General features: G+C 32.8%; 66 protein-coding genes and 2 pseudogenes (1 of these 68 running past the window's edge). 21 read left to right on the top strand and 47 right to left on the bottom strand.

Going from position 1 to position 57,671, the window contains the following annotated elements; genetic code table 11:
* The 16 genes from C9J29_RS22345 to C9J29_RS22275 all read right to left on the bottom strand — a co-directional run.
* Positions 1-752 carry part of the coding region annotated (locus C9J29_RS22345) for a pLS20_p028 family conjugation system transmembrane protein (RefSeq protein WP_107922826.1) on the bottom strand (this coding region is incomplete at its 3' end). 1,271 nt of the annotated region lie to the left of the window's left edge, so 752 of the 2,023 annotated nt are shown.
* Positions 753-763: 11 nt separating this feature from the next.
* Positions 764-961 carry a hypothetical protein gene (locus C9J29_RS22340; protein WP_107922825.1) on the bottom strand — a complete coding sequence of 66 codons (198 nt, stop codon included), beginning with the start codon at positions 959-961 and terminating at the stop codon, positions 764-766.
* A complete protein-coding gene (locus C9J29_RS22335; RefSeq protein WP_107922824.1) occupies positions 961-1,464 on the bottom strand; it encodes a hypothetical protein in 504 nt (167 codons plus the stop codon). The genes C9J29_RS22340 and C9J29_RS22335 overlap by 1 nt, the downstream gene beginning before the upstream one ends.
* On the bottom strand, positions 1,464-3,950 hold the full coding sequence (locus tag C9J29_RS22330) for a VirD4-like conjugal transfer protein, CD1115 family (protein WP_107922823.1): 2,487 nt from the start codon (positions 3,948-3,950) through the stop codon (positions 1,464-1,466). Before C9J29_RS22330 ends, C9J29_RS22335 begins: the two co-directional genes overlap by 1 nt.
* A gap of 20 nt (positions 3,951-3,970) precedes the next feature.
* A complete protein-coding gene (locus tag C9J29_RS22325) occupies positions 3,971-5,086 on the bottom strand; it encodes a hypothetical protein (protein ID WP_107922822.1) in 1,116 nt (371 codons plus the stop codon).
* Positions 5,087-5,143: 57 nt separating this feature from the next.
* The gene (locus C9J29_RS22320) at positions 5,144-5,371 is read right to left on the bottom strand and encodes a hypothetical protein (RefSeq protein WP_107922821.1); all 228 of its coding nucleotides are present in this window, start codon (positions 5,369-5,371) and stop codon (positions 5,144-5,146) included.
* Between the two features lie 18 nt (positions 5,372-5,389).
* Positions 5,390-5,608, bottom strand: a complete 219-nt coding sequence (locus C9J29_RS22315; protein WP_107922820.1) for a hypothetical protein — start codon at positions 5,606-5,608, stop codon at positions 5,390-5,392.
* Between the two features lie 104 nt (positions 5,609-5,712).
* Positions 5,713-6,192, bottom strand: coding sequence for a helix-turn-helix domain-containing protein (locus C9J29_RS22310; RefSeq protein WP_107922819.1), 480 nt, complete (start codon positions 6,190-6,192; stop codon positions 5,713-5,715).
* 254 nt (positions 6,193-6,446) lie between these two features.
* A complete protein-coding gene (locus tag C9J29_RS22305) occupies positions 6,447-6,800 on the bottom strand; it encodes a hypothetical protein (protein WP_107922818.1) in 354 nt (117 codons plus the stop codon).
* An 11-nt stretch (positions 6,801-6,811) separates the two neighbouring features.
* Complete coding sequence (locus tag C9J29_RS22300) at positions 6,812-7,561, bottom strand: hypothetical protein (protein ID WP_107922817.1); 750 nt, start codon at positions 7,559-7,561, stop codon at positions 6,812-6,814.
* A gap of 14 nt (positions 7,562-7,575) precedes the next feature.
* Positions 7,576-8,403, bottom strand: coding sequence for a hypothetical protein (locus C9J29_RS22295; protein ID WP_107922816.1), 828 nt, complete (start codon positions 8,401-8,403; stop codon positions 7,576-7,578).
* Between the two features lie 31 nt (positions 8,404-8,434).
* Positions 8,435-9,685 carry an ATPase, T2SS/T4P/T4SS family gene (locus tag C9J29_RS22290; RefSeq protein ID WP_170110042.1) on the bottom strand — a complete coding sequence of 417 codons (1,251 nt, stop codon included), beginning with the start codon at positions 9,683-9,685 and terminating at the stop codon, positions 8,435-8,437.
* A gap of 22 nt (positions 9,686-9,707) precedes the next feature.
* Positions 9,708-10,070 (bottom strand): hypothetical protein, encoded by a 363-nt coding sequence (locus tag C9J29_RS22285; protein WP_107922814.1) that lies wholly within the window; start codon positions 10,068-10,070, stop codon positions 9,708-9,710.
* A gap of 82 nt (positions 10,071-10,152) precedes the next feature.
* On the bottom strand, positions 10,153-10,293 hold the full coding sequence (locus tag C9J29_RS24455) for a hypothetical protein (protein ID WP_170110041.1): 141 nt from the start codon (positions 10,291-10,293) through the stop codon (positions 10,153-10,155).
* A gap of 109 nt (positions 10,294-10,402) precedes the next feature.
* Entirely contained in the window at positions 10,403-16,690 is a 6,288-nt protein-coding gene (locus C9J29_RS22280; protein WP_107922813.1) for an Ig-like domain-containing protein, read from the bottom strand.
* Positions 16,691-16,709: 19 nt separating this feature from the next.
* A complete protein-coding gene (locus tag C9J29_RS22275; protein ID WP_107922812.1) occupies positions 16,710-17,951 on the bottom strand; it encodes an S-layer homology domain-containing protein in 1,242 nt (413 codons plus the stop codon).
* A 252-nt stretch (positions 17,952-18,203) separates the two neighbouring features.
* Here C9J29_RS22275 and C9J29_RS22270 point away from each other — a divergent pair, with 252 nt between their 5' ends.
* Positions 18,204-18,440, top strand: coding sequence for a helix-turn-helix domain-containing protein (locus tag C9J29_RS22270; RefSeq protein WP_107922811.1), 237 nt, complete (start codon positions 18,204-18,206; stop codon positions 18,438-18,440).
* Between the two features lie 176 nt (positions 18,441-18,616).
* Here the strand turns inward: C9J29_RS22270 and C9J29_RS24840 are convergent, their stop codons facing one another.
* On the bottom strand, positions 18,617-19,936 hold the full coding sequence (locus C9J29_RS24840; RefSeq protein WP_237068907.1) for an RNA-guided endonuclease InsQ/TnpB family protein: 1,320 nt from the start codon (positions 19,934-19,936) through the stop codon (positions 18,617-18,619).
* 505 nt (positions 19,937-20,441) lie between these two features.
* Complete coding sequence (locus C9J29_RS22260; RefSeq protein WP_107922810.1) at positions 20,442-20,648, bottom strand: hypothetical protein; 207 nt, start codon at positions 20,646-20,648, stop codon at positions 20,442-20,444.
* Positions 20,649-20,850: 202 nt separating this feature from the next.
* Between C9J29_RS22260 and C9J29_RS22255 the strand changes: the two genes are divergently transcribed.
* Complete coding sequence (locus C9J29_RS22255; protein WP_107922809.1) at positions 20,851-21,741, top strand: LexA family transcriptional regulator; 891 nt, start codon at positions 20,851-20,853, stop codon at positions 21,739-21,741.
* Between the two features lie 26 nt (positions 21,742-21,767).
* Here C9J29_RS22255 and C9J29_RS22250 read toward each other — a convergent pair whose 3' ends face one another.
* The 3 genes from C9J29_RS22250 to C9J29_RS22240 form a co-directional block, all read right to left on the bottom strand.
* Positions 21,768-22,163 carry a hypothetical protein gene (locus C9J29_RS22250; RefSeq protein WP_107922808.1) on the bottom strand — a complete coding sequence of 132 codons (396 nt, stop codon included), beginning with the start codon at positions 22,161-22,163 and terminating at the stop codon, positions 21,768-21,770.
* Positions 22,138-22,962 (bottom strand): ParA family protein, encoded by an 825-nt coding sequence (locus tag C9J29_RS22245; RefSeq protein WP_107922807.1) that lies wholly within the window; start codon positions 22,960-22,962, stop codon positions 22,138-22,140. The genes C9J29_RS22250 and C9J29_RS22245 overlap by 26 nt, the downstream gene beginning before the upstream one ends.
* A gap of 357 nt (positions 22,963-23,319) precedes the next feature.
* A complete protein-coding gene (locus C9J29_RS22240; RefSeq protein ID WP_170110040.1) occupies positions 23,320-24,834 on the bottom strand; it encodes a primase C-terminal domain-containing protein in 1,515 nt (504 codons plus the stop codon).
* A 799-nt stretch (positions 24,835-25,633) separates the two neighbouring features.
* Between C9J29_RS22240 and C9J29_RS22235 the strand changes: the two genes are divergently transcribed.
* The 11 genes from C9J29_RS22235 (at position 25,634) to C9J29_RS22195 (ending at position 31,307) form a co-directional block, all read left to right on the top strand.
* A complete protein-coding gene (locus C9J29_RS22235; protein WP_107922805.1) occupies positions 25,634-26,164 on the top strand; it encodes a hypothetical protein in 531 nt (176 codons plus the stop codon).
* Between the two features lie 273 nt (positions 26,165-26,437).
* Positions 26,438-26,749, top strand: a complete 312-nt coding sequence (locus C9J29_RS22230; RefSeq protein WP_107922804.1) for a hypothetical protein — start codon at positions 26,438-26,440, stop codon at positions 26,747-26,749.
* A 5-nt stretch (positions 26,750-26,754) separates the two neighbouring features.
* Entirely contained in the window at positions 26,755-28,053 is a 1,299-nt protein-coding gene (locus C9J29_RS22225) for a plasmid replication protein (protein ID WP_170110039.1), read from the top strand.
* Positions 28,054-28,116: 63 nt separating this feature from the next.
* Positions 28,117-28,593, top strand: coding sequence for a hypothetical protein (locus C9J29_RS22220; protein ID WP_107922802.1), 477 nt, complete (start codon positions 28,117-28,119; stop codon positions 28,591-28,593).
* A 124-nt stretch (positions 28,594-28,717) separates the two neighbouring features.
* Positions 28,718-28,927: a DUF2187 family protein gene (locus C9J29_RS22215; protein ID WP_107922801.1), complete on the top strand. Its 210-nt coding sequence runs from the start codon at positions 28,718-28,720 to the stop codon at positions 28,925-28,927.
* Between the two features lie 11 nt (positions 28,928-28,938).
* On the top strand, positions 28,939-29,106 hold the full coding sequence (locus C9J29_RS24450) for a hypothetical protein (RefSeq protein ID WP_170110038.1): 168 nt from the start codon (positions 28,939-28,941) through the stop codon (positions 29,104-29,106).
* 57 nt (positions 29,107-29,163) lie between these two features.
* Entirely contained in the window at positions 29,164-29,523 is a 360-nt protein-coding gene (locus C9J29_RS22210; RefSeq protein WP_107922800.1) for a hypothetical protein, read from the top strand.
* 40 nt (positions 29,524-29,563) lie between these two features.
* Positions 29,564-30,208 carry a hypothetical protein gene (locus C9J29_RS22205; RefSeq protein WP_107922799.1) on the top strand — a complete coding sequence of 215 codons (645 nt, stop codon included), beginning with the start codon at positions 29,564-29,566 and terminating at the stop codon, positions 30,206-30,208.
* A gap of 22 nt (positions 30,209-30,230) precedes the next feature.
* A complete protein-coding gene (locus C9J29_RS24445; RefSeq protein WP_170110037.1) occupies positions 30,231-30,383 on the top strand; it encodes a hypothetical protein in 153 nt (50 codons plus the stop codon).
* Between the two features lie 58 nt (positions 30,384-30,441).
* Positions 30,442-30,924: a hypothetical protein gene (locus C9J29_RS22200; protein ID WP_107922798.1), complete on the top strand. Its 483-nt coding sequence runs from the start codon at positions 30,442-30,444 to the stop codon at positions 30,922-30,924.
* A 23-nt stretch (positions 30,925-30,947) separates the two neighbouring features.
* Entirely contained in the window at positions 30,948-31,307 is a 360-nt protein-coding gene (locus C9J29_RS22195; protein WP_141390463.1) for a hypothetical protein, read from the top strand.
* A gap of 85 nt (positions 31,308-31,392) precedes the next feature.
* Here C9J29_RS22195 and C9J29_RS22190 read toward each other — a convergent pair whose 3' ends face one another.
* A complete protein-coding gene (locus C9J29_RS22190; RefSeq protein ID WP_107922796.1) occupies positions 31,393-32,304 on the bottom strand; it encodes a DNA primase in 912 nt (303 codons plus the stop codon).
* Between the two features lie 504 nt (positions 32,305-32,808).
* Between C9J29_RS22190 and C9J29_RS22185 the strand changes: the two genes are divergently transcribed.
* The 3 genes and pseudogenes from C9J29_RS22185 to C9J29_RS22175 all read left to right on the top strand — a co-directional run bounded on the left by C9J29_RS22185 (position 32,809) and on the right by C9J29_RS22175 (position 34,177).
* Positions 32,809-33,246, top strand: a complete 438-nt coding sequence (locus tag C9J29_RS22185; protein WP_107922795.1) for a hypothetical protein — start codon at positions 32,809-32,811, stop codon at positions 33,244-33,246.
* Between the two features lie 20 nt (positions 33,247-33,266).
* A pseudogene (locus C9J29_RS22180) lies at positions 33,267-33,437 on the top strand (DNA-binding protein); the annotation flags it as partial.
* A gap of 293 nt (positions 33,438-33,730) precedes the next feature.
* Positions 33,731-34,177 (top strand): hypothetical protein, encoded by a 447-nt coding sequence (locus C9J29_RS22175; protein WP_107922794.1) that lies wholly within the window; start codon positions 33,731-33,733, stop codon positions 34,175-34,177.
* 213 nt (positions 34,178-34,390) lie between these two features.
* Here the strand turns inward: C9J29_RS22175 and C9J29_RS22170 are convergent, their stop codons facing one another.
* The gene (locus C9J29_RS22170; RefSeq protein ID WP_107922793.1) at positions 34,391-34,945 is read right to left on the bottom strand and encodes a recombinase family protein; all 555 of its coding nucleotides are present in this window, start codon (positions 34,943-34,945) and stop codon (positions 34,391-34,393) included.
* A 329-nt stretch (positions 34,946-35,274) separates the two neighbouring features.
* Here C9J29_RS22170 and C9J29_RS22165 point away from each other — a divergent pair, with 329 nt between their 5' ends.
* The 3 genes from C9J29_RS22165 to C9J29_RS22155 all read left to right on the top strand — a co-directional run bounded on the left by C9J29_RS22165 (position 35,275) and on the right by C9J29_RS22155 (position 37,582).
* The gene (locus C9J29_RS22165; protein ID WP_107922792.1) at positions 35,275-35,922 is read left to right on the top strand and encodes a hypothetical protein; all 648 of its coding nucleotides are present in this window, start codon (positions 35,275-35,277) and stop codon (positions 35,920-35,922) included.
* 195 nt (positions 35,923-36,117) lie between these two features.
* Positions 36,118-36,495 carry a sugar-binding transcriptional regulator gene (locus C9J29_RS22160; RefSeq protein ID WP_107922791.1) on the top strand — a complete coding sequence of 126 codons (378 nt, stop codon included), beginning with the start codon at positions 36,118-36,120 and terminating at the stop codon, positions 36,493-36,495.
* Positions 36,496-36,592: 97 nt separating this feature from the next.
* On the top strand, positions 36,593-37,582 hold the full coding sequence (locus C9J29_RS22155; RefSeq protein ID WP_107922790.1) for an Abi family protein: 990 nt from the start codon (positions 36,593-36,595) through the stop codon (positions 37,580-37,582).
* 284 nt (positions 37,583-37,866) lie between these two features.
* Here C9J29_RS22155 and C9J29_RS22150 read toward each other — a convergent pair whose 3' ends face one another.
* Positions 37,867-38,550 (bottom strand): hypothetical protein, encoded by a 684-nt coding sequence (locus C9J29_RS22150; RefSeq protein ID WP_237068906.1) that lies wholly within the window; start codon positions 38,548-38,550, stop codon positions 37,867-37,869.
* Positions 38,551-39,586: 1,036 nt separating this feature from the next.
* Between C9J29_RS22150 and C9J29_RS22145 the strand changes: the two genes are divergently transcribed.
* Positions 39,587-39,781, top strand: a complete 195-nt coding sequence (locus C9J29_RS22145) for a hypothetical protein (protein WP_107922789.1) — start codon at positions 39,587-39,589, stop codon at positions 39,779-39,781.
* 93 nt (positions 39,782-39,874) lie between these two features.
* Here C9J29_RS22145 and C9J29_RS22140 read toward each other — a convergent pair whose 3' ends face one another.
* From C9J29_RS22140 to C9J29_RS22130, 3 genes are all read right to left on the bottom strand, one after another.
* Complete coding sequence (locus C9J29_RS22140) at positions 39,875-40,756, bottom strand: ATP-dependent DNA ligase (protein ID WP_237068905.1); 882 nt, start codon at positions 40,754-40,756, stop codon at positions 39,875-39,877.
* 77 nt (positions 40,757-40,833) lie between these two features.
* A complete protein-coding gene (locus tag C9J29_RS22135) occupies positions 40,834-41,187 on the bottom strand; it encodes a YhjD family protein (protein ID WP_107922788.1) in 354 nt (117 codons plus the stop codon).
* Entirely contained in the window at positions 41,180-41,518 is a 339-nt protein-coding gene (locus C9J29_RS22130; protein WP_107922787.1) for a YolD-like family protein, read from the bottom strand. The genes C9J29_RS22135 and C9J29_RS22130 overlap by 8 nt, the downstream gene beginning before the upstream one ends.
* Before the next feature lie 783 nt (positions 41,519-42,301).
* On the opposite strand from C9J29_RS22130, the gene C9J29_RS22125 reads away from it, so the two are divergent.
* The gene (locus C9J29_RS22125) at positions 42,302-42,877 is read left to right on the top strand and encodes a hypothetical protein (RefSeq protein ID WP_201798431.1); all 576 of its coding nucleotides are present in this window, start codon (positions 42,302-42,304) and stop codon (positions 42,875-42,877) included.
* Between the two features lie 209 nt (positions 42,878-43,086).
* On the opposite strand, the gene topB is transcribed toward C9J29_RS22125, so the two are convergent.
* From topB to C9J29_RS24440, 20 genes and pseudogenes are all read right to left on the bottom strand, one after another.
* A complete protein-coding gene (topB, locus tag C9J29_RS22120; RefSeq protein ID WP_107922786.1) occupies positions 43,087-45,246 on the bottom strand; it encodes a DNA topoisomerase III in 2,160 nt (719 codons plus the stop codon).
* A 21-nt stretch (positions 45,247-45,267) separates the two neighbouring features.
* Positions 45,268-45,573: a hypothetical protein gene (locus tag C9J29_RS22115; RefSeq protein WP_107922785.1), complete on the bottom strand. Its 306-nt coding sequence runs from the start codon at positions 45,571-45,573 to the stop codon at positions 45,268-45,270.
* On the bottom strand, positions 45,551-45,778 hold the full coding sequence (locus C9J29_RS22110; protein WP_107922784.1) for a hypothetical protein: 228 nt from the start codon (positions 45,776-45,778) through the stop codon (positions 45,551-45,553). The genes C9J29_RS22115 and C9J29_RS22110 overlap by 23 nt, the downstream gene beginning before the upstream one ends.
* 5 nt (positions 45,779-45,783) lie before the next feature.
* The gene (locus C9J29_RS22105) at positions 45,784-46,563 is read right to left on the bottom strand and encodes a hypothetical protein (RefSeq protein ID WP_107922783.1); all 780 of its coding nucleotides are present in this window, start codon (positions 46,561-46,563) and stop codon (positions 45,784-45,786) included.
* 2 nt (positions 46,564-46,565) lie between these two features.
* Positions 46,566-47,000 (bottom strand): hypothetical protein, encoded by a 435-nt coding sequence (locus tag C9J29_RS22100; protein ID WP_107922782.1) that lies wholly within the window; start codon positions 46,998-47,000, stop codon positions 46,566-46,568.
* 68 nt (positions 47,001-47,068) lie between these two features.
* On the bottom strand, positions 47,069-47,305 hold the full coding sequence (locus C9J29_RS22095) for a hypothetical protein (protein WP_107922781.1): 237 nt from the start codon (positions 47,303-47,305) through the stop codon (positions 47,069-47,071).
* 65 nt (positions 47,306-47,370) lie between these two features.
* Positions 47,371-48,327: a DUF3991 and TOPRIM domain-containing protein gene (locus C9J29_RS22090; protein ID WP_107922780.1), complete on the bottom strand. Its 957-nt coding sequence runs from the start codon at positions 48,325-48,327 to the stop codon at positions 47,371-47,373.
* Positions 48,328-48,500: 173 nt separating this feature from the next.
* Positions 48,501-48,848, bottom strand: a complete 348-nt coding sequence (locus tag C9J29_RS22085) for a hypothetical protein (protein WP_107922779.1) — start codon at positions 48,846-48,848, stop codon at positions 48,501-48,503.
* Between the two features lie 15 nt (positions 48,849-48,863).
* Positions 48,864-49,265: a hypothetical protein gene (locus tag C9J29_RS22080; protein WP_107922778.1), complete on the bottom strand. Its 402-nt coding sequence runs from the start codon at positions 49,263-49,265 to the stop codon at positions 48,864-48,866.
* 108 nt (positions 49,266-49,373) lie between these two features.
* Positions 49,374-49,607: a hypothetical protein gene (locus tag C9J29_RS22075; protein ID WP_107922777.1), complete on the bottom strand. Its 234-nt coding sequence runs from the start codon at positions 49,605-49,607 to the stop codon at positions 49,374-49,376.
* A 25-nt stretch (positions 49,608-49,632) separates the two neighbouring features.
* Positions 49,633-50,085 carry a hypothetical protein gene (locus C9J29_RS22070; RefSeq protein ID WP_107922776.1) on the bottom strand — a complete coding sequence of 151 codons (453 nt, stop codon included), beginning with the start codon at positions 50,083-50,085 and terminating at the stop codon, positions 49,633-49,635.
* Positions 50,082-51,239 (bottom strand): MobP2 family relaxase, encoded by a 1,158-nt coding sequence (mobP2, locus tag C9J29_RS22065; protein WP_107922775.1) that lies wholly within the window; start codon positions 51,237-51,239, stop codon positions 50,082-50,084. Before mobP2 ends, C9J29_RS22070 begins: the two co-directional genes overlap by 4 nt.
* Positions 51,214-51,483: a hypothetical protein gene (locus C9J29_RS22060; protein WP_107922774.1), complete on the bottom strand. Its 270-nt coding sequence runs from the start codon at positions 51,481-51,483 to the stop codon at positions 51,214-51,216. Before C9J29_RS22060 ends, mobP2 begins: the two co-directional genes overlap by 26 nt.
* 283 nt (positions 51,484-51,766) lie before the next feature.
* Complete coding sequence (locus C9J29_RS22055; protein WP_107922773.1) at positions 51,767-52,654, bottom strand: hypothetical protein; 888 nt, start codon at positions 52,652-52,654, stop codon at positions 51,767-51,769.
* Between the two features lie 2 nt (positions 52,655-52,656).
* Complete coding sequence (locus C9J29_RS22050) at positions 52,657-53,250, bottom strand: hypothetical protein (protein ID WP_107922772.1); 594 nt, start codon at positions 53,248-53,250, stop codon at positions 52,657-52,659.
* A gap of 6 nt (positions 53,251-53,256) precedes the next feature.
* Complete coding sequence (locus C9J29_RS22045) at positions 53,257-54,414, bottom strand: lysozyme family protein (RefSeq protein ID WP_107922771.1); 1,158 nt, start codon at positions 54,412-54,414, stop codon at positions 53,257-53,259.
* Positions 54,414-56,384 carry a VirB4 family type IV secretion system protein gene (locus tag C9J29_RS22040; RefSeq protein WP_107922770.1) on the bottom strand — a complete coding sequence of 657 codons (1,971 nt, stop codon included), beginning with the start codon at positions 56,382-56,384 and terminating at the stop codon, positions 54,414-54,416. The genes C9J29_RS22045 and C9J29_RS22040 overlap by 1 nt, the downstream gene beginning before the upstream one ends.
* A 19-nt stretch (positions 56,385-56,403) precedes the next feature.
* On the bottom strand, positions 56,404-57,027 hold the full coding sequence (locus tag C9J29_RS22035) for a hypothetical protein (RefSeq protein WP_107922769.1): 624 nt from the start codon (positions 57,025-57,027) through the stop codon (positions 56,404-56,406).
* Positions 57,028-57,033: 6 nt separating this feature from the next.
* Complete coding sequence (locus tag C9J29_RS22030) at positions 57,034-57,333, bottom strand: DUF5592 family protein (protein WP_107922768.1); 300 nt, start codon at positions 57,331-57,333, stop codon at positions 57,034-57,036.
* A 55-nt stretch (positions 57,334-57,388) separates the two neighbouring features.
* Positions 57,389-57,671, bottom strand: a pseudogene (locus tag C9J29_RS24440) (hypothetical protein); the annotation flags it as partial.

The raw sequence follows: 57,671 nt of genomic DNA, 5'->3' as shown, positions 1-57,671 counted from the left end.
AAACCCATTACTAACAGCGAGACAATAATCGTAAACCAATTGAAATTGTAACGATAGTAATACTCGTTATTCCAATCTGCAAAGCCCCCCTGATCAAACTCAACTAAAATTCTTCCTTGACCATCCCAACCTAAAAAATTCTCAGCTACTTTACTGTTTTCTAGCTTTAATTCTCCTGGATCAAAACGTTCTGTAGCTTTTAGTTTCAAGACTAGACTTGGAGGAACGTTATTAACGACTTCTTTTGTAGACCATCCATCACGATCAAGGGCTAACAAATCTGTAGTGTTTCTAATCACAATGTTCTCCGAGATAGTTCCAGTTTCATTGTTATACAGATTAGCTACATTTAAAGCATTTATAGCTTCATCCGTTGTTTCATTAATTTTATGAATACCTGGCGTTAGAATGGAGAAGATAGCCAAAGTAATCGTTAAATTAATTGCAATAGCTTCACCTTGCACTGCTTTTCGTTTGAAAATTAATAAATAACCCGTAAACAATATCGAAAAGGCAAGTAGTATTATAGTAACTGGCCTAAAAGTTTGTAAGAAATTGAGTATTGCAGGTGTTTCAAAGAAATTTTTTACTAATAGCACTTGATTTGTTAAATTTTCCATTCCATCAATAATAAACGCTAAACCTTGTACAAATATCCACATCAGCCATCTAAAAGGATCAATAAAAATGTTCGCTGTCGATAAATATTTACTAAATTCTTCTAATATACGAATTACTTCACTATCTGACATTTAGGAACACCTCAATTCTTTTGGTAATCATGAATACTACCTAAAATATGATAGTCGGCTTCTTCTAACAACGTAATGATTGGTTCTCCAATTGTTTGTTTGTCCTGAAAGATGGTTGCTAAACCATCATCAAACAACACCTTAATGATATTACCCGCAGCCAATAACTGTTTATTATCTTCAATTATTTCAACTACATTTTTACGCATTAATTATCCCCCTCAATAATTTGTTTAGTTGCGAATACTCCTAATCTTGAAGTCGTATAAGATAAAACTGATGCACCCATTTGTCCATTTGTAAAATCAATCTTTGCAAACTGCATACGTGCAATATGTGACGGTTCAAACTGCTCAAAAAACTTATCAAGTGCTACTTTTTCAACACCAGTTTCTAAATCAATAAATGTTTGCTTAGACAAATCAATCATCATTAAAGCAATGTTTTTCATTGTGATTTTTTGTGGCTCTTCTTTGCAATGCTCACAAAATCCTAAAATAAATGCAGTTAGTAAATCAGTGCTGGCATATTGCCAAAACTTATCCTTTGCTAAAGGATCGTTATAAATCTTGAATGCAACATTATGGGCATGTTGTTGAGCTGCTTCAATATTACTTATCATAAATTCTTTTTTCGTTAGCTCTAAAAAGTTATTAATGGCACTCACTAATTTTTCATTTTCCTCAATAATTTCAACTACATTTTTACACATTAATTTTCCCCCTCATTCAATTGTTTGGTAAGCATATTATTTAGCATAATAAAATTTTCTTTTATCATTTCATCTTGGTAAGCAATAATTAGATCTCGTACTTTACCAATTGAGTATGTTTCAAATGCTTCTTCTTGGAAGATTTCTTCAAATCGTCCTGGACGTTTGAAGGCTACTTTAAATAACATTTGATTTAAACCATTATTTATCTGCTCTGGTGCAACTACAGAATTTGAAAAACTAATAGAACTGTCTTCAGGTTCAGAAACCGCATTTAAAGCTTCTGTAGAAGCTACTTCAATTGAAGCCTGTTCTATTGCTCCTTCGTTTGTTATTTCTTTAGTATCATTTTCAAGAACACTATAACAAATTTGAATGTCTTTTAAATTTAAATCAGCGTGTGCACAAGGTATGTCAAAATCATTAATCGATTTCGATGTATCATAAAGATCACCAAGATATTCCCAACGATACTTCATAGAGGTTTTATCATGATTGTAAATTGGAAATTGGCGAATACGATTTCGTTTTAAATCTTGGCGTTTTATTGTACGAATAACAACAGACTCAGCTTCTTTTAAACGCATTAATTCATTCATATCTAATAAAGAACGAGCTTCAATTCCAATTGTTTTCGATTTATCAAAATCTATGGTCTTCCCTGAAACTGATTTCGTTCTAATCGTTTTTGGTCCAAGTGTTTTGCTAATTCGTTCAGCAGTATCTGGATCACTTGTTAAAAGATAAATAGTGTTGTTACAGTTTCCGTCAATTGTCTTCCAGTCATTTCCGTATAAACTTTCAATTTGACTGTAAGCTTGAATAATCAAATTAAAACGAATATTACGACCAAGACAAACCGTTAAAATATTGGCCATTCCTTCAATTGCTGGCATATTACCGAATTCATCAATAAGGAATACTACTTCTCTATGACACTTGTTACCTTTTACGTTACTTGCAATACGGGCTAATAGCGTATATACCTGTTTAATAAATAAACTTGCGATTATATTAAATGTTTGATCATAATCAGGGATAATCATAAATAATGCTACAGGACGATCATCTTGTATCCATTCGCTAATGGAAATTGAAGATAAGCCTGACGTTTGCTCATACTGAATGCTTCCATCTTTTAAAATTTCTATTACTTTGAAGGAAGCTTTTTCATCCTCAACTTGAATCGCAATTTCATCATCAATCTTTAAATTATTCTTGTGATAAATAGTGAAGATTCCATCAGCCCCACTTCGAATTGTTTCTGTGACTCCGTTAAATACAACATTTACACGAGTTAGAGGTTTAACCTGTGCTGTAAGCCAATGATTATAACCGAATTTGCGCATATCAAAAGTATTTTTACTTGTAAGCTTTGCCGTTCCATCAAGCGTGAAAACACCTAATTTTGAAGTTGTATTTGATAAAACTGCAGCCCGCGTTTGCCCTTTCGAAAAATCAATCGTTGCATATTGCATTCGCGCTGGATGTGAGGGTTCAAATTGTTCAAAGAACTTATCGAGTGCAGTACTTTCAGCTCCTGTTTCTTCTTCTATAACCGTTTGTGTGGCTAAATTAATCATCATTAAAGCAATGTTATACATCGTAATTTTGTATGGCTCATTCTTGCTGTATTCACATAATCCTAGTATTAAAGCTGTTACTAAATCGGTACTAGCATTTTGCCAAAACTTATCTCTTGCTAAGGGATCGTTATAAATCATAAATGCAACACTTCGAGCGTATTGTTGAGCTGTTGCAAAATTATTCATCATGAATTCGTTTTTCACAAGTTCTAAAAGGTTGTAACTAATCGATGCAAAAGGATTCATTAAATTTAAACATTGCACATTGTAATTCAATCCTTCTAGTTGTTCTTTAGAAGCTGCATATAGCTCCCCCTTAGGATCTGTTACGATTAAAGAAGCTTGATTTTCAGCACGACTATAAATATCAATAGCTGAAACAACAAATACTTCACCTTTACCTGAACGAGTAGTACCTATAATTAGATTATTGACTGGTGAATCATCAATAAAAATCTTGTCGTTTAAGCGTGATATTGGAATACCTCCCCCACCCTCAAACCTTTCTACTTTTTCGGGAATTGCTCGATATTGTTTTTTGAGTTCTTCAATAGTTGTAAAGCGACCTGTACCTTTTTCATCACCTTTTCCAACTCGACCATAATTAGAATGAATCTTGTATGTGAAGAAAGATGTAAAAATAAAATTCATTATAATTAAAATCATTGTAAGTACACCCAATGAAAAAAAATGAGTAATAGTCCATAACAAATCGCTACTAAATTCAATTACTGAAGGTTTTAATAAAGTTCCTTCATCGACATAGCTTCTTTTAAGTTCAAATATCAAATTCACAATGAAATTCAAAGCGAATAATGAAACGGAAAACGTACTTATAAAGACGCCAAAAGGCAACCCATATTTTCTTATCAGCTGATACCATTTCGGTTTATTTTCCATAAAACATGCGTCACCCTCTCTTAAAGCTTCGCAATTTCTTGTTCTTTATCTGCAATCTGCTTAGAAATTTCGTTCTTTTCTTCGCCTGATACTAAAGGTAATCGCGTTTGTAACGTTTTGATTTCCGCAGCTAAAATTTCGTAACGGACAATTTTTTCACTTAAAACACTATTAGAATTGTTATTTAATTCTTTTTTTGCTTCTTCTACTTTGCCCAATTTTAAATATGCGTAGGTTTTCATTTCAGAACGTTGAACTGTCATATTTACGTTCTCAACATTTAATAAAAGCTCATAATTTTTTTCGAAATATGCTAAATCAAACCTAGCTTCATTTGTTGGATATAGTTCATTAAAGGTTGCAATTTTATCTTTCTTAATGGCATCTGAAAGCCCCTTATTCGCTAATAAAAGTGTCTCAACATAAATCACATCATCATTAAGAGAAACGGCCTTATCGAAAGCGCCAGCTACTAAATATTCGTTGATCAAAAGTACTTGCTGATTTTCCGTTAATTTATTTTCTTTATTCAACGATTCTAAGTATGTGAAGTAAGATTCTTTGTTGCCCTGAAGTGCTGACTCATAATGTTCAATCAATTGTTTATTAATTTCACCTTTTTCTACTTCTTTGGCTAATTCATTATTAAAACTATTTTGTTGCATATTGAACATAAAACCTAATGCTAAACAACCAATAGTTGCACCTGAACCAAGTAAATAAAACACAGAGCGTTGCCATTTCTTAAATCTACTAATATTTGTTTTTTCTAAATTGATGAATGTTTTATCAACAAATTCAATTTCTTTATAAGCAGCTGGTGTTAATTTTTCAATTTGTTCAAGTAAAAATTGTCGTTCATGTTCCTTATCTTTTGGTACTTTGATTTTTGGTGCTGTTTCATGTAACTGATGGTAGATATTTTGATAATCATAAGAACCGAATGCAAATATACCCCGATAATAGACATTTCCATTCAGATCCGTAATTTGAAACTCTGCTTGAAATAACTGTTTTTCTTTACGACATTCACGCTCAACATTTTCTGTTAGGACAACAGCATCAGAAAAGGGAATGTGTTTAAAGTTTTCAACTTTCTCTGTATTTGCAGAATTATAAAATACGACTTGTAACATAAATTTTTCTCCCTTCTTTAAATAAAAAACACCCTCTGTAATAGAGGGTGTTTTTTATTAGAATGTAAAATTGGTATTTACAGAAGTTGCAAGTGCAAGGGCGCCATTAACCAAAAGAAGGCCAACTCCCGCACCAATAAGAATGTTCTTGGCAGTACGTCTTCCGTCTTGTCCACCAGCCATCAAAAAATATCCAGCGATAAGACTTGCGATGGCTGCACAAATTAGCGACGGCTTTTGTGCCCACTCAAGAAATGCAGTTGCATTAGCTATGAATTGTTCCAAACTAAAAACCTCCTTTTCCTATGAATCTACTGGTTCAGATTGTTGATTTAGTTGATTACTAGAATTACCTGGTATGTCTTTTGTTAATGCCATTTTTGTGACTTTTGTAATCACTTCTGTACTTCTAGTAATAAGTGCCACATGCTGTTCATCTAGCCATTCATCATAATCTTGACCTTGCACACGCAAAATCATTTCTGCAATCTGTTTATTAGACTTTTGTGCCTTTGTAGCCATCAAAATCCTCCTTACATTAATTAAGCGACGAATGGTGAGTTTTAGGCGTACTCACAAACCATTTAGACGGTATAAGCTACTAAATATCGCAACCTTTTAATAGCTCACCCATTATTCAATTTTCGGTTTGAATAGCGTACCAACTCATCGTGAGGATGTTTTCTTTTCGCAACAAGTGAACCTTTCGATGCAGCTGAACGAACTTGATAATAAATCTCTGAAATATTCTTCACTGCTCCTGTATCGGTTTCAACTCCGAGAACCCCTTCGAGCTGGTATGTCTTCCCGTTAAAAAGTCGGACGCTATCTGCTGTTGTGGGTAGTTCATAAACACCGATACGTTCAGATTCAGTTGTATCTAGATCAAGAAGATCCCAGGGTAAGTCTTTTGGTGTAAACCCTAATATTTTCCCTAATTCGACTAGCTTACTGATATTAATATCCTTAATTTTGTTCTGTTCATAAGCACTTAATGTACTTTGCTTCAAAACACCCTTTGAGAGTTCAGCAACACTTTTTTGAGAAAGCCCTTTTTCTAAACGCTTCAATCGAATCCATTCACCGATTGACATCTTCTTTGCCAATTCCCTCCCCCCTTCCAAACAATACCTTTACATGTAATTTTATATCAGAATTCTGGTCAAGTCAACAGAATCCTGATATATTATGAGTGAAAAATGCATCATTAATTTAGTAATTTACAAATCTTGTTGTGGCCCTATCCAAAAAGATTTGGTTTAAAAATTCAATTTTTCCAGTTAAAAATAATACAATTGTTATAACTATCGTAAGTCCACCAGCAAGCAACATTAATTCAGTAGTAGTTATCTTCATATCATCACCTTACCTTACTCGAAGCTGAACCCTTAAAATTTAATTTGATAACTTCAAAGTCCATGAATACTGGCTTGATAATCATTTGATATTTGTACAAAATATCTTCACCATACGATTTCTTTCCAGTTGATGTTTGCATAACAAAACGTCCATTAAAGTTATCATTTGAATAATTTTCAATGTCTGTTAATGCTTCGTTTGTTAAACCTCCAAATCGTTCGATTGAATTATTTGCATATTGTTGATAATCATTTTTTTCACCTAATTGAATAACAACTGCACCAATCGTCAACATAAATAGTGTGCATACAACAGTTAAAGCGATTTTCCCTAAAAATGAAACGATCCCGTCCATTTAAACACCCCCTAGACAAGTCCTGTTGTTTTTACGGAGTAAATAATAAAAGCTAATAAATATGGAATCAATATAAGCACAATAGAAATTGCTAACATAAAGGGAATCGAGTTAACTTTTTTAAATTTAAGATTAATTACTTCCTTTGTCCTTTTCAGTAATTCACGGTTTGCAATATCACTTAATTCTTCAATTACAGATAATTCTTTAGTTGAATTTTGATAATCGAATATGGCCATCATAAAATTTAAATCAATATCCTTATTACTGGAACGCTTCGAAAATTCTAAAAAAGGTGTAATATCGTTTGGAGCTGCGACCATTTCATTCATTAGTCTGAAAAGAGATTTTTGCAAATCGCCATCCAAACGTGGGATTAGTTTAGTGAAAATGGTGTACAATGGCATATCACGTTGACTATGTTGACTACCTAAATTATTTTTTTCATCAGCACTTTGTTTTAAATAAGGTACAATTAACCGCATGAATTTTGAAAATTGCAGTTCTCTTTTAAAGCAAAATTCATCATATAATCTATTTACTTTGTTGTAATCATTTTTAAATGCTACAAAACTCATGAATACTAATAATAAATACCAGAGGGAGTTTTTCGTGAGTATAGACAAGATTAAAAAGATCACAAACATAAACACTGTTAATCTTATCCTCTTTTTCATACGCTTTTTGATTTCGTATTCACTATGACCCATTTCATCAAGCATAGTAATATAATTTGCTTCTGCAAAACTTAAAAGCTTCATCAATTTCCCTCCCTTTAAAAAGTAGTCAATGAATCATCATAAAGAAAATTCATTGTACGATTGAAAAATAAATAAATTAACACTAAAAATAGACTATTAAATATCATTCCAATAGTGGTATATGCATATGCATCGAGGTAAATTTCAATAGAATATGAAAATACAAGCAACCCAATAATAATTAATACTAGGAATGCTGTTACCATTACAGTTGTTATAAATGTTCCTTTTTCAACTTGAAATTCATCTTGTTGTAAAATAAATGCATTATGCTGTTCCTTTAATTCTTTAAAAGTCTCAATGTTAGGACGGCCTTCAAGATGGGCAGTTTCTAACTGTTCAAAAAATTGGCCAAAGATCACATCTTCTTCATATTTTTTTACAATTTCATCAAATGCTTTTTCAGCTAGTTCTTTATTGGCAGAGGTAAGTTTAGCTAATAAAACTGTAATGTCATTATAAAGCTCACCATTAAGCCGAGGGATTAACTTTTCTAAAATGGATAAAAAGGAAACATGTTCATTACCAATCAAGTTCGTGCAATTGTTAATAAAACGGTTTCTTTCAATGTATGATTTGTGGTAATGATTTTTCTTTACCATATTAGGCAAATGTTTCAAAAGACCGTACAATAAACCAAAACACATTGTAGCTAGTGTTAAAAAATAATTAAAAAATATAATATGTGTAAATACTGCAAAAATGGCAGCTGGTATACCCAGATAAGTAAGGAAATGTTTGAACGATAACTTGTCAGAATAAGATGTTTGTATCGCATTAAGTTCGTTAATTGAAATTTTTCCTTTATGAAATTTTCTAATCTTTTTTATCTCTTTACTCAAATTGTGTCACCTCATTTACTCTTACAAATAATTAAAGATATAAAGGAATTTCACCAGTTGTATTTTCAGGGAAAGTTAATTCAATATTTAGTCGCTCTAATTCTTCTTTAAATTCAGTTGGTAATTCGAACGTTTCCCAATAAAGAACCCCATCAAATAATTTTTGTTTAAAAATCAATTTTGAATTTCCTGGCGCAAAAGCAGCAATTTCATTTAGAAAACGGAAGTCCTTTCCGTTAACTGTTTCTCTTTTAATATGCCATCCAAAATCAGCTAAATCTTCAATTTCTTCAGCCATAGTTTCTTTATCCATCATTGCAGCTTCTGGCGCAAATTTTGCTAAATACGCTGTACGCATTGGAATTTTCAAAGCCGATTTTGCATGTAAAGTTGTAATAACTGCGTGATCACTGTACATTGCTTGATATAATCCGTAAGCACCTTTATTGATGATTTCAGTTACAAGAATCCATACAAAATTATTTCGCATTGCTTCAAAAATCAGGTCATTATGCTCCAGGCCATTACCAGTTAACCATTCATAGACCAGTTTATTTGGATATAGCTCTTTTAGGAAAAGCTCAGGGACATCTTGTATCGCACCAATTTTTTCTTTTTCATCCTTTGTATAAGACATAGCCAATTTTTGTAATTCCGTTTTTCCCGTACCAGGACGACCGGAAATCAATGTATTGCTGTAAGTTTCTACAGATGTTTTTAAGAAGTCCAAAATAAACGCTGGCGCAAATTGATTAAAGTTATCCTCATTAAGCGCTAATTTAGGACGAACTATACGTAAACTTAAAGTCGTTCCACCAGTGGTGTTGGCACTATGTACCGCATTAATACGAAACACACCATATACACCATTTAATTTTGGTCTTTTGGGTGAAAAATCTTCTCCCATTGCTGATGCAAACTTTTGAATCAAACGCTGAATATACTTTTCATTAACATGTTCATCTTGAATAATTTCGTAATAATTCACACCAACAATTTCTAATTTATTACCATCGTATCCAATATCTGTTACATCTTCACGATTCGTAATAATATCTTCGATTAATCCTGTACCTACAATTTCTCTAGTAATCGTTTCTGCAATTTCATCATCCGTTGCAATATGTGGAAATTGTTTTAGAATAACTTTTTTAATTTCATCTCGTTTAGACGCATCTGTTAAAGCTGAACATATCAATGCAGGATGTGAAACAAACAAGCTATCCTCAATATGTTCAATATGATTTTTTAAATCCCACATTGAAATATTTAATTTACTCATAAAATTTTTACCTAACCTTTCACTAAATTTCATTTACTTTTTGTGTACTTGTATAAATTAAATCTTCATATTCCATAAATACTTTAATTGCTTTTAAAGAACTGTTTGGATTTTCTAGATATTCAAATCTAATTTTTGCGGATTTATATCTTTCTATTAAATCGGCTCGAACTGCTTGTTCAAAATCTTGTGTATCTAAAAAAATCCCTCCATTAACACGTATAGCTCCTAAATCCGCACTGTTATAAATTTGAGCTGAAACTACTTCGTTTATCTTTTGCGTGCGATCATTTTGCTGAATATCTGGTTTTAAAAAATTGGCTATCATAATTGAACTAAATATCCCTACAAATAAAAGCAAAAAATAAAAAGGAATTCCCTTCAAAGTAGATATCCTCCTTATATAAGATTTTAAAAAAGAGATATTCATAAGAATATCTCTTAACTTCTGGTGTTGTTCAAACAAATTAACCTACAATGCCTGATAATATTCCATCTAAGATCCCTTGAATATTAGAACCAAACCATCCCTTAGCTGCCAAAACTACAAGCGAAGTAATGGCAACTGCACCACCAGTCCACATTAATACTTCTGTATTGATTTTCATTAGAACTCTCACCACCTTTAAAAACTTCTTTCTTATATTTACCCTAATTATATCAGTATTCCGATATTTGTCAACAGAATACTGATATGTTCTCGTAAAATTTAACAGTTTAATTTTTTATCCATTCCTCATCACTATCTGACCAATCTTCAGGCTTACCAGCAGGGAATGGCAACTTTTTATTGACTGGTTCAATTAAGAATTTGTCTTTATCTTTTGTAGATGAATTCATATGAAGGAATAAATAGGCTTCTATATCTAATTCTTGACTAATTTCAAATTTCACTTTATTAACACCTATTGCAGATGTAGTTTCGTAATTAATATCATATTTTCCTATATCATCTAACCAAATAGGAATATACAATTTATGACCACCGTCAATTAAATCATGCTTTATACGACTGTCATTTACTGATTTCTGATTTTCACTATAAAGATTGCCCTTGACTGATTCAACGTACACTTTTGGATAACTAAAAGTTTGTGTAATCGTTTCTTTTTTTGCATTAGTTTCAACAACATTGTCAGTATTTACAGTACTCACAATTGCTTTACCTTCAACAACATCAGCAGCATCAAAGTTTGAATCAATTAATACTTCATCAAATGACAATTTACTAGAAATATTCATTAAACCTTCTGCTGAATAATGTTGGTTCAATGGCAAATCATATATGAATGTTTGATCTAATGAATGGCCAAGACCTGTTACTGTTGGCTTTAATTCTGCTGTTTCTAAATGAATGACTTCATAAGTGTTTACCTGGTCAGTATTAATGGAGCGTTTCACTGAAACAAGACCCTTATACGTTAAATCTATATCTTTACTTGAAATGGTTTTTTCCTCAGCTGTTCGTGCATTTAGGGAAATCTTTTCGGCTCCTGGATTAATGACAATACTCTCATCATCAGAGCTTATTTCAAATTCAAAATCATACGCTGAATCAACCTGTAATTCTGTAGGAGGAATTATGAATTGCACACCTTCTACTAATTCTTTTACTTTAAAATTGTTGTCCATATAATATTTACCATCTTTATTGACTGTAATTTGAACAAAAGCATTACGCGCATCTTCTGCTTGTTCTTCTTTGGCCACAAGTACTTCCTCATTTAATTGAATATACGTAGGTAAGCCTTTTATTGATGGTGCTGTAAATACCTCTACAGCTTCAATACCAACTTCAATTGCTTCAACTGATACAACCTTGATACTTCTAGTTGTTTCGTCAGAATCTCCATATTTGTCCTTTACAAATAGTTTGATAGTATATGAACATGCTTCCTCTGATTTTTTATTGCTACATTTTAAATTTTTAATAACTGTGTTCCAATCTTGATTACCTTTACCATTTTGATAAGTACCTGTAGTAATTTCCTTGTACTTCGAATTATCGTCATTCGAATTCTTAATGTACCAGGTAGCTGTCATATCATCACCATTAGGATCATACGAAGAATTTGTTAATTGAACGTTTTCCCCTTCTTCATATTCCAATTTATCTGATTCAAAAATGGCTACTGGTGGTAGATTATTTCTAGAAAGAGTTTTAGTTGTTATGGACTCTTTATTTTGGAAGTCTACTACTGTATTTCGCACCTCGTATGATTTACCAGCATCTAGATTTCCTTTCGGCAAGCCCTCATTCCAATCATTTTCCTCTTTTAACTTCCAGGAGAATTGTTGATACTTCAAACCAGCACCAAGACCTACATCAATGCTTTTTTTATCTGAATCATTCGCTTTGGAAGTAACAGTAAATGCTCCACTTATTTTATCTACTGTAAATGTGAAGTCACTTGATGGCTTTTTATGAACAAAGACTAACAAATTATTAACTTCATCTGACCATTTACGATAATCTTTAAAGTATTCCACTTTGTCATTATCAAGTGCTCTAAGTGGATCATCTTGTGCTGCATAATGTGGCTGATAACGCCCTGTTTGGCCAAACGTTAAAATAGGCGTTCTAATCTGTGTATCATGTTCAGGGAATAAGCCAGTTTCGCTTTCAAAATAGTCTAATTCATGTTTAAACTTCCAATATTCATCATATAAGCTATCTTTTTCAAAATCGTCAAAGTTTGTTATAAAATTAATTTGCTCGTCTGATGTGACAAATGCTTCATTAATCCCTCGACTATTTTCAACTTCATTTAAAATGTAATTTGAAAGCTCTGTTAGTGCTGCATCGATGTTTGAATTGTCGATATACGTACCTTTTTTCATTGATTTAGCGACTATTCGTTCAAGTATATTCTTATTTGCTGATGCACCTATACCAACAAAATGTGCATTATTTGCAAGATTTGTAGCTGTAATGTGTTTTTCTAGATCGGCACTCAGCGAGTTATTCTTAACAGCTACGACAAAGCGATTTTTGCCATCCAAGTAAGTGTCTTTGAATTTGTAATTATTAGTTAAAACTGTCACTCGACTTTCAAATGGAATTGAATTGTCTTTTGAATTTATTAACGGTTTTAAAGTATTTGCTATTTTTTGCTCTAACGCTGCTTTGTTAGTACCACTTGTTGATTCATCTAATAAGAATTCTACTTCAATCTTATTATTTTTTTGCGTATCAATGATGTAATCAGCTAATTCTTGAATTTTTGCTTTTAAGTTCGCATCATTATAAGTTGAACCTATATCAATAAATTTACCTTTATCCCCATTGTCTTTAACAATTGTTTGGACTGCTGATTGATTGCTTGCTGTTGTTGCACCTACAAAATAACCTTGATTATCGCCAATTCTATTTTTTATTTCTTCAATCTTCATAGGCTTATTCGAAAATGTCGTCATGTACGTTGGGTCACTTTTGTGTGTGAAGCTTGACGTTTTAGTAGCTTCAAATGCATTTATTTTTACTGGAGTTGCTCTATCTATCGTTGTTCCATCACCAAGTTGTCCGGCGCCATTTGCTCCAGTTGCATAAATCGAACCATCTTCTAAAATGAAGTAGGTACTGACAGTACCTAAAGAAATATTTTTAACCCTTGCTGGTAAACTAATTTTGACAGGAATTGGTCGTGATATGGAAGTACCGTCTCCTAACGAACCAAAGTTATTTACCCCTCTAGCATAAACTTCTCCATCCTCTGTTAAAAAGTGTTGATTTGAATAATTATTGAAGATCCGTTTTGTTTTGAATGGTAAATTTAATAAGGAAGGTTTATTTCCATTTATTTCATAAACTAAACCATTGTTTAATAAAAAGAGAGTTTTTCCATCATTAACGTAAGGACCATTCGGTTTAGCATAAACTTCTTTTACACTTGATGGGAATTCAATTTTCACTGGAGTATTTCTATCTATTCTTGTTCCATCACCTAACTGACCATTATAATTTTTTCCCATAGCGTAAACTGTTCCATCTTCCATTAAAAAGTGGATAAAATTTTCACTAGGATACATTTTTCTTACTTTTGAAGGTAGTTCAACTTTTCCTGGTATATCAAAGTCAGGATAAATCAAGTCTAATGCACCTTGCTCATACACAGAGCCGTCTTCCAAAAGAAAATAACCTGTACTTCCTTGATGTGTGATTTCTGTAGCTTTGAGAGGTAATTCAGCTTTTACTATATCTCTCCGCCCTACATGATATCTGTTTAACCCATTTATCCAACCTGAACCATAAACATCTCCATTTTCCAGCAAATATAAAAGACCACCCGTAGCAGAGTAAGTAGTCACGCTTACACTTTTTATTGGAGCTGTTCGTGGTATTTCTATTTTCTCTGGCGGTGATACCCAGCGCTGTTTTTCATCTACTTTAATTTGATATTCACTATTTTCACCTGAACCATAAGCAAATCCATCTTGCGTTAAAAATATCGCGGTACCCATATAACCGTATTCAAGCCCCTTAACTTTATACGGTAAATTAGCTTTTGTTGGTGTAAATACCCCCGCTGTATGGGGGATTCCAAACAGTCCAAGTCCACTAGCCGTAACATATACTTCTCCATTGTCCCTCAAAAAGAAAGTTGTACCACTTGATATAACCTTTATTTCCTCAACAGAACTTTCTGCAAAGCTTACATTAGCTTTCAGTCCATAGTCAGCAAGCTTTTGATTCAGATATGGTGTCATTGTTCTTAGCTGTGTTTCACTGTATGGGGAATCAATAACATCGTATTGTACTTCGACTGTCTTTTTTTCTTGCTCAAGCTCAATTGAAGCAACAGGAGCTAAGTTATTAACTTCAAAAATCTTCGTTTCCATTGCTATTAAATCCGAATTACCATGTCTCAAATCAGTCGTTGCTTTATCAAATGTTTGATCTACATATTCATCGATTGTTTCTTGACCGAACTTTTCAAAGACTTCAAGTTCAACAAGGTACTTACCAACTTTTTTCGTATTATAAATGAATCTTTCTTCATTAGCGTCAGATATTAGCTGCCATTCTTCATCATCAAATGAACCGTCGTTATTTGAATCGTATTTTAAACGCCATATACGCTTTTGAATTCCATCATCTATCGAGTATGAATTATCCGTTAATACAATGTCAGCTGATGCATACTCACCTTCTGTGTTGGGAGCTTCGCGATAAATCAGTGATGGAGTTTCAAGATTTACTATGGGTGCTAAATCAGGCTGCAAATCTATAACTGTTTCAAACGTATCGCTAGAACCTTCGATATTTTCTACATAACTAGTTAATTTCACTTCCCCAGTGAATTTTCCTAAGAAATTCACAATTTTTGAAGTGTCGATATTGCCACTAATATTTTCTTTGATAAATAGTTTGTCTTGATTAGATTTTTCTACAGCTTCAATTGTCAAAGTTTGTTTAACAATTGGTACCTTTTCATGCAATACAGGATTTCCACTATAAGCGTCTGCAACTTTGGCAGTAATTTTACGATTCTCTTTCAACGTGCCACCGACAGTAATATAAGCTGATGGTTTTGGCCCAACTACTTTGATTATCATTTGATCATTTGCAGTTTTTACATTTTTACCATTAATATCTCCATTGTCTTCAACAATTACTGTGATACCATGCTCGCCGATCTCGTCAAAATGACCGCACATTTTGCTACTTTTAAAATCGTCTGTAATCATATTCCCTTCGTTCCACAAGTAAGAAGTGATATATCCGTCAGGGTCACTCGCATTTGCCACATAACAAACTGTTTCTCCTAGCTTAACTTCTAGTGGCCCTTCAATTTCTACAGTAGGAGGATCATTATCAGGTACAGGAGGTTCAGGTTCTTCAGGATCAGGTGGTGGAGCAACAGTACAATCTATTACAGTAACTTTCACTATCTCCTTTTTACCTTCAGCCGTTGCTGTAATCGTTGTAGAACCAACCTTTTTAAACGTCACAACACCTTTGGAAACCGTTGCTACACTCGTATCAGAGCTTGTCCAAGTCGCTGTGTTTGTTACATCAGATGATTTTCCACCTGTTTTATACAAGATTGCTTTTAAAGTCGTAGAACCATCTTTAAAACATGCGTTTAAGTTCCCTGTGATAGTCAACGCATCTTCCGCAGTGACCTTAACATTGGCACTTGCCTGTAGATGGAAATCATTATCTTTCCAGGATGCCGTTATTTTCGCTTGCCCGTTTGCAAGCCCCTTTACACTACCATTAGATGAAACAGAGGCTACGCTGGATTTATCTGATTTCCAATCGTAAGCACTGACATCTTTCCAAGCTGTCCATGCTGCAGCACCCTTTTTAGTCCGTACTTGAGCTTTGTATTGTTTAGTTGCACCAATCGTAATTGTTGAATCTTCAACTACACGCATCTCTGCTTGATTTATAATTTCACCATACCAAACAATATCAATTGGCGTATCGTAGCGAACTGAGTATTTTGGCTGGCCATCTGAATTTTTACCGTATTGTGTCTTAGTAGTAGGTCTATTAGGTGAACCTGTTTCAGTTAAAAATGCGAATTTTGTATCACTTACCTTGGTTAAGTTAATTCCTTTGAAAGAAAGAGCATTTTTAAATTTAACACTATCATTTTTTAGATAAACTCTTGTTAAGTCTGACCTAGAATAATTTTTTCCATCAGAACCATCAAAACTAGTAGGCATCGTATAGGTCGTCAAATCTAGTGTATTTTTTACTTGTGTCGCTACAGGCTCGTTATTGCTTGAATTCTTTGCTGGAGTTGTACCCCCATCCGACACAGCAGTAAAACTTAAATCATCTATTTGTGTCCAGTATACAGAGGGATTAGCTGATACAGATTTTGCTACTGCATCTATTTTGTATGAACCGGTAGAGCCAGTTGGTTTACCTGGTGTAGCTGCTTGTACTTCATTTTCTACACCACCATTCCAAATTGTGTTAAATGGTATATCTATTAATAGTAGAAAAATCGCTATTATGACAATAGCGACTTTTTTAAAAAGTTCCTTCATTTACTTATTCCCCCTCCAATTACTTCAATTGTAAAGTGAATTCTGAATTGTCATCAGTTGTAAAGCCATTATGATAGCCCTTCGTGTAATCTAACCATGATTCCGTCCAAAATTTAACTTTTTGCCCTTTTTTAAATAACACACCCCAATTTTCATAGTCCAGTGATGTTAGACCATAATTTTTAACCACTGATTTATCTTGAATTCCTGTGTTAACAGTAAAGGAATTTACAATCCCATTCGTATAAGCTTCGATTGTAGTTTTATCAAGATTTGAAGTGAACCCTGTTTCAACATACATATTTATTAAATCCTTATCAGGAGCTAAACGAGTATTTTTTCCAATAAACATTTTTGCATAAATACTGTTCTTTAAAGCCTCTTCTTGTGTTGTCCCTTCCACAAAAATCATGCGCTCTAAAGTACCAACACCTGCATTATTTCTAGAAAATGTATGCGGTTTTCCAATCACATTTGAGAAATTATTAGCATCGATACCCCAATATGTGTATTTCGTAGCCGCTAACATATTCGTTCCTGTTGTTGCCACTTCGACAAGCTCATTTAATCCTTTAAAGTCTGTTGGTTTTTTCTTCATCGCTTCATTAAATCGGATTAGAATCGTTGCAACTTCGGCACGTGTTGTATTGCCACTCGTTTTAAATGAACCATCTTCAAATCCACTCATGATGCCTGTACCAAGCATTAAGCCAACATTGCCATACTCAGACTTGCTTAATCCGCCTTTGTAATACTCGGCGACAGGTAATAATGTGTATTTTCCATTTTGAATTTCATTAGCAATCGTGTCGTATTCGCCATTCGTAACTTTTAAACCATTCGCTAACCATTTAGCAATCTCTTGTCGAGTCATTGCTTTATTAGGCTCAAATTTACCATTATTAAAATCGCTTTCCTGGATAAAGCCTAAAGCTAAGCCTTCCTCAATTGCATCTTTAGCCCAATGCGTATCAGGAACATCTGTGAATAGCTCATTTTTACGATCATTCCTATCAAACATACGTGACAAGAATGTTGCAAACTCAGCGCGAGTTACATTGTTAGACGGCTTGAATGTGCCATCTTGATACCCTGTCACTAACTTCTGACTTGCTACTTTCTCTACATTTTGATACGCCCAATGATTTGAATTTACATCTTTAAAAGCTGCTGCACTTGCAGAACCATGATTACCCAATAGGATAGGAATACTTAATCCAGCAACTAATGCAATTTTTGATAGACCTTTAATTTTCTTCATTTATAACGCTCCTTTTTCTTGAAAAAATTAGTATTTTATAAACCCATTATACATCAGAATATCGTTTATCTCAACAGAATACTGATATTTATTTCTACAATTTTACTTAAAGTATAGAAAACGTATTCTTTTTTGGCTGTATTTGATTTTGAAACGTGTTTTGAATGCTTTTTTTGTGTATATTAATAAGTATTGATATCAGAATACTTATTCAAATTTCAAAAATTTTACTATCGGAGGTATTTTAAAATTATGGGTATTAATGAAGCCATTGCGATTCGAATGAAAGAACTCGCTCATGAGCGCTATGTAACGCTGAATGAAATCATCCGTCGAGGAAATATAAACCAATCTACCATTTCTGAAATAATGCGAGCAAAATCAAAGCATCCTCGTGTATCAACCATTCAAAAATTTTGTAAAGGTTGTAATATATCGATGAAAGATTTTTTCGATTCACCTTTATTCGATGATTTATCAGATGAATAACAGGGGTTTTTCCCTGTTATTTTTTCTCTCACTACATACGTACACAGGTTATAACCCGTCGTGGAAATATAAACCAATCAACGATTTCTCTCGCTGCAAAAAATAAATGTGCTTACGGAGAGCCGCAGCATCCGTTTACGTCGGCGAGTCGACGTATATTTTTTTATTTACAAGCATCAGACTAAATATTTCTCTGCATGTTTTTGGTGTTGCTCCTGGACATTCAATTGATCTACAATAATTTTCTCAATATCCTTCATAGCAATATTACGAGCAGCGTTTAAGTCTGCATTTGTTTCATGCCCACAATTTAGGCATTTAAAACTGGATTGTGTTGGTCTCCATATTTCTTTGTTTACGTCTTTATGAATAAATCCGCATTTATTACAGCGCTGAGATGTATAATTCGGCTTCACCTTCACTACCTGGATTCCATGCTCTTTGGCCTTGTCTATGATTTTTTGTTGTAAACTATAAAACGTCCATTCCTTTAAAAAGGCATTATCCTTTGATATGCCGGACAAATCCTCTATTTGGATAGTGCCACATTCATTTTTCAGCGCTTCATTTACTATAAAACGTGACCATGTATGATTTTTTGTTTCCCGATAGTTATGAATCTTGTTAGAAATGGCATCTACTGGCTTCATTAACTTTTTTCGACCACTTCCACGACTACCTTCACCAGCCCATTTACGTGAACGTTGCAAACGTTTTTTGCGGTCATTAATTTGCGCTACAAAGTCACTTACTTCTTTCGCATCCCCTACATATTGGCGGTAAAATTTATCTTCATTAATTGCCAGTACAGCTGGCACAGCTACTCCAATATCAACACCCATAATTCGATTTTCGTCTAACACTTTATCGGTTTCTTTTTCAAATTTATATGTCAGTAAAAGATAGAATTTATTTTTTCGTTTATAGATACGGCTATCACACATTTTGTACTCTCCATTAATAACACGATCCAAAATTTCGTATGCACCATTCCCTGTAACTAACGTTACTAAGAATTGCCCTTTGCAATCACGCTCTTTTGCACCTTCATTTGACAATAAAGATAGCTTCGCATTGTATGTTTTATTGTCTAGCTTAGTTAGACCTTTTAATTGAGAGGCACGTATTGGGAATGAGCCATTACGACGGTAAATTTGAATGGACTGCTCGCCTTTCAAAATCTTCACTTTATCGTTTTTAAACTTTGTGATTGCTTCCTGTACAGCCGAATCTACAATTGAAGATGATACAAATGAGCCTATTTCTTTTAAAAAGCCGTATACATCTGGCGCTAAAGTTTTCCCTATTACGTCCTTTTCTTTTGGATATTCGCCAAATCGTTCATTGTAGGCAAATGAGAATTGTTGCCAATCATAAGCTGCTGTTGTAGCTCGATTTTTGATTAACCAAACAGCATGTTGTATGTCGCTTAAGAGATTATAAAGCTCTTTATCATACTTAATTTCATACTTCATTGTTTTTACAATTTTTATCATTCAAAACACTCCTCCTTTAACTTAATAAGTGCGAACGGACTAGTATTTTTATGTTTACTTCACATTCAGGTATGTTGTAACGTCTGTAATCATATTTCCTTCATTCCATAGATACCTCACTGCACACGTACACAGGTATGTTGTAACAGCGAAAATAATTCCTCCAACTAGGGTATAATGCTTACGGAGTGCCGGAGCCTCCGTTTTTTTTTTCAGAATTAAACAAGTTTGAAAATTGTAACTTTAAAAAGCAAACAAGATCTAGTCGAAAGGCTCTCACTGCATACGTACATATATAAGCTGTGACAGCTAAATTAGTCGAACATCTTTGTACAGTGCTTACGGAGTGCCATGGCCTCCATATACGCTGGTGAGTCAACGTCTAATTTTTTGTGCGAAAATGCACAAAAAAGGTGTAATGTTTTATATTGGTGGTGAGCTTGCAGCACCCAAAGGTCTCACTGCACATATACACTTTTTTCACTTAAAGTACCTAAAAGCTTCTTTATACTTTAGCACATAAAGAAGCAATATAATCTCCTCGCCACTCATTGTCAAACGTGGATTGTATGAACAGCTCTAATACTTCTCCATCAGTCAACGACTGAAGAATCTCTGTTAATTTCTTTGAGTCTTCAAAATCCTCACCGCATACTTGAATGAATTCCACTAATTCAGCTCGAACTTTTTGTATATTTTCTTGAATATTCATATCTTGTCATCCTTTCATTGATAAAAGTAGTGACTTCTTACTTCTCTATTTCACCAGTGACAAAAAAGTCACACAAATGACTGTTGACTAAATAGTACCACCTAGTGACAAGTAAGTCAACAGTCATTTGTGACTTACTTGTCTACCTATTGAATTTAGTGTCAACACTCTTTATTATTAATGATTAAGGAGAGTGACCGATTTGAATTATGCAGATTTACTTTCAAAATATATATATGAGAGCAGCATGAGCTTAGGCGAAATTTCTATACAAATGAAGGAGAAAAATCATCCTATTGATAGATCATATATAAGTAAATTAAAAAATGGTACAAGACCCCCTGCATCAGAAAAGGTCAATAGAGCTTTAGCTGAAGTTTTAGGAGGTGATCCAGACAAATTAATTACTGCTGGATATTTAGAGAAAGCACCTAAAGAAGTTCAAGAACTTATATCTAATTATGTTGACAAGATAGACACATACACAGCTATTATTGCTATGTTTTGCGCCGAACCAGAACAATTGAAACAAGTAAAAGATATTTATGAAAATCTTAAAAACCTTACCATTGAAGATCGTTTAGATTTTATAACAAATAAATTTAACCGAATGATTGTAGACCGTCCTGACATACCTAAGGATTTGAGCTTATATACCAGAACACTAAATGACAGTTTTAAAAAGATATATACAGAAAAACCTCTTAGTCGAATTGAAGTTTGGGATACCATTAAAAATGAAGCTTATCACGAATGGATTGCAGCCAATAAAATCCCATTTGGTAAATATATTTATCTCATTTATAACGATGATAGTATGATAAATATAAAGATAAACAAAGGTTCTAAAGTATTGATAAAAATAATTGAAACAAAATTAGGAGAAAGCGACAATTTAAATAATATTGAATCTGGCAAACTTTACGCTCTAATTTATCAAGACAACGTTTATATTAGACGTGTTTTCTTGCAACGTGATGCTTTGACTTTACAAGCTGAGAATTCCGAAATCCATCCTCTGATAATCAATGATTTAAAAGATATAGAGTTAATTGGAATGGTAATTTCGGCAGAGTTCGATCCCAATGAATGAGCCAGACACAAAAAAACCCAGGAGAATCATTTCCCCTGGGTTTCCTCGTCTAATTTAACTTGTTTGTAATACTTGATACAACTTGATATTAATCGTTTCATCGAAATATTTTGTCGCTTTGCATGAATCGCTAATAGATCATTGTCATCAACCATAATTCGCACTGCCTTATGGCTATCCATTACTTTGTATGGCCGTTCTACAAACGGTAGTTCATCATAGCGCCCCTCAACTAATATAGGACGAACAAAATCTATTATTTCGAATAGCATTTCATTATGTTTCTTTTTTTTAAGAAAACCCCATTTACGAAGCAACTCATAATCTTCAGCATAAATTTTTCTTGAGGTTGTTTCTTCCTCTGTTTCATCAAACACATTAACTTTCTGCTCAGACTTAAATTTTTGACTTAACTGTCTCAAGCTTCTCCACTCCAATACGCTCTAAAAGTTCAGTAATTAATTCGTTAATACAATCCTTCACTTCTACATCCCATTTATCATAGCCCTTGATCGAATTTACAGACTTAGGAAAATTATATATCCCATGTTCCGAATACTTCCCAATACGTGTCCGCGCAGGAATCATTGTTTTAAAGAACATATCATCTGTAGACACCTGGAACATTTCTTCTAGAATTCCAAAATTCGCAACGTCCTTTTCTCTACGATTAATAACCACACCTAAAAAATCTAGAGAAGGATTGAATTTCTCTTGAACAGCCACAGCTGCATTATACAATTTACTGATCCCATCAAAAGATTGCTTCGCTGCTTCTGTTAAAACAATAAAACCATCACTTGCCCCTAACGCGTTATTTAAGAAAACCGAATACGCTGTTGGTGGAACGTCAAAGAATATAAAATCAAAATCATCCTCTATTTCTTCAATATACTTACGTAAATACATAACCTTATTCTTAGCAGGCAACAGTTTATCAAGCTCTACGGTACGTTCATCCCCAGCAATTAAAAATAAATTCTCCTTCAATTGCTGTACACAAGGCCCTAAATTCTTTAAAAACAATCCATCAATTAAATACGGTTGTTGCTCAGATAACTTAAATTTTAGATTACTAATCATCGAAGTATTTCCTTGTGGATCAATATCGACAAGCAATACCTTATAACCTTTCTCAGCCAAACCAAAAGCTAATAAGTTACTAATAATAGTTTTACCCACGCCCCCTTTAGCATTTCCTAGAGTTAATTTTATAGCCATTCAAACTCACACTCCCCTACTAACCACAAGTGGCTGCTTTTAAATATCATTCTATCAAAAGAGTACGTATACCACAATTAAGGATTGACCACTTGTAGCTAGAACTACAAATGATTAAAATCTCTACTCAATCCATGTTAAAAGTCCTCAACCAGCAAGCTGGTCTGCGGAACGCCTCCCGCTATGGGCTCTATTCTCCAACAAAAACATAATACAATTGACCACTTGTAGTCACATGTATCTACTAAATAAGTTATAGCTAGCCTTACTAAAGAATTACCTGGTTTTAATTACACAGCCCTTGTGAACTCAAGCGCATGTAATTTGAAATATGTAATGGCAGAGTGGAGTATTAAATTAGCCTGAGCCATCCAATCGAATTTCCCCTACTAGTGGTACGGTTTGTGATAAGTAGATTGCTAGTTTTGATTGGAATAATTCAATTGCTTCATTGTTCAAACAAAGTGGTAAAACTTCAACTTGTAATTGATGGATATATTGCTTATAGAGTGATTTTTTTAATTGTGTACTAAATAAGACATGCTTCACCATCAGGGCAACTGTTGTCCAGCCTGTCTTACTGTAACGGCCTTTCCCTGAGACAAATTTAATTACCTTAGTAGAACGTTTCATTAATGCATTTAGTGTACTGGAAGAAATTCCTACTTTATCACAAATTTCTTTTTGTGTACGCCAAACAAACGGCTCTGAAACGTTGTATTCAGCCGTCAAATACTTTTCAATGTCTTGTTCCCATTCGTCAAAATGACTACGCTCACGTTCCTCACGCGCCTTTTTAAACTTATACCAACCATTCCCACCAAGTTTTACTTCAAAGCTTTTACCAGGTACATATAGGTCTAATAATGCTTCTACATACTCTTTCGCTGCTCCGTGATATTTCCCTGAAAAAGCAGATTGAATAATTGTTTGCACATTACGACCTTTTAATGGATGTGATAGTTTTGAGTTAAATTCATCAAGAAAATCATATGTACGATCTTCTGACCAACCTTCTTGAAGGCATATTAAAGCAAGCGTAAATAACGTGTTATTTCGCCCTATTTGCCCTTTCTGGCCTTTTACATCTACTGCTTGAATTAATGCTTGTAACCAATCTGATTCCATTACTGAAGCCTTTGGAGTGCCTTTAGTTGGCACAACAAACAAAGGTCTTTCAATATCGCTATCACATTGCGTAGACCAATTAATAAATTGTTTCATTGTGTAGGTATTATTTAAGTCACAAAACACGATATTTTGTTCTGTTGGCATACGGAAAAAACCGAAGTCATTGCAAAAACGGTCTGCTTCTACTGACTGTAAACTACGTTTAAGGTTATCACTAATGCGTTTAGCAACTTTTAGACCTCTAAAACTATGATTATTAGAAATAAATAGAGGTTCATCCAATACAAAAAATACTTGATAGCCACGATCACTACGGACAATTAAAGTTGGTAAACCAATAGATTCATCCATACAAGCCATTAGAATATCCTCACGGCTATACGCTACTGTATCAATATCAACTACAAATGTATTAATTTGTAGTAAATTTTTTTCTTCAAAACCATAAATAAAGCGTCTTTCTTCATCCTGATAGCCAAATGTACGATAAACGTTAGGTGTAAAATGTGTTAAATTCGCTGCATCCTCTAATAACGTTTCTTTAGAAGTGATAATGTAACCCTTTACCTTTGTCTCAAGGAAATGCGATTTATCGCGCACAGCAAAAATAGCACCCTTCTTCGATTGTTTATCTAATTTTTGAGCTTGTACACGTGCTGGTAAAGCAGCCTTTGAATGCTTCACTTTAAAAGTAGTTAAGCCTGTTTTGACAATAAAGTCATAAATAGACTGAATATTCAAATTAATAGCCCTCTTTCTCAAAAACAAAAAAGATGCACTGTACCATCTAAAAAATAGAATGATACAACACATCTCTAAAAAAGCATGAGAAATTGGGCAAAAGTTATTGATTCCTTTTTCAAAAATCGGTATAATTAAAACTGATTAAGGAAAAAGAAATAAAAAGAACCTTGCTTAAGAGTTGTACCATAGTCTGATTATGGTGTAACAGTGAGAAAGTGTTGGTCGCACTAATCACACTGCTTGTGTTCTTTTTTATTTTGTTATTTTTATGTATAGTACTAGTAATCTACTAGATTCGCTTGATAAAGTTAATAGTTATTAAGAAGTATAGCATATTTTTTATGTACGCAAAGGATTAATTTTCTTTTGCGTACTTTTTTTGTCACTCTATTATATATCAGAGTACTGATAAATTGTACACCCCTTTTAAAGATAATGCAAATTATTCTCGAAACTTAATAGTTTATTAATCCATTTATCCTCGTTCAAAATATTGCCATAAAAAAAGCTGTATTTTTTTCAGTTTATTGTCTACAATAGATAAAAAAGAGAACAAACGTTCCTATTCGTTTGACTCAATTTCACCATTAGTACAATATGTTGATATAAAGTACCTAAATATCACTATCTTATCTATACCTGTTTAACTAATATTTTTTTACCTTTTTTACTAGAAAAACGGTAAAAAAATGAGATAATACTAACATGTAAATATTCTTTACTGCATAAAAAGTAATTGTTCTACAAATTTGGCACTTTATAAAATAATTTTAAAAATTAGGAAGGTGGAACTTTAATGTATATTTCTAGAAAAGATTTAGGCTCAATTAAATACTCTGAGGAAACTGGCTATTCGTATAAGGACTTTGTTTTTAATGATCTGCTGGAATTAGCTGATACAAGTTTACCGGTAGAAAAAGCAATTAAAACCGATTTTAATGTTATCATCACATGGACGTTAAGTGCCAATTGGATCGTAATACCTGTGAAAAATGATAAGGTCTATGTATTTGATTACATACCTTTAGTAGACTTTTTAAGACTTGAATCAATCAATATGCTCCCTACTGCTGACCAACCAACCTCACGTGACTTATTTTTAGATGAATATATCCAGTCTTTAAAAACCGACTTAGATTTATTGCAGCAATACGCAGCTGGTAAAGTAGATCTTTGTTTAGATCAACTAATCTATTTAGCGAAAGAATATCGGACGCCAGGCATCCAATCTACAGAAAATCTTATTAAGGCCGTTCAAAACGAAATCGAACAATTTTCTAATATGAAACAAAACTTTAATTCTGTATTTTCCGTGATCGCTATTTAAAAGTGCTGACCATTAGTGGTCAGCTTTTTATTTGTTTGAAAGTTAGTGTGATAGTTAATTTAACTGTAACTATTACACTAACTTTTAATTATAAAAAAGCCCATATACAGCTAGACTTCTTAACTTTCAATATAACTATCACACTTACTTTAAAAGTAACTTTTAAATAATTAAAATAAATATCAGAATTCTGTTGACTAAATCAGTATTCTGCTTTATAGTAAGTGTAAGAGTTATTGTAACAGTAAGTATCAAACAAGGCGGTGGATTAGAATGGCAAATATCATTCAACTACTTCACGAAAGACTCACAGACGAATCAAGTTGGTTACTAGCCAGCTTATTGTTAGAAAAACAATTCGTTCCAAAAGAGCGTTTGTGGGAACTAACAAATGAACATTATCAGAAAGAAAAGAACAACAAGGACAAGAAGCAACTAATCAAGTCACGTCATTACTTAGACAACTTTATGTATCGGTTGGAAGGTGCAGCTTTGGTTGATGTACAAATTATTGGCCAAGCTCGTTTATATAAAATCACTGAATTAGGTGAGCAAGTCTTAAAATTTAAAATAAAAGGAGAATGATTTATATGGCGAAAATGGATTTAAGTTATAAATATGGTTTCTTAGGTTTAGGGTTAGGCGGTACATCAATTGCAGCTGCTTGTGCAGATCTTTCAGCTGGTGACAACGAGTATCCATATACTGCATTACTGGTTAATACAAATAAACAGGATTTAGACAAAGTAAAAACAAGCAATACAAAAATTAAAAAAGAACTAATTGGTGACGGAAAAGGTGCTGGCCGAGATATTACAATTGGTGAAAACATTTTCATGGAGAACAAAGACAAGATTTTAAATCTTATGAAAACAAACTTTGAAAAGACAGAGTTCATATGGATTTCAGCTGGTTTAGGCGGTGGTTCAGGAACAGGAGCAGTCATTCAAGCTATTGGGCTTTGTCTAGAGATGAGAAAACCATTCGGGCTAATATTAACATTACCTCGCAAAAACGAGCGTTCTACAGTGAATAGTAATGCCTTAAAACGTTTAAATAAAATCTATGCTGCAATGGATAAGCTAGGGCCAATAATTCCTGTAGACAATGAAAAGCTATTCACAGAATTTATGACGAGCAACCCTAATGCTTCTTTAGAAGAATACTTAGCGTTTTCAAACGAATATGTAGCTAAGGCTATTCATGATAAAAATATCATCACAGCAAATTTTGATGTGTACGGATCAACAAATTTTGATTCGTCTGAATTAGGTAAAATGCTTCGCACACCTGGTGTATTCCATTTTGCTCGAATGGAAATGACAGTAGAAGAATTTAAAGAACTAGACTCACTAAAAAGCATGGAGAATCAGAAAGCAAAATTTATCACGAATCTTCATACGCAAATTGAAAACGGTGTGCTGTCTAGTGGGTATGATTTCAAAAAAACCAAACGTGCAGCGATTAGCGTATTATGTCATGAACAAGATGCACAAAATCTATTTAACGGTGTCATGACAAATCAATTAGAAAACTTGCTATTGGAAGTTGCACCACACGCTACAGAGTCACCTGTTAGCTTCCATACATACAGTGCAACGCAATTTGAGAATGTGAAGAATGATGCGAAAAATCGTCCTGTATATTTCTATGTAATGCTTGCTGGTTTAGATTTACCAGCGGAACGCATTAAACAAATGATTGAACTAGATAAAGTGGCAACCGAAAGCATCCAATCTTCTTCTAGTAACTTATTTGAAAACTATGAGGAATCAGCAAGCTCAAATAACAATGGAGCATTAACATTAGACGCGCTTTTTGGTGGAGAAAGTAGTACTCCTGTAGAGAAAGAAAATGAAAGTTTGTTCCAAACATTAGGTTTAGTTTAATTTTTGACCACAAGTGGTTATTAAACGACCACTTGTGGTCAATAATAGGAAGGAGAGGTTCGTATGAAAGTATCAGAATTGCATAGCATAACACCAATTGATACAAGAAGAAATTCTGTTCGATTACATGAATTAAATAATGCCTTAATCCAGTTTAAAAAGACTGGAAATACACATCACGCACTTATAGTAATGAAAAACTGTATTACACTTGTAAACGATGTACTAAAATACTCTAAACCTATCAAATTAGAAGACAGCTACCTAAACTATGGGAGATCATTTTTAGAAAGCTCTTTAGACCGTCAGGGACGCTTTAATTATTTCTGTGATTTTGATACCGACTTTTCCCATTATATTACGAAAGAATTATATAATGATTTCGCGCCACGTTTCTATTGCAAACTGTGGTTTAGCACAGTAGTAGGTGTCCTGGTATTGACTGGTCTAACTTTAACAGACATTACAGAAAAATATCGAGAGCTTATTTCTTTCAATGACTCAATTTATGAACAAACAAATATATTTGAGTACCTTTAATAACCACTTGTGGTTTAAATATAGGTTATATGACCACTTGTAGTCAAATATCGAAATATTATTCATATAAGAATCATTTTTTATTCAAAAATATCAGAGTTCTGTTATAATAGGAGGCAATAGAATGCGTTCAATAATTATCGTTCCAGCTGAAGTAGGTCAAGAAATTGAATGGCTAAATGAAATATTCAATGTCAAAGTGAAGGGTATTGTCTTAAAACAATATGAAAATTCTGTTTGCGTTACAATCCTAGACTATAAAGAAAAACATCGAGAGATGTATCACAGTGATCGTACCATCGTCAAACATCAACGCTACAATATTATTAATTAAGGAGGAACACAATGTTAATCAATCCGATTTATGCATTAGTATTCGTAGTTTTTATGAGTTTCTTCTATTATATAGTGGAATCTAAATGGGCGAAAAAAAGCTTTGTTATGATTATTGTTTCAACTGTGTTACTAACATTGATAGATAGCTTTCTTCTAGTAATACACAATGTTTCATAGTATATTGCCCACTTGTGGTTATAAATTGAAGAATAAAAACGGAAGGTAGGTATATCTATGAAGAAAAAAAGGTTAATCAAAATTATTAAATGCATGAAAAATGGATACGTTTTTTCCAGTACAGCAAAGTTGCATAAGGAGTGTGTTTGCACTCCTAAAATCCTTGCTGAAGCATATGAAGGACAAGTTCTATCTTGGTCAAATGGAAAAGAATGGGGAGAGATTAACCATCCACAACTAGGAAAAGTAATGACTTATTGTAAAACAGAAACGCCATGTGACTACACATATACAGCACCTATTATTTATGACGATGGATGTATGGTAGTTCATAGATTCAATCGAAATGAGATCAATTGGGATAAAGTAATTAAATTAGGTTTCTACAACGGCATCAAAACTTGTGCGTTTGGCTAATTAACCGAAATATATTCTACAGTAACAGGATGGTGATAATGTGAAGGAATCAGATTTATTTGCACCAGTAAAGCAATTTTTGCTAGAAAAAATAGGTTGTGAAAAAGTTTATGCTGAAGTACTTAAATATGATGTTGTAGGTACTATAGGAAATCATAATATCATTGTAGAAATGAAAAAAATGCTTAATTTCAAAGTCATAGAACAAGCTGTATATGCAAAGCGACATGGACATTATGTATTCGTTGCAGTACCTAATAAAAAAGGTGGTTTCTCTCGATTGGTACATGATTTTCTAAAGCACAATGGTATTGGTTTAATTATTGTTAAAGAGCATGGGTATGTAGAAATACCTTATGGGATGTTTGCTAAATTGAACCGTAAAACTGATGATATTAGAAAATTTATTAAAGATGGTTATCATGACACTATTACAGGTGGCCATAAAATGGGTGATTTTGATTATCAAAGTGACTATACATTGATGATAGACGATGTAAAACGATATTTTCAAAGATACCCTGATAAATGGATAACTATTGATGAAGTATTAAATCATTGTCAGTGTTACTATTCCAGACCTAAAGCGCAACTTGCAGCAACATTAAAGGCGCATTGGAATGGTGACTGGATAGAACACAAAGTAATAGATCGCAAATCGCATTTCAAATGTAAAAAGAAATAATGAAATCAGGAGGACATGACACATGAGTGTAGAAAATTATGTTTGGATAATAATTATTTTTGTGTTTGGTCTTTTAGGGTTTTTCTTAGATAAATACAAATATGCTTTTTATATTTGCTTAACTATAGGCATATTTACAGCTAGTATTTCTGTGTATATTTTAAAGCCAATTTAAAATAGGAGAACACTATAAAAAAACATTACAATAGCTTTGAAGAAAGAAGGGTTTCTAAATGAACAATGTTAAAATGCTATCAATTATATTTTTATGTATATCCGTTGTATTACTAACAGCTTGTAAAGAAGCAAATACACAAAAAGAAAAGGAAGACGAAAGCATCGAGATAGAAAAAGTAGATACTTCTGTATCCTCAAATTTTGAATGTTTTTTCGCTTCTTTTGATGTTTCTTGTATAAAATTCGACTTAAACGAAAAGGAAAAATTAAATTTATTTTTCAAAGACCAAGAAACAATAGGGAATTTAGAAATACAGTATAAACCAAGAACAATAACGCTAGGGAAGTCACCTTTTAATACAATTTTTTGGACAGATATAAATACAGGTGAAGTTATTTATGAGATTAGCTATGACTTATCTATTCATATATCCAAAGAAAATACAACAACTGAAGTTCATTATATTGAATTAACCGATTTCAAAAATAATAGAAAATTATTTCTAAATAACTCAGACAAAAACAATACGAATATTTAAGACTAATGTTTAAGCTTTTTAAAATGATAATTTTAGTAGTTTTATTAACCTTTTTTATTTTATATATTAATTATCTAATTGATCCACTAGAGTCACCGCTTGCCCTTATACTGATTATTAATGCGGGTATTTTAAATATGGGTATAGTCTTTTTAATCTTAAAGCTTATGGTCAGCTTTTTTACAAATGGTATCCCAATTGAATTAGAAATAAAAGAGACATTTATAAGGGTCACATATACTAATGGAAAAGACGCTAGTTTCCCTCTAAGTGAATTTAAAGCTGGCCAGCCATTATTAAACGATTTTCATTCTAACAAGTATTTCATTATTTACAAGGATATTTCATCGCTGGTGGAAGTTGAAAATCGAATAGGCGATTAAGTGCTACTAAACATTTGATTCAATTCCATAAAAAAACGCTTTCTGTTGAAAAGGAAGCGTTTTTTGATTTGTGAAAAGATGTCATTTACTCCACCAATCGCTCGTGATACTGATGAAGTTCTTGCGTTAGTTGCTCAGAAAAATGTTCGTCTATATAGGCAGCTATATACTGTTTTTTCTCGATTTCTATTTGAGTAGAACGGAAGAGTTTTCCGAAGAATTGCCATCCTTTTGTAGCTGCATATTGGATTAGGGCTTCATTTTCAAGGCGTTTTAAGACACTTTGTTCAATGTGTTTTTCTCTGATTTTAATTGCGATGTCCTCTTTGTTAGATATGAGGATACCCTCTACTTTTTCGGTCAATTCTTGATTTTGCTGCTCCAGCTGTTCCATATGATATTGAAGCTTTTCAATTTCTTGCGAAGATTCAGGAAGCCCCTTGATTTTTTGAAGTAGAAAGTTCTCATTTAATGTGAGCTTCGTTTCCACATTATCTTCATTTTGCTCCATTTGAAATAAGCCAGTATGCATAATCTGAGCAAACGCTTTACTTAAGGTATCTAAGCGTTTATCGTAAGTTGCGTCAGGAAAGTTTTCTGGAACAGATACTTGTTTGATGATGTGGCCATCTTCATTTATTCGTAAAAGTTGCTTTAATCCTTTCACGCGATACTCATCTTTTAATAGCAGAATCATACGGAGTTTCAAAATTGCTCTGAAGTCTAAACGAATCACAGTTGCTGTTGTTGGATTTGTCGCCTGTCCATCAAATAAGTATTCTTCAAATGGTTTAATATAATAACGGAGCTGTGCATCAGTAACGTTAAACCAGCTAGCAACTTCAGGTGTTGAGTAGTACTTCTTTTCAATCAATTCTGTTAGATAAAGCTCTGATAAAAAAAACTGCTCAGCTGGTGTTTCCTGGATTACTTGAAATAATGGATCATCAGAAAGTAGCTCTTGAATACGCCTCTCTATTGAAATTGTCTGTTCCATACGCTAGTTACTCCTATTCTTCGCAAATTTTTTCAATTCTTTTCTACTCAATGGCATGTACTATTTTACTTCTCTATTTTTCTCTATTCCATTGTGTGCTGTTTTATACCAGTTTTCTTGAAAAAAGAGTGCAATTGAAGAGCTCTCAAACAAATCGAGACGGTGAATCATCCGTCAACTCGATTTTAGGAACGTCTGAGAGCCTGTTTCAATCAAACTTTCATTGTTAAATATACATATATATGGTATATTTCACTTGAAACTAAGTGGAATGTGAATTACTTAATATTTGTAAATTTAATTAACTAAGTGGAAATAAAGGTAGATGGTCATAACGCTGTCTACTTTTTTGTTGTGTAAAAAACCTTAAAGATTTTATCAAAAAGCTTTACTTTTACCGATAACGGTAATATAATAAGCATAGAATTACCGATATCGGTGGATAAATAAGCGATTGAGGATGACGCAACAAATCTTTCTATTGCATGGGAGGAGATCAAGTACATGGAATCCGTTACAACTATATTTATTAAAAACGGTGTTGAAGTATTTGTAAAACATCTGAATGGTTATAAAGTGGAATGTTCCGCAAATGGTATAACTACAGTAGCAAAGGCCTCATATTTTAAAAAAACTTATTGTTACAGTTTTGAAAATGCGAGTGAATTCTTAAAACAACTTAACATTTCAGCTACAGGTGGTCTAATTGCTAATGACACGGCAAAAATTTTCCACGACATTATGGAAAAGAAAATTAATGCAGAGGTAAAATTAGAGAATGAAAAAAGAATCGCTGCATATATCGAAAAAGCAAAGCAAAGCGAAAAAGGTATCTACGTACTTGAAAATGACATGCGTGTAACTAAAGATGGACCAGTAGAATTTATTCGTACAATTGATGTAAATGGAAAGATTCGAGAAGAAACGATAAGACATTACTAATGAATAAAAAAGGAATTAATATGAGAGAAAATATCAAAAAATTAATCGACAGTGGTATTCCAGCCCTTCAAGTCTCAAAAGCAACTGGTATCCCACAAAATACTGTATACAGGATCTTTAAGGGTGAAGCTTCGTTGGATAACATTACACTCAAAAACGCTGAATTACTCAATAAATTTTATGAGGAGGTTATTTTAATGGGAATTTTGAAAACAGCGCAAGAATTACATCAAGCTTTTGAAAGCATTTTATCTATGAGGAGTGATGCACAACCTTTTATTTTTGTGCACGAGGGTGATGTAGTGTTTAACTCAAATTGCGTGATTGGTGGCGTTCCCTTAGTGTGGCATGAAGATGGTGATAATTGTGAGGTGATATTCACACACGATGATTGGTGTGAAGCTATTTGGGGAGCTGAAGAATTTGAACATAAGCATTTACGTGTACAAGCGATTAAAAATGCCATTGAAAGATTCGTGGAATAATGAATAACATTAATCACATAACCTTAAATTCTGGACATATTCGTAAAACAAACTCAAACGAAGTATCAAAAGACTTATATTTTACTCTAAACAGAATTTATAAAGATTCTTTTGAAGAAATTGGAACAGAATTATTTGATGGGTATACAGTTAAAAGCACATTTAAAGAAATTCATGGGGTAATAACGACGATTTTTGATACAAATGGAATCCCAGTTTTTACAACCGCATCTGTTATAAATTTTGAAAGCAAGATGTGGGAAATTTTACATGAATCAAGCGCATTACCTCTTCGGACAAACATAGATACACCCCCACAGACACCATATATTGCTGATAGACTTGAGCAAGGCTATTTCTTACATTTAGACGTATCAGAATGGTCAGGTGACTTCGCCCGTTGTTTCGGCTGGATGTACATTAACCCTAAGTCAATATTAAAATAAATGTAAACAAAAAGAGGGGGTCCTACTTCCCCCAATTCTTTCTGGCTGAACGTGATCTTTGTTTGACCACAAGTGGTTTTTATATTACATAGAAATTTGATTTAAAACGATTGAGAAAAGACCAAAGTCAGGACATGACAATGCTTTTATCTTGTTAATTTGACTTGTTCCTAATATTGAATATTTAGCTTAGTTGACGTTGTGTCTTCTGAATTATTGTTTCTCTAAATAGCGATAAATTGTCGTGCGAGACACGCCCCATTTTTCAGCAACATCTTTAATCGGTGTACCATTTTCAATAAGGGATTTCATCATTTCAATATCTTTTTCCCCAAACTTCTCCGGGCGACCACCAAGACGACCACGTGCTCTTGCTGCTGCACGACCAGCAGCTGAGCGTTCTTCTATTAAGTTACGCTCAAATTCCGCAAACGCTGCGAACAAGTGGAACATCAGTTGGCCAGTCGCATTACTTTTATCCATTGTTAAGTTTTCTTGTAGACTATGAAAGCCGACACCACGTTCATTCAAACTATTCACAATGTTAATCAAGTCCTGCATATTGCGACCAAGTCGATCTAGTCGCCAAACTACAATTGTATCCCCTTCACGTGCATACTCTAATGCTTCTTCTAATCCTGGACGCTGCTTCTTTGTCCCACTCAACTTATCATGAAAAATTTTAACACAGCCATATTTCGTTAACGCATCCATTTGCAAATCTAAATTTTGTAATCCTGTTGATACACGTGCGTAGCCAATTAACACCAAAATCACTCTTTCCTTATTTTTCTATAAACTCATTGTAACATAAGATAAAACAACACGGGTTATTGAACGTAGAATTATGAACAGAGTTTTGTTACGAAAAAGACAATAAAAAACGTCCTTTTCAGATTGAATAGCAGTGTGTTCAGAAAAGGACGAGTTTTGGAACAAATAATATATGTGCTTTTTAACTTTAACTTTGTTCAGCAATTGGTTCATTTTCTTGAGTAACACATTTAAAGAAAATAGTAATGTAGGATATATCATCCTCTTTTATCTATAGCAGGTTATAATTAAAGATAATTAACTTATACAAAGGAAGCGAAAATATGGCTAATCATGACTTTGGAAGTCCTTGTGATTGTAGAGAATGTAGAACTACTATGTTTAGTGTACATTGTCCTGCTTGCGGATTTAAAACAGCGGTTTCTTATGAAAGTGGAAGTAACGGAATAAGTATTGATAGAAAAGGTATACGTGATTATGACTTTATTGAGAATACATCAAAAGCTCATACATTGAATTGTTTTAAATGTGGGTTTGAGATAAAGGATGTATCATATTACGAAAAAGTTGAAGATAAAATCAACCAAACAAGATTAAATGAACGGGTTTGTGAAGAGTGCGGAATTAAAGAATTCAATAACAACAAATTGCGTAAATTGCAATATAAAGAAATAAACGGAAAATTAACATGTTTGGATTGTTTTAAAAAGAAGATACAGAGTGAATTTCCTGACCCCTCAACTCCTGATAAAAGATTTATATTGAATTTAGATAAAGTTAACTATGAACTGAATGAAGTCCGTTTGCTTTGTGAAATTTGTGGGAGGAAACACTGGGTAAAGGCAAATGAACAATGGAAAAAACAATGTTTATCCTGCTATAAAAAGGTTAAAGAAAACGATAAGGAAAAAGGCAGGGTGAATGATAGGCTAACAGGGATAATGAAAAAGTTAAAAAATGTTAAGAGTTAATAGACCATTCAGCGACTTGATGATAAAGCTCAATTTCTCAATTTTAATGCGAGAAATTGAGCTTATTTATGTTTACTTATAATACAAAATAAGCGCAAAATTCCTCATAAAGGGAGATATATATTTCATATAAAAACATTGACAAATATAATTACTAACATTATTATTAAAAATATTAAGAGGGGTGTGAATACAATGTCCAAACAAAAAGACGAAAATGAAATTCAAATTATTGTAGGTAAATCTGAGGAAAGAAATGATATTGTACAACCATTCATTACTAACTATTTAAACCAATTTGAAGAAGGTACGGGATCATTTCACTACGATGAAAAAAAACAAACTATAACTATGAGTGGAAGACAAAATGGCTATCATGTCACGATGACAGCTGAAAAAGGGTTAGGTGAAACAACAACCCAAACAAGTTATCCTGTTTTTGATAGAAAATCTGATTACAGGGAAGAAGTCTTACGACTATATAATGAGGTAGGTATTAAACAAAAAGAAATTGCATTACGTTTAAATATCTCACAATCATTAGTTTCAAAACTAATTAATGAAAATAAATAGAAGTAAAAAAGTACAACTGTTTAAATTTCTAGTTTAGTATATACATTTATTGTTTATACTAAACTAGAAATACATTAAATTATTGTAGGTGAGATAAATGACATCTGTAATACTGTTGCCATATAAGGAAAAAAAAACAGCTAGCCAATTAATCGAAGGTATTTTAAAAAGAAATGGTGTAAAATTCAACTGTATTAGTGAAGCTGATGCTATTCCTTACTTAGAGGAAAGAAACTATTACTATAAATTTGCTTGTTATAGAAAAAACTTTCGAAGAGATAAGAAGAATAAATACATCGATTTAGACTTTCAATACTTAATTTCTCTATCGAGGTTAGATAAAGAATTACGTTACATACTGTTACAAATGACGTTAGAAATTGAGCATTTTTTAAAAGTTAAGGTTCTTAAGGATGTTTCCTATAATAATGAAGTGGATGGTTACGAAATAATTAATGATTATATTACCTCCTACAATGCAAAACATTCTAATAATACAATTTCAATTGAATCATTAATTAATAGAGGGCAAAATGCAAGTAGTTCAAATCATGGCATTTATACAAAAATAATTGCCAATCAAAAATATATAGCTATTTGGCAACTAATAGAAATTATGCAAATGCAAGAATTACAATATTTTTTTGAGTACTATTTTAATCGTTACCCTAATCCTGATATTAATATAAACGCATATAAAAGCCTTATGATAAGTACTCGTTATATTAGAAATGCAGCAGCACATAACAGCCCTTTATTAGTTAACCTATCTTCATGTCCTGCTGATGCCATATCAAATGGAAAAGTTAATAAACGTTATGTAAACACACTATTACTACCTGATTTAATTGGTGCTGGAGTAGCTTTAGCGATAAGACCTACTTACCGTTTCAAAGATATTGCAGGTGTTTTAAAACTATACAAATTATTAAAATATAACCCTTCATCAACTCCTGACACACTAATTGATTCACTAGGGAACCTTTTAAAAACTGTAAATAACGAACCACCTTTTCCTAAATTAAACAATGATTTGATGTTTTTCTTTAGAAATATACAAAAGTTATATGAATACATTTATAAATAGTTGGAATAATTTATATATGTATTTTTATAATTTATAAAAGTAATAAAATGTTTTATAAAAGTATTAAATGTTTTATAAATCCTTTGACATGATTATAATAATGTATTATAATTTAATACATAGAAAGAATGGTTCGACCATTCGCAAATCGTGGGTGAAAGTCCATTATTTGTTGTTCCAATATTTATCATGGTAATTAAATAAAATGCAGATGTTAAACATGGATTTAGATTTTCCATATTTAACATCTGCATTTTATTTTTTTCTAATTTAAACCTATATATTTACAGATTGTCTCTCCAATTATTAATTAAAAATTCGTCTACCGATTCTTTAGTAGATGTGATAGGTGCATTTACTTCTCTTGCAATCAATGATAAAAGATCAGCCCATGAGTATTCAAAAGTATCATCCATACTATTAATGTAGTTCATTACTTTTTGAAGCTCATTTAATCTATCTTCATCTAGGCCATTTATTAAGTAATTTCTTATAAAGTCATTAACAATATCATAATTAAGCATAGCTTGTTCAAGTAGGGCTGCACATGCTCGATGTCGGGTACATCTCATTGCATACGCGATTGAACCTATTAAATGATCCGTATGTTGAGAGACTCTAAGAGAAACTCTATCTGTAGTACCAGGGGGATTTTTTTTCCTTACAGTAGGATTTTGAGAGTTTCCAAAGTATAACGTGTTATTAAATCTTAGATCATACTGGAAGCATTTTGATATGTAACTGATAACTTCAACGCTATTAAGTGCCGAAACAACCAAATAGTCTGCTATGTCTTTTACTACAATTCCTGTGATAGCTGCAAGTCGTTCTATGCTTGTTTTTAGGGGGATAGGGACAGTCGGTTTGTAATCCACTTTGGCATCTTTTCTTTTCCTCTTCTTCACTTCCATATCTCTTGATACCTCCATTTTCACGATTGAAGCCATGAACACTTTCATACTGTTCATGGGATACTCCAATGTATGGGGGAGAGGGAAATTATATGTGTATAAAAAAAAGAAAAATTGACCACTATTATAGAAAAGGGAAGGGTGGTTAATAAGTATGTGCACGGAGAAGAAAAAGAGACTAATTACAGAGATAAAAAAAGAAAATGAAAAATATAGTTTTCCCAAGAAAAAGAAAGCAAATTCAATATCAAATAGTATAAATAAAAAGAGTTGATAAGATAGTATTTATAGAAATATACTCCTTACTCTAAATTAGAAAACAAACTTAACTATTACTAGAAAACCTTCCAATGTAAATCTTACTACTATTTTTAAGTGACCATTCTAGAGGTTAGAAATATAAGTATTAATTCTAGAAATTTATCTGAATAATACAGCTGGAAAAATACTTTACGTGGTAATAATTAGCTATATTTTATTTTGAATTGACTCTTAAATATAACCACAAGTGGTTGTTTTTATGAGTCATTTTCTACTTACAAAAAAGACCAGGCACAAGTAAAAATGAGCTTGGTTATTTTTTTTATTCATATCATTTAATACTATTATTTATTATTTGTTATAAAATATTACAATTTAGGCATTGATTTTATATATACCATGGTATATAATATATATATAGAAAGGAGTTGAACAAAACTGGATTACGATAAGGCTTTGACTTACCTAGTCGCAATATCATCAGTGCTAAATTTACTCACTGGTTCAGCAAAGAACATACATGATATTCGAAGTAGTAAGCAAAACAAAAAGCGACCTTCTTCTCAACCGTCCGCAAAACGTAAGAAGAAAAATCGCAAGTAAGCTGTGAAGGAGGTTAAACCCTCCTTCCTAAATCTTATCATATCCATTGATAAATGAAAAATATCTCATACGCTATAATGATTGCATTTGCCGTTTACATTTTGACAGATATGGTTAATTGGGAAGATCCTAAATTCTACGACTATTCAATGATGATTATTTATTCAATTTGCTTAATTTTAGTGGTGTTTAACATCATATTGTATTTCTTGAAAAGGAGAGATAGAGGTTGACCGAGAAAAGAACATCTGAAGCACAACAACGCGCCACACAAGCTTATAGGGAAAAAAACAGAGAAAAAACACGTAAACAGTCTGCAAAAAGTTCAGCTAAAACTTATATTAATAAATATTGTGATTTAGATGATTTAGCTGAACTAATGCAGCTGGTAGCAGCACGAGAAAAGGAATTAAAAAATGATTAATAAAAACAAAGCTCAGGTTCAAAATTAACTGTCCTGGGCTTTGTATATTTTAACATTCAGGTAACGCAACCGATATGACCACAAGTGGTTATTTTAATTAACATTAAAACCTTTAAAGGACACTATTCTTAGTAATCCTGAATTCGTTTTTTCTAAATATTGCACTTGGCATTTTAATCTTGGTTCTATCCAAATAATTTCGCGGTCTTTTTTAGTCACAATTTGTTTAGCTATATTGCGGAAAGCTGTTTTTTCTTCTTGCTTAAAGCCGAATTCTACACTGGCCAATGCTTTATAATTTCCATCACTTAGTTGGGAGCCCACTATCATGGTAAATGGGTTTTCTTTATACCCTAAAATAATCACATCAGTAACTTTAAAATGTTTATATTTTAACCAATCATGGGATCTATGATTAGTTTTGTACTTCGAATTGCTTCGCTTTCCTACAATCCCTTCCATTTGCTTGTCCTTAGTTAGTTGGAAAATATCGCTGCCATTACCTTCTATTGATGGTGTTATAAACAGGCTATTTGAAGGTTCGATAATTGACGATAATACTTTCTTGCGATCAGCTAAAGGTTGATTTATAAGAGATTTATCAGATGCTAGTACATCAAAAGCAACAAAAGAAACTGGATGAGTTATAGTACTTTGTTCAATTTTATCTTTATTTGAAAGTCTACCTCTATAATTCAAGTCATCAAATACGGAAACACCATTTCTTAAAACAACACCTTCACAATCAATAATCGCAGAGTGTGCTTGAATTGAATGGCCAACTATTTGAAGTTCAGGAAACTTGGCCGTAACGTTATTGCCATGTCGTGTAAATGCTTCTACCTTCTTACCTTCTTTATGCAAAAGGATACGCCAACCGTCCCATTTTATATCGTAAATCCATTCAGGATTATTTACTATTTCATTGTTGTTACCCATATGAAGTAACATTGGCTTTATTGGAGTAAATAACATTACCTATTCCCCCTTATATATCATTATCTCACGGTTAACAAGACAAAAATACATGTAAATCAAGGTACTAGTGGTAATTACATTTTTAACTTTTCATCAATATGATTATTTAAAAGGTGTTCAACCTTTGTTTTTAAAGCTTGATTAGCATAACGTAAATCAACATCATTTCCTGATGTGGCAATTTTCACATCGCTAAAGTATTCATCTACTTTAGTCCATCCGACAATACGAATTTGCTGTTGGTTAAGCTGTCTTTTTAATTCAAAACATTCATTGCGTAAATCCTTTAATAAAGAATCCATAAACGGGATAAATACTTTCTTTAACTTGAAATGTTCCACTTTGAGATAATCGACTTGTAACGATTTTACGGCTAAATCTAATAATAAAAATTTGTGTACAAGTTGTCGTTGCCCAGGATTAATCATCCTCAACAACCAATGATGCTGTTTGTATTAGTTCCATTGATATTCGTTTTATTGATAAATCTGTTTCTAATAACAATTCTTTATTCCAGGTATCAGCACCCGTCACTAACCCAACTAGATCATGCGGTTTATTGTGTTCCCATAGAGTTAATTTAACTAACTTTCGCAGTTTAAAAGCTCGTTGTATTGTTTGCTCAATTTCTTCAATCTCCCACTCAGTTAAGTCACGCTTTTTACCGTAATACTGTTCCTTTTTCCATTCTTTCAATTGAACTAAATGCTCAGGAAGCATCAAGGATATCCATTTCATATTCCCGCGGTCATTAATCATAATTTCGCCCCTCATTAAGAACGTTCGTTTGTTTTATTTTAGAACAAATGTTTGTATTTTAGCAATTGAAAGTTTAATACCTTTTTTTACTATTACACATTGACCACAAGTGGTTGATATATAAAAATAAAGTATTTCCTATTTACTTTGTTTTTATACTGATTTATAATAATAAAATTTTATTTTTTTTCAACTTTGATGTTTAAAAAGAAGACGTTTGGTGTGTAATAAAGGTAGGGAAATTTTTATTTTATAAGAATTAAGGGGGCATTATCTATGGAATTAAAATATAAAGATTTTAAATTAACGTTATCTGCGAAATTTATCTTTGCAGTAAGTAGTTTTGTTACAGCGGTAGGAATTTTATATCAGCAGATTAATTGATTTGTTTTTTGGGACCTAATGGCCTGACCTTCTTTGAAGCAACATTAAAAACGTGTTCCGCTGTGCGAAATACTCGCAAAATGGTCTTTGATAAAATGGTTGGTGAGCTTATGGAGCCCTTAGAATCATTTTTAAATACGCAAAATTAATTAAGATGAAAAAGAATAAAAAATTTTTTAACGGTTATTATTAACATATTAATGTTAATATGTTATTATTAATATACAAGGTGTTTCTCGATGTACACTTTAAACATCGATTGGGATACAAAGGCGTTTCTCTATGTACGGTCTGGAACATAGAATGATACAAAGGTGTTTCTCAATGTACACCATAAACATTGAATAAAGAGGTCTCAATTAATTGAGACCTCTTTTTTTATAGGGGGATATTCAAAATATGACTGTTATAACTAAAAAAGGTATATACTTTGCAAAAAATGCATTTTATCAAATTATCAAGAATGTAGGAGGCGAATGGAATGATCAAAAAGAGCGTCCATTAGTAGCCTTAATACCTTCTAATGTAAATCCTGAAATTTATTGGGCTATTCCTATGGGCGATTATGATCATCGTACTGAACAACAAAAGAAACGTATTAAAAGCTACATGAATAGAGGTAATACTGATATATCATCATGTTATTATCATGTAGGAAAAACTGATAAAAAGTCTATATTTTTTATTAGTGATGTTGTTCCAATTACTTTGAATTATATTGAGCGTGAGTATCTTATTGGTAAAGGTGAAACGAGACAACAATACATAATTAAAAACCCGAATCTTATTAAAGAGTTGGAAAGAAAAGTTGGGCGTATAATTTCGTTTGAAAAAAATTATGTGGCTTCTAAAGGTCAACCGAAATTTCGCCAGAGAATATTAGACATACATAATTATTTGTTGGCTGAATTAGCTAGTGTGCCAACAGCAATTGCTGAGGTAGCTGCTGTTGATGAAACTGATGGAAATGAATAGTTATCTTTAAACTTGATTCGATATGAATCAAGTTTTTTAATGTGCACCCGACCTACAGTATACTTAATCGGTACCATCCTTTATCAAAGCAACATTTTTAATAAATAAATTGACCACAAGTAGTTTTTTTATGAAAAAACCTCACTTTGTTTAGTGAGGTTCTAGTTATTTTAGTACTGTAAGCTGTTATTCAAACCTGTTTCTCACATTTATTTAACGAACGAAACAAAGTCTATAAAGCCTTTCCCATTTAATTTAACAACAGCATTATAAGTAGAAGTATCAGCCTTTTTAATATTCTTGATTGTTGTTTCTTTTCCTTCTAGTAAGTTCTTAATATTTGCTTTCGTCAATTTTTTCTTACGGAAATTATCAGATAATGTAAATTTACAATTAGGATAATTTGAGCACCCAAAGAATCCTTTTTTCTCTACAATTCCACTACTGCATTTTGGACATTTACCAATCTCGCTTTTTGTTTGAGCACTTGAGATAGAAGTATTCAGATCCGAGTTACTAGTGATATTTTTTTTCGCATCCTGAATCATTTCTAAAATGTATTGATTTATATCAGCTACAAAGCTCTCTAGTGTTAATTGCCCTTGTCCAATTAAACGAAGCTTATTTTCCCACTTTGCCGTTAAGATAGGGCTACCTACAAGTGAATTAGCAAGTGCTTTACACAAGATTTCACCTTTTGGTGTGACTGAAACTATATTTTTTTTGATGCTTATATATTCTTTTTGTTTCACTGTTTCAATAATATTCGAACGTGTAGCATCTGTTCCTATACCTTCAACCTCTTTTAAGATTTCAGCATCTCCTTCGTCTATATCAAGTGTCTTCCCAGCTGTTTTCATCAGACCAATTAATTGTCCTTCAGTAAACGGCTTTGGTGGTGTTGTAGACCCTTCTTTTTCAAACAACAAAGCTCTAACATCTTCATTTGTTGAAACAGCTGGTAAGACAGTATGGTCCACACTAGCTTTATCCTCTCCTTCATTTGCTGAATCTTTTACAAATAAAGCTTTCCATCCAAGATCCAGTTCCACTTTACCTTTCGTATAAAATTCAACATCATTCACAGACGTTGTAATGACGGTTTCTTCATATTTATAATCTGAATGGAACATAGCCAATGTTGTACGCAAGATTTCCTCATAAATATTACGTTCTGTTTCTGATAATCCGTTTAATGTATTGATTGCTAGAATTGTTTTCGTTGGCACAATTGCAAAATGTTCTTGAACCTTCGAATTATCAACATAAAGCTTATTAAGAACTGTATTCGCTTCAAAACTTACGTTAATTATTTGTTGATATTTCTCTACATTCTGTACTAGATATGCAAATTCAGCTTCAGTAATAAAATTACAAGAAGTACGCGGATAAGTGACTAATTTCGCTTCATATAGGGTTTGCATCGTATCAAGAACTGTTTTCGGGCTGTACTTCCACTTTTTATTTGCAGTTGCTTGAAGCGTTGATAATGAATGCAAACGTGGTGCTTTCGTGCCTTTGGTTTCCTTTTCTACGTTAGTAATCTTTCCATTCATTGATACATTTTGAGATAGTTTATTTTCTAGTAAAAAATTGTTCAATTCCTCTTTACTATCCAATTTAAGTTTTGCTTTTCCTACATACTCTAATCGACCACTTGTGGCGAATTTTCCGTGTAATTCGTAGAATGGTTTTGCTATAAAGTTTTTTATTTTCTGTTCATGATCATATATCATCATCACTAATGGTGACTGACATCGTCCAACTGATAGCTTTTCACGTAAACCCTGTTTTTGAAGTAATAAGGAATACAAAGGAGAGCCATTCATCCCTACTAGCCAATCCGCAATTTGTCTCGCATGTGCTTCCTGATGCATAAGTCTATCTTTTTCAATATCTTTTTCATTACTTTGTAGGTTTTGGAAACCTTTACGAATTGCATCAATTTCTAGTGAGTTAATAAATAAGCGTTTAATCGGTTTATTGACGACACCAGCTACTTTTAAGATTAAATAAAAAATGTTAGAACCTTCACGATCAATATCGCAGCCGTTAATTATTAAATCTGCTTCTTTTAAAAGTTTGCTTACTGCATTAAATTGAACCTTTTTTGAATCAGCTACTTTTAAGTTGAATTGCTTTGGTACAACAGGTAAATGTTCTAGATTCCAATTCGCCCACTTTTCATCGTGTTCACCTGGTAATGCAATCTCAACTAAATGACCAATTCCCCATGTAATAACTGCACCATGTGGAAAAATGCTACAAGGCTTTAATTCAATATGTGTTTTTTCTCTTTTTGCTACCTCAAATGCCTCAGCATATACTTTGGCTTGTGGGGGTTTTTCTGCTAAAATAACTGTTTTCATTTTAATGACCACCTTTACTTTCTAATTGAAAAATAAATTTGCTTTACACTCAATTTCTTTAACAAAACCATTAATTGTTGGTTTGATATTAGAGATTTCACATTTTAAGAAATGTAATTCAAAAGCGTCTCGAACCTCTATATACCAATCATCCAAATAGTTTTCTTTAATTGCTAATTCTTCATATCGCTTCAATTTATTTTGTATCTCTTTCCACTCAGTTGTCGAAACAGTATTTGCTAAGAAGAATTCTTTACATTCCATTAGCTTTTCTTCATAACATGCTCTTGGATCTTCTGAGATTCTACTTAACTTTATTGCATTCAATTTGATGACCACCTTTGTATTCTGATTCATTTTTTCCTTTTGGAACAACTTCTTTAACGCTAATTTTTATATCTAAATATACATCACATGGCTCATAGCAATTTGAACATGAAGGTCGCTCTGTTTCATTAGAGTAAAAATCATTTGTATTTTTATGTTGGCAAATTGGACAATTCCAATTAAATAATTGATTTAATCTGCTCATCCCATTCAAACTCCTTTCTCTGATTTATTTGTACGCCAAGGATAAAAGTCTCTTAAATTCTTTACTTCATTTTCAAATTCGATAGAATTAGGCAAATAATCTCCCATAAGCTTTTCATAGCCCTTGCCACAATTTGATTCTCTTGCTGAATACAAATCGACTCGTGTAATTAGATCCTTTTCATCTTCAGGGACTTTAAAAGACTTACCCAATTTCCATACACGTTTTTTAAAACAACTCGACTGAGCATTTTCCTGATATTCTTGTGTCCTATTTCGAACACCAAAAAATTTCTCCAAAATTTTAACTAAGTGCTGTTTATCTATAAAATCCGAAAAATCCACTATTTCTTCATATTTAAAGTTAATAGCAGCTATGGTTTTAACGAACGATTCAAGCCCCATGCTCGTTTCTACAAAAACAGAATTTTTATTTTCTTTTTCGCTGCTGTAGTGCGTTGAAATCTCATAAATATTTAGTCCACTTTCATTACTCTCAACAATTTCTTCTACTACAGGAGGGCTTATAATTTTTTCAATTTCATTGAGATGATGAATTACTTTCCCTAACCTTTCATAACCGTGTTTCCCTAAAAAAACTCCATCGTTATCAGTTAAGTCTTCAAACGGTTCCAAACTATCTATTTTAGAAAATACCTGCTTAATCCTATCCAATAATTGTGTTGGAAAATGACTCAGTTCTAAGGGTCCGTATCCATGCTCATGCTCACGCTCACTCACTTTAATTTCCGCAAAAATTTCTTCAATTGTTTTTTCAGGAATCATGATTAATGCTTTTCTCCTTTCAATTTTGTTATTAATTTATCCTGTTCAAATTTATTCCAAAAATGATTGTAAATTTCATCTGTCTTTTCCACAGGTAAATAATCATATAATTTGTCAAATATATTTTCATATGCTGCATCAACGCCCTCACAATATGCTTCTATTTCAGACATTGGAAGAATGGCATCGTCTCTATTGTACGAACCCAAAGGAGTAACTATATGTTCAACAGCGCCAAGATAATCAATTTTAAATTGATTCCCTTCATCAACCTTTAGATCATTTACGCATGTAACAACAACCTTTCTAATTTCTGTATAGGACAGTCCACTAGGTGGCAAGACAATCACATACCTATAGTAAATAAACTCAGTAATTTCAACACCAACTTTGGAAACTACATGTTCTTTTTGTTCTTTAAGCTCGATTCTTTTCAAAGAAAAAACCTCCAATCACAAAAATCAGAATTCTGATATATTTAGGTAAAAAATATATAGCTATCCCGTTATATACCTTGTAAATATGTTAATTGACTTTCACTATCATCAGCTTCCAACAACAATTGCTTTGATGAAATATCAAAAGCTACAACTGCATTATCTTCGCCCAATACGCTTTCAGCTGCTGCTTTTGTTTCTGCATCAACAGGGATAATTACCAATTCATTATTAACACGAACGTGTACTTGCTCTGATTCAATGGCAACTAGCACACCATAAGCAATATTTTCATTCTGATTCATAGAAAAAACCTTCCTTTACATGATTTTATTTATATCCCTTTTATCGTTCCTGTAATCTTCCTTACTTACATTACTTTTGTGTGTTCATATTCCTTTTGTTGCTGTAACAGCTTTTCACGCTTACGTTTCTCTTTCAAGTCCTCGTTCCAATCCTTGCCTTCAGAAAAATCAAAATCGAGAACATCTTCACCAATTATGTGTTCCCATTTTTTCGCATACTCGCGACCAGCTGGATCATTATCTACACAAAATAAAGTTTTTTCTACTTGTTCTCCACGTTCCTGACATTCTCGTATTAATTCTCGAATACTTGACATGACTACCTGGTCTTTTAAGCCACTCATAGATTTTAATCTGATGTTTTCAGGACGCTTTAAATCGAAGTAACTTAACGCATCAATTGTTGACTCAAAAAATGCAACTTTATTGGGTGTACCAATATCCAACTGGAATCCTCCATCTTCTTTTGAGTTAGCCATAATTCCCTTAAATGTACCTCGCTTGGTATCGATTCTCATAGTACCTTGACGATCAGCCCCTTCAATTTCACCATTTTTGTTTACCCACTTGAATATTGCATTTCTCATTTTGTCTTCAGCAATCAAACCATGTTTTTCAAGAGCTGAAACAATTTTAGTGTCTAGCATACGTTCTTCAACCAAATATTTACGTGCATTTTCGATCCCCTTTACTTCATTTTCGCCAGGGTAGCGAAATTGTTCCTTTTGTTTAATTTCACGTTCTTTAGAAGGTTCAAGATTCAATTCATTAATATCTCGAACAGCGTCTTGGAATTGCATACTATAAAATTCACGAGCTAATGATATAGCACCATGTCCCCCTTTTGCTCGGCTGTTCCAATACCATTTTCCGTCTTCATGAAGCACTAATGAATCATGTTCAGAATGCTTATAATAGTTGCCACCTTGTTTTTCTATTGGCTCGCCTTTTGCAATGAGATAATCGATAACGTGTATAGTAGCAGCTTGGTCTATTTCTTGTTTACTCACGCGATCACCCACTTACATCACTCCTTTTTCTAAAAAAATAAATTCTTTGCTAAATCTAAAACAAAGATAAATCCGCACATTACAATCATTAAGATTGATTCAATAAAACCCATTCCTTTCACCACCTAATCAGAATACTGATATATCATTAGAAAAAAATTTAACCTTAGCTAAACAAATTCTTGCTATTCCGCAATACCAAATTTTGATTTTATTTCTTTTACATCAATCCCCAACTCGTTTGCTTTTGCTTCTAATTCAGTAATTTCTACAATTGATCGTAACGCTGTGATGTATTCCAATTGCTTATTTTGAATTTTCTTTTGTTCATTTTCTTCAAATTCAGCTTTTCGCCTTTTTACTTCTTTTGAGAAACATGCACTACATAAAAACAATGCCCCATCTATTCTACTGTGCTTATTTTTTTCATATAGTTCTCTACTTTGTGAAGAGATAGGGATATTCATTTTGACACCAGGCATTCCACATTCATCACATTTTTTTGCTAATTTATCTAAAATTATTTTGAACATACTATCTAATCATCCTTAGAAACTCATTTTTTTTACAAACTGTCCTTCGTAATTCCAATTTTGTTCTTTAAAGAATTCCTCTGTATTTTTCGTTCGCCCTGCTTTGAATAAATTATAGATTTCTGGACGAACTGCTAAAATCATACTTCCTTCTTCGGGATCACTGTCTTGCCAATCTCCCCCATATATTCTCGTTTCCATAGATGCTATGTTTTCAATCAGTTCAACGTCATTCATAGATTCTACGAGAAGTACACTGTCTATAACTTCGTCTAATGTCGTTTCAGGAGTCACCAATCTTTGAACATGACTTTGCAAATGCCAGTCCATTAAACTTCTTTCAATTAATGCACGTTCAGTAGATGTGAGAAAAAAGTAATCTTTACTAACTGGATTTATACTGTGATTAAATTCCATATTATATCTCTCCTTTTGATTTCTCAATTTTTTCTTGTGACGCTTCTATGCACCAAAACAGCCTTTTCATTATCCCAACATTTCTAACCTAGTTATTTTCAAACTTTTTTATAAAGCTACAACAACATTAGATATTTCATTAGATATTTCTGTTAAAACAATGCGTTTATTTTCTAAATCAATAGGGATCATATATATTCCAACTTCGACATTATGAAAAACTGCTTCGCGAACATCATCTGTTAAATCAATTACCAGTTTTTCATCTTGTACATTAACTAAAACATTCTTTTCACCAACTTCAAGAATCATGCCATACGTGAAATTTTTATCAAATGTCATGGGAAAGCTCCTTTTCTTCTTTTAATTAATATTGTTCACCTATCTTTGCATCTTTCTTTTGTTTTTGATGTATAATGCGATTTTTGACTTTACTTTCTGCAAAAAGGAAGAAGTCTGGTTTAAAATCATCGGTTGAAGTAATGGCTTGAACTTTACTTATATACATCCAACCTTGTAACAACTCCAATAAAATTTGAGTGTTGCGATCTGTATTATTTGTTCCTAAACGGACGCGCCTTAATTCATCTAAAATGGTTTCAGTAATTACATTACTCACACTACTTAATAAATCATTTTTAATTGATTCTGAAATGTAATTGAGGTCAAAAATTCTCTTTTTGTATTCCTCATGTTCTTTAATAATCATTCTTAATGTTTCTGAATCATTATTGAAATCATTTAAATCTTTATAGCTTTGAACGTAATCAAGATTGTTCGATGATATTGTAAAACGCTTTTTAAGAAGTTCAGAACTCACGTACGATCACGCTCCTTTTCATATTCGAATTTTTCAAATTCGCGTTGATTTTTTATATGTTGTAAATCGTCTCGCATTCCCCGATTTACTCGAAACATCACTTGCCGAACAGCACGATTATTTAAAAATTTTTGTTGTGAAGTTGTTCCCGTGTTTTTAAACTGATTCAATTTTAACTGCTTATCGTACTCTTTGATTTCTTTTAAAATCGTGTTCCCTGTTCGTTTATATAAATCTTCCATTTTAGTTTCTCGATACTTCTCAGCCTGTGCATTGCTTCCATAAATACGCCTGTAAGCAATAACTTCTTTATCCAGTTGTGCTTGGAATTCTTTAAACTCATTAGAAAAATGTTTTTGAATGTATTGATTAGTCAATTTATCAATTTCAGGGCGAATATGAGAAATACCATTCATGCCATATGACCACATTCTTTTATCTTCTTCTGGTAGCATGGAATGGATTTTTTTAAATTGCTTCACCATTTCAGGATTGAAAACTTTATTTTGTATTGTCATTGTTTTGTTTTCTTGTTTTGATTTTATAACTTGATTTCGAATAAAATCATTAAGCTTAGCATTTTCTTTACTTCGATCCGTTAACGTATGTGCAACAGCCGATTTCATTTTTTTTAGTGACGTTTCCTTACGCATCCCTCGTTCCCGAAAGTCACGTGTTTGAACACTAGCTACATGAATATGAACATTATCGGTGTTGTAATGAATAGCAGCTGACCAATAGATTGAATCGTTAATTCCTTCATGAGTCCATAATTGATTAACAGCATTTCGTGTCGCTTGCTTCAATTTTTGTTCATCAATAAATTGACCATCAGGTGTATTTTTTAAAACGCCAATATCTTTTAACCATTCATTGTCAAATGAAATAACATCTTGCCACATCACTCCATCATGCTCTTGAGAATTTTTAAAAATCCCCTTAACCTTTAACTTTTCCTCATGGGAAAGAAAATCTGAATCCTTTGTAAATAGGCCTGTTGATTTTTCCTCGTTCGACATATAATCTTGATAGTTTTCAAAATTATTTTCGTTTGCCTTTGTATTACTTCTATCGATGTAATTGACAAAACCTTGGAACGATTTTTGATGGCCTACTGTAAATTGCGTTTTAATGACTATCGCTGGTGTCGTCAAGTAACATCATCTCTTTCATATAATCTAAGAGGTTTTGCAAAGACGAATCCACTTTTTCTAAAAACATTGTATTTGCTGTCAGTTGCTTTTCTAATCGATCAATCGTTGGAACGTTTCTTTCAACAAATGAAAAGTCTTCAAGCAAATTACGTAAGTATTCTTCCCTTGAAACTTCACGATCTTTTGCTAACCTTTCTATTTGTTTAACCGCAGCTGGTGACAGTTTTCTTATGATGATATCCATTTAACTCCCCCTCTCTCTTTAATCCATAGATCCATATTTCCATTATACATCAGAATACTGATATGTACTAGTGAAAAGAGGGGAGAGATAGCAAGAGCATAAGGGAAAACTGATATCACTGAGCGTGATATACTAGGCAGAGCCTAGTGTTTTAATGATATCAAAGAAAAATACGAAAGTACCCACAAATGACCCCCATAAAGGCACACTTGAGACCCCCTTTAAAAAATAAAAAAAGAGAATTTTTGCATTTGCAAAAACCCTCTTTCAAATAATAAATGATTTAAAATTGTAAATCTCGTTTACGCTGAATGAGCCGTTCTATTTTGGCATCAAATGAATCCACATCAACTAATATATCTGAATTTTTCTTCTCGAAACTCTCTATTTCATTTTCTAAACTAAAAATTTTGTTGTTGGTAACGTCCTGTTCAGCAGTTGTTTGATAGATTAATTCCTTCTTCAGAACTTCTATTTCCTCTTTTATTCTACTAATAAACAAAGTGTTTTTTTGTATATCCTTCATCAATAATTCACGACTATTTTCTGTTTCTGTAATCAATTCGTTTGTTATTTTAAATGCGTATTCTTTCACCTTTTGTTGCTTCACAGTTCCAGTTTCAATAACACGCTGGTCAGCATAAATGCTCACAAGAATAGAATCTTTAATTTCAGTTTGTTCATCACTTTCTGAACTATTTATTGTATCAATAGATAACATTTTTTCTAAATTAATTTCTTGTTTTACTAATCGCAGTGCTACTTGTCCGAAATTTTTTGGAACATCTTCAATCATAATCATGTAAACATCATGTGTAGAATATACAACTTTTGTTGGTAGTGACTTTTTTAAATTTGATTTAGAAACAGCAACAAATTCTAAATCACTTAAATGATCTGTCAAATTGGATGTAATTAAAGTGACTTGCATTTTACTTGTTTCTTCATCATAAACCCATTCATTAACAGTGAATTTACTCAGATTATTAATTGCAAATTCTTTCCCTATTTCTGTGTTTAAAATGTCCACTGTATCAGCAAAAAAAAGCTTTGTTGAGTAGAAAAAAGCAAACCCACCAATTATAAGAAATGCTACTAATGAATAAACAATATCAATTTTTGTACGCAATCTTTTTCGCTTTTGCGTGTTTGAAAATAACTTTTTAATCATAGTTACACCTCTCCTAAATCACTGATTGGTTCAATAGCTTCCACAATCAATTGTCCATTTAACCGTTTAAAATACAGACACATAAGTTGCTGTTCTTCTTTTTCGAAGTTGCTTGATATCTGTTTAGAATAAACAGTAAAGCGTACAATAGCCTGTTTATCTTTTGTATGTTGGAACACTTCTATATCGGTGGCTTTTGTTTCAAAATTGATTTTATTTGTATCAATACCAGGAGCACCATAAAGGGTATCAACTAATTTTTTCGACATAAAATCTCTCGCACTAGCTTTCACTGAACTGTAATTTTCAGGTGTAACATTATAGACGTGCTCAATAAATTTAATTGCGGATTCTTCAATTTCCGTTACATCTTTTAAAGCAGATGTTGTAAGTGTTGAACTTGTATTTTTAGTAACTGTACTTAGCGTTTCCTTTACCGTATTTAGTTCAAGTTCTAATGACTCGATGTATTTTGTTTGTGTTTGTAGTGTATTCGGATCAATTGATTTAGGTTGTTCTTGATTTAAAAAATATACATTAGCTGCACCCGAAAGAACGAGCAAAATTAACACTGGAATAAAATAAAATTTATTCATAACTATTCACTCCGTCTTATATTTTTCAACAATTTTATTTACAAATGGTTGTGGATCATAATATCCTCGCCATAGTTGAGACTTCGTTTCAAAGTGAAGGTGTGGGCCACTTACTCGGCCTGTAGCACCACAAACACCAATTTTAGTACCACCCGTGATTTGATCCCCAGCTTTTACTGATACAGAACTTAAATGTGCATATGTTGTGTAAAAGGTTGAAGAATGTTTGATTGTTACAAAGTTCCCATAACTAACGCCACCTGAATGTGTACCCGCAATCATAATTTCTCCTGGTTGTACCGCGTACACTGGATCTACTTTATTAGTGCAAGCATAATCAACACCATAATGAAATTCTAAACCAGCACCTATATTTCTGTAGCCGTATGGAGAAGTGACACGTAAAGTTGTCCAATCTAGCGGAGAATAATATCCATCAGCTGTGCCAACAGAACCACCGCCAACATAACGCATGACAGCTTGAACATATAAAATATCACCATAGCAAGCGTTTAGGGCAATTGCTTCAGGGCGATGACATTTGTAGTCCCCTGTATGTTGTAATTTTTCGTACATCATTTGAGAAAAAGAAACTGCTAATTCGTATGTGTACTTTCCACCATTATTTAAAGTATAGTTAATAAAACCTGAACCAAAGTTATAGCTTTGCAAAGTTAATTCAATATCGCCTTTGGCCATTTCTAGAACTCTAAGAAAATGTATTACACCATATCGAATGCTTTCTTGTGGGTTCGTTATGCAGCCTATTCGACCACATTTCGATTCACTCGCTTGCATCGGATCATTTCCCTTACCACCTGATTCTTGCATCATTAGAGCAAGTAAAATGTCAATGTACTCCGCCTTATTCTCTTTTTTTAACTCCTTTAATAAAGCATCACGATACTGCAAAACTTCAGGTGCTAATTCTGCATAACCCGACTCTAAAATTGCACCTTGTTTATTGGATTCCGTTCCATTAATTGCGATATTTGAAATAATACTTATCGAACCGAGAACTAAAATTACAACAATTCCTATAAACAATACAATCGATAAAACAATAAGTTTAATTTTAAATGTCGCGATATTAAACTTAAATTTTGATACCCATTTAGCGAGATTAAAAGCAGCATTAGCAGCTTTTTGTACTCCACCCTTCATTAAGCACCACCACCAAATATCAGCATTTCATCATCGGGTATATCAACTTTAAACGCAACGTTTTTTAACCCTGTGATACAAAGTAGTACATGACCTGTTTCAAATTTAGGAATTTCTTGAAGTTCAGAATCCGTAACTTGCCCTTCAAAAATTGCCTTAATTATTGGAAGAGTAGAAGTATCTTGTTGAGCAATAAATTTATATTGTGTAAGTTGGAATAATTTTTTAATATTCTCTGCATTCTCACTAGCATTATGTGAATCATAGTTTGGCACAAAATCATTAATCGAGTGACTAACAAAGAAAATCCCACCAAAATACTTTGGTGCTTCTCGCATAAATCTTTCAATATATTGAACAGCTGGTTTTGCAATATCTCGTGTATTAATAATGTTGTGTGCCTCGTCCAAAATAATTGCATAACGTAAAGCATCTTCAAAATCTAACTTACCTTCGTTAAATAACTTAAACTGGTGAGCACCATTCGCAATCATTCCATCCCACAACATGTTCATAATGTTGAATAATAAAGCTTGGAAAATGTCCCCCTGCATGTTCATTAGGCTACGGATCGGAAAGCTTACTATTTGTTCATCTTCGAAATTTTCAAGACTAGATTTACCATTAAAAATCTTCCCATAAACTTCGCATAAATTTTTTACTGTCAATTCAATTGAGCTTAAAATATTCATAGTATTTTCAGTTAAAGTTTCTTTTAAAATTTTTAATTCAAAGTCTTCATATAGTTCATTTCGAACTAACTCAAGTAAATCAGAAAAAATTGGGAAATCTTCAGCTGCTGCATTTGTAATTGGCCAAATAATTTCAGGATCTTTTGACCATAAACTTTTGTCTATATATAGTTGACGTAAAAGTGAAGTGAACATTGATTTTTCATCATCATTAGCTGATGGCTTCAAGTAGTTATAAAATACTTTCATTTTTGATAAATGTTGCATAAATGAAACTTCATGATTTGTCGTACCATCATCATTGATAGCTGTTTTATACACTTGAAGTGGATTAATAATTCCCTCTGAACCATCAAGAGCTACCTGTTTACCACCTAGAGTTTTTACTTCTGGAGAGAATTCACCTGTAACATCCAAAATCCTAACTTTGTCACCTTTTATTGTTCGCTCTAATACTTGTTTTTTTAGCAGTGTAGATTTACCTGAACGCATCAAACCAACCATTAGTGAATTATAATTTTTTCTCTTTTGATCCCTGTGGAACCAATCAAAAATTACTGTCCCACCAGTGTAAGTTGTACCTAAATAAGTTCCGTATGGATCAATTAAATTAGTGTAATAAAATGGATAGCCACCAGCAATTGTATGACACGGCACTTCTTTTCCTTTTCTTCTATTTAGGTAAGTCGATTGGGTTGTATAGCTGTTAAACATACTTTGCCACTCCCACTCTTGCTCATTTAAAAAAATAGCAGCGCGGAAGTTCATACTTTCTAACTCTTCCATAACTTTTTTTGTTTCGATTTCTAGTTCATCAATTGTTTTAGCTTTAACATATATACGAATGTGCATATATTTTAAAACTTCTCCCACATTTACTTGCTCATACAATTGATCTAATTCGAGGTATGTTCTTTGAGCGTCCTTTTTTTCAATACTTGTTTTTGCTTCATCAAAACGAGCTGATTGTTCATTTAAACCCCTATTAATTGTTTCCACAGAATCATTTTTCTTTGCCGATAATAAATCAGTTGTACAAATTACATTAGGCATATTAATAATTGGCTCTAGCCAAAAATCATTAACATCAGATTGATATTTGTAAATGTGTACACATGAAACATATCCATTACCAAGCATTACATAATTAGGTTCAAACTTAATGCCTCCTTGTGGTTGGTATCGTGCTATGAATTGTGGATTATAACCTTTTTCTTCTTTTACTTCTTCAGGTGTTTTACCAGGAAAAAGTTGTTTTAGTTTTTCTAATAAAGCCATAATGTTTTCTACCTCCTAATTAATCAACAATTGGTTTCACGCAAGGATTGGCCATTTGAAACAGAATACTGATTTTTTTCTCGGCACTTATAGGAATAATTGGGTTGCTTCTAGATAAAGCATTTTTTATTTGATTTACTTTTTGCATTAATTTTTGTTCATCCTTGTTATAAATGAATAAGAAATACTCCCTATTTGTCCGTTCTCTTTCAAGATTTTTAAATTCCTGAAGTCGATTTTCTAAAAATTTTCGGTGTAGTGGGTTATTAGTTTGTTTCATTTTTTTAGTGATGTGACGCTTTTGAACCTCTAGTTGCAACGGTATATTTAATGGCACAAACTTTTGATCTTCAGGATAACCAATGAAAAAGTTTGTTAGATTATCAATATCTTTATATAAATCAGGAAGATTCAATGAATAAATATCTTTACTTGTTATTTGAAGGATTTCACAATACTCGCCTGAAGACATTTCAATAAATTCATTATTAGAAAGATCCACAGCTGGTGCGATAGCAACAAATGAAGGTTTTACTTTCTGCTTTTTTTCTGTAGATAATTTACCTTTTGTTATTTTTTTGTGTTCATCTAAAACGGCTGTAGAAGTGTTAGTTTTAGTGGTTTTTGAATTTAATAGAGCCATATGTCATTACTCCTTTTTTTCCTGGTTATAGTCGATTGCGCTAAATGTGTTTTTATTACGGGCTAAAGCATATAACAGAGCTTCCAACATACGTTTCCTGGGGTTTGAAAATGGCCGAATGACTAAAATGATGCCTACAATCACTAAAAATATCGTAAAATACCAATGGTAATCCGAATGAATATAATCAATCGTTAGCATTCGTAAAGTAAACAATCCAAACAATAGTAATAGATCTGTTAAATATATAAATTTATTGATTCTCAATTCTGCACTAACTTCTGTCGGTATTTTATAACTTTGCAAATAGCTCACTCCTTTAAATTAAAGATAATTCAAAGGGCTAAAATGCCCTTTGAGATTATTTATTTTTCTTCGCTTTATCTTTGCTAAATTGTTGTTGTGAACTGTAAGCTTGCTGCACTTTTTGTTGTTGATGCACTGGCTTACTTGCTTGGCTTACTGGTGCACTTTGTGGCGCTGGTGCGTTTGCTTGGCTTACTGGCGCACTTTGTGACGCTGGTGCGTTTGCTTGGCTTACTGGCGCACTTTGTGACGCTGGTGCGTTTGCTTGGCTTACTGGCGCACTTTGTGGCGCTGGTGCGTTTGCTTGGCTTACTGGCGCACTTTGTGACGCTGGTGCG

Origin of the sequence: Lysinibacillus fusiformis (genome assembly GCF_003049525.1) — a bacterium.
Classification (GTDB): Bacteria; Bacillota; Bacilli; order Bacillales_A; family Planococcaceae; genus Lysinibacillus; species Lysinibacillus fusiformis.
Note: the sequence above shows the minus strand (reverse complement) of the source record. Positions and strands in the feature narration are given on the sequence as shown.

What these genes read in the sequence shown, in the direction of transcription:
- C9J29_RS22340 (WP_107922825.1), bottom strand. Translation starts at nt 961, where the DNA reads ATGCGTAAAAATGTAGTTGAAATAATTGAAGATAATAAACAGTTATTG.
- C9J29_RS22335 (WP_107922824.1), bottom strand. Translation starts at nt 1,464, where the DNA reads ATGTGTAAAAATGTAGTTGAAATTATTGAGGAAAATGAAAAATTAGTG.
- C9J29_RS22330 (WP_107922823.1), bottom strand. Translation starts at nt 3,950, where the DNA reads ATGGAAAATAAACCGAAATGGTATCAGCTGATAAGAAAATATGGGTTG.
- C9J29_RS22325 (WP_107922822.1), bottom strand. Translation starts at nt 5,086, where the DNA reads ATGTTACAAGTCGTATTTTATAATTCTGCAAATACAGAGAAAGTTGAA.
- C9J29_RS22315 (WP_107922820.1), bottom strand. Translation starts at nt 5,608, where the DNA reads ATGGCTACAAAGGCACAAAAGTCTAATAAACAGATTGCAGAAATGATT.
- C9J29_RS22305 (WP_107922818.1), bottom strand. Translation starts at nt 6,800, where the DNA reads ATGGACGGGATCGTTTCATTTTTAGGGAAAATCGCTTTAACTGTTGTA.
- C9J29_RS22300 (WP_107922817.1), bottom strand. Translation starts at nt 7,561, where the DNA reads ATGAAGCTTTTAAGTTTTGCAGAAGCAAATTATATTACTATGCTTGAT.
- C9J29_RS22290 (WP_170110042.1), bottom strand. Translation starts at nt 9,685, where the DNA reads ATGAGTAAATTAAATATTTCAATGTGGGATTTAAAAAATCATATTGAA.
- C9J29_RS24455 (WP_170110041.1), bottom strand. Translation starts at nt 10,293, where the DNA reads ATGAAAATCAATACAGAAGTATTAATGTGGACTGGTGGTGCAGTTGCC.
- C9J29_RS22280 (WP_107922813.1), bottom strand. Translation starts at nt 16,690, where the DNA reads ATGAAGGAACTTTTTAAAAAAGTCGCTATTGTCATAATAGCGATTTTT.
- C9J29_RS22275 (WP_107922812.1), bottom strand. Translation starts at nt 17,951, where the DNA reads ATGAAGAAAATTAAAGGTCTATCAAAAATTGCATTAGTTGCTGGATTA.
- C9J29_RS22270 (WP_107922811.1), top strand. Translation starts at nt 18,204, where the DNA reads ATGGGTATTAATGAAGCCATTGCGATTCGAATGAAAGAACTCGCTCAT.
- C9J29_RS24840 (WP_237068907.1), bottom strand. Translation starts at nt 19,936, where the DNA reads ATGATAAAAATTGTAAAAACAATGAAGTATGAAATTAAGTATGATAAA.
- C9J29_RS22260 (WP_107922810.1), bottom strand. Translation starts at nt 20,648, where the DNA reads ATGAATATTCAAGAAAATATACAAAAAGTTCGAGCTGAATTAGTGGAA.
- C9J29_RS22245 (WP_107922807.1), bottom strand. Translation starts at nt 22,962, where the DNA reads ATGGCTATAAAATTAACTCTAGGAAATGCTAAAGGGGGCGTGGGTAAA.
- C9J29_RS22235 (WP_107922805.1), top strand. Translation starts at nt 25,634, where the DNA reads ATGTATATTTCTAGAAAAGATTTAGGCTCAATTAAATACTCTGAGGAA.
- C9J29_RS22230 (WP_107922804.1), top strand. Translation starts at nt 26,438, where the DNA reads ATGGCAAATATCATTCAACTACTTCACGAAAGACTCACAGACGAATCA.
- C9J29_RS22225 (WP_170110039.1), top strand. Translation starts at nt 26,755, where the DNA reads ATGGCGAAAATGGATTTAAGTTATAAATATGGTTTCTTAGGTTTAGGG.
- C9J29_RS22220 (WP_107922802.1), top strand. Translation starts at nt 28,117, where the DNA reads ATGAAAGTATCAGAATTGCATAGCATAACACCAATTGATACAAGAAGA.
- C9J29_RS22215 (WP_107922801.1), top strand. Translation starts at nt 28,718, where the DNA reads ATGCGTTCAATAATTATCGTTCCAGCTGAAGTAGGTCAAGAAATTGAA.
- C9J29_RS24450 (WP_170110038.1), top strand. Translation starts at nt 28,939, where the DNA reads ATGTTAATCAATCCGATTTATGCATTAGTATTCGTAGTTTTTATGAGT.
- C9J29_RS22210 (WP_107922800.1), top strand. Translation starts at nt 29,164, where the DNA reads ATGAAGAAAAAAAGGTTAATCAAAATTATTAAATGCATGAAAAATGGA.
- C9J29_RS24445 (WP_170110037.1), top strand. Translation starts at nt 30,231, where the DNA reads ATGAGTGTAGAAAATTATGTTTGGATAATAATTATTTTTGTGTTTGGT.
- C9J29_RS22200 (WP_107922798.1), top strand. Translation starts at nt 30,442, where the DNA reads ATGAACAATGTTAAAATGCTATCAATTATATTTTTATGTATATCCGTT.
- C9J29_RS22195 (WP_141390463.1), top strand. Translation starts at nt 30,948, where the DNA reads ATGATAATTTTAGTAGTTTTATTAACCTTTTTTATTTTATATATTAAT.
- C9J29_RS22190 (WP_107922796.1), bottom strand. Translation starts at nt 32,304, where the DNA reads ATGGAACAGACAATTTCAATAGAGAGGCGTATTCAAGAGCTACTTTCT.
- C9J29_RS22185 (WP_107922795.1), top strand. Translation starts at nt 32,809, where the DNA reads ATGGAATCCGTTACAACTATATTTATTAAAAACGGTGTTGAAGTATTT.
- C9J29_RS22175 (WP_107922794.1), top strand. Translation starts at nt 33,731, where the DNA reads ATGAATAACATTAATCACATAACCTTAAATTCTGGACATATTCGTAAA.
- C9J29_RS22165 (WP_107922792.1), top strand. Translation starts at nt 35,275, where the DNA reads ATGGCTAATCATGACTTTGGAAGTCCTTGTGATTGTAGAGAATGTAGA.
- C9J29_RS22160 (WP_107922791.1), top strand. Translation starts at nt 36,118, where the DNA reads ATGTCCAAACAAAAAGACGAAAATGAAATTCAAATTATTGTAGGTAAA.
- C9J29_RS22155 (WP_107922790.1), top strand. Translation starts at nt 36,593, where the DNA reads ATGACATCTGTAATACTGTTGCCATATAAGGAAAAAAAAACAGCTAGC.
- C9J29_RS22150 (WP_237068906.1), bottom strand. Translation starts at nt 38,550, where the DNA reads ATGAACAGTATGAAAGTGTTCATGGCTTCAATCGTGAAAATGGAGGTA.
- C9J29_RS22140 (WP_237068905.1), bottom strand. Translation starts at nt 40,756, where the DNA reads ATGTTATTTACTCCAATAAAGCCAATGTTACTTCATATGGGTAACAAC.
- C9J29_RS22135 (WP_107922788.1), bottom strand. Translation starts at nt 41,187, where the DNA reads ATGATTAATCCTGGGCAACGACAACTTGTACACAAATTTTTATTATTA.
- C9J29_RS22130 (WP_107922787.1), bottom strand. Translation starts at nt 41,518, where the DNA reads ATGATTAATGACCGCGGGAATATGAAATGGATATCCTTGATGCTTCCT.
- C9J29_RS22125 (WP_201798431.1), top strand. Translation starts at nt 42,302, where the DNA reads ATGACTGTTATAACTAAAAAAGGTATATACTTTGCAAAAAATGCATTT.
- topB (WP_107922786.1), bottom strand. Translation starts at nt 45,246, where the DNA reads ATGAAAACAGTTATTTTAGCAGAAAAACCCCCACAAGCCAAAGTATAT.
- C9J29_RS22110 (WP_107922784.1), bottom strand. Translation starts at nt 45,778, where the DNA reads ATGAGCAGATTAAATCAATTATTTAATTGGAATTGTCCAATTTGCCAA.
- C9J29_RS22105 (WP_107922783.1), bottom strand. Translation starts at nt 46,563, where the DNA reads ATGATTCCTGAAAAAACAATTGAAGAAATTTTTGCGGAAATTAAAGTG.
- C9J29_RS22095 (WP_107922781.1), bottom strand. Translation starts at nt 47,305, where the DNA reads ATGAATCAGAATGAAAATATTGCTTATGGTGTGCTAGTTGCCATTGAA.
- C9J29_RS22085 (WP_107922779.1), bottom strand. Translation starts at nt 48,848, where the DNA reads ATGTTCAAAATAATTTTAGATAAATTAGCAAAAAAATGTGATGAATGT.
- C9J29_RS22080 (WP_107922778.1), bottom strand. Translation starts at nt 49,265, where the DNA reads ATGGAATTTAATCACAGTATAAATCCAGTTAGTAAAGATTACTTTTTT.
- C9J29_RS22075 (WP_107922777.1), bottom strand. Translation starts at nt 49,607, where the DNA reads ATGACATTTGATAAAAATTTCACGTATGGCATGATTCTTGAAGTTGGT.
- C9J29_RS22060 (WP_107922774.1), bottom strand. Translation starts at nt 51,483, where the DNA reads ATGGATATCATCATAAGAAAACTGTCACCAGCTGCGGTTAAACAAATA.
- C9J29_RS22055 (WP_107922773.1), bottom strand. Translation starts at nt 52,654, where the DNA reads ATGATTAAAAAGTTATTTTCAAACACGCAAAAGCGAAAAAGATTGCGT.
- C9J29_RS22050 (WP_107922772.1), bottom strand. Translation starts at nt 53,250, where the DNA reads ATGAATAAATTTTATTTTATTCCAGTGTTAATTTTGCTCGTTCTTTCG.
- C9J29_RS22045 (WP_107922771.1), bottom strand. Translation starts at nt 54,414, where the DNA reads ATGAAGGGTGGAGTACAAAAAGCTGCTAATGCTGCTTTTAATCTCGCT.
- C9J29_RS22040 (WP_107922770.1), bottom strand. Translation starts at nt 56,384, where the DNA reads ATGGCTTTATTAGAAAAACTAAAACAACTTTTTCCTGGTAAAACACCT.
- C9J29_RS22035 (WP_107922769.1), bottom strand. Translation starts at nt 57,027, where the DNA reads ATGGCTCTATTAAATTCAAAAACCACTAAAACTAACACTTCTACAGCC.